The sequence below is a fragment of the Streptomyces sp. NPDC054883 genome, from assembly GCF_053610645.1.
The window spans coordinates 1-55,173 of record NZ_JBSGYT010000029.1 but is presented as its reverse complement, the minus strand read 5'-3'; the positions used below and the strand labels follow the sequence as shown (position 1 = coordinate 55,173).

The following is a 55,173-nucleotide window of genomic DNA, read 5'->3' as shown; positions in this document are numbered from 1 at the left end:
GGCAAGCCCGCGCAGGTCCCGGGCGCCGAGGTCGGCGGGAAGACGGGTACCGCGCAGCGCGGCGTGAACAACAGCCTGCCGCCGCTCGCCTGGTTCACCTCGTACGGCAAGCTCGACGGCAAGCGGATCGCGGTCGCCGTGGTGATCGAGAACTCGGACACCGACCGGTCCGAGATCGGCGGCGGCAAGCTGGCCGCGCCCATCGCGCAGAAGATGATGGAGGCGTGGCTCAAGAAGTAGCCTCCGCCCGCACGGGGCGCCGCGCCGGGAACCGCCACGGTTCGCGGCGCGTTTCCCTATCCATGATCAGAGCCGCGCGCCCCGACGACCTCGACGCCATAGCCGCCCTGCACACCCGGGCCCGGGCCACCTACTACCAGGGGCGTGTCCCCGAGGAGGTCTACGGGGGCGAGGCCGAACTCGCGCGCTGCCGCGAGGGCTGGGCCCGCGCCGTCGTGCGGACCGGCCCGGAGGGCGGGGTGTTCTGTGCCGAACAGGACGGTGTGCTCACCGGTGTCGCCGCGTACCGCACCGCCGACGCGCAGAGCGTCCTCACCCAGCTCCACGTGGACCCCGGCCACTGGCGCCGCGGCACCGGCACCGCTCTGCACTCCGCCTGCCTGGACACCTGGCGCCGGGCGGGAGTCCGCCGGGCCCGGCTGGAGGTCTACGAGCACAACGTGCGCGCACAGTCCTTCTACGCCGCCCACGGCTGGCGCCAGGACCCGCAGGTCCCCCGCTCCGGCAGCCACGTCACGCTGTGGCTGAGCGTGGCGGCCCCGTCCGGGGAATGAGACGTTCCGGCAGTTGGTTGAAGCGGAAACCGCCCGCTCCTCCCGAACGGGCGGTCCCCGCGACCGAGAGAAGAAGGATCATGCGCGTCGAGATCTGGAGCGACATCGCCTGCCCGTGGTGCTACATCGGCAAGGCCCGGTTCACGAAGGGGCTGGCCGAGTTCGCGCACCGCGACGAGGTGGAGGTCGTCTTCCGGTCCTTCGAGCTCGACCCGCACGGCCCCAAGGGCGTGACCGCGCCCGTCGTGGAGATGCTGGCCAAGAAGTACGGCCGCACCCTCGACGAAGCGCGCGGCATGGAGGAGCACGTCGCCGCCAGTGCCCGCGGCGAGGGGCTGGCCTACCGGACCGAGGGGCGCGACCACGGCAACACCTTCGACATCCACCGGCTGCTGCACCTGGCCGCCGCCCGGGGCCGTCAGGAAGAGCTGCTCGACCTGGCCTTCCGCGCCAACTTCGCGCAGGAGCGCTCCGTCTTCGACCCCGAGGTGCTCATCGCGCTCGCCGTCGAGGCCGGGCTCGACGAGGCCGAGGCCCGTACGGTCCTCGCCGACGGATCCGCCTACGCCGACGACGTGCGCGCCGACGAGCGCGAGGCGGCCGAGCTGGGCGCCAACGCCGTGCCCTTCTTCGTCCTCGACCGCCGCTACGGCATCTCCGGCGGGCAGCCCGCCGAGGTGTTCACCCGGGCTTTGGAGCAGGCGTGGGCCGGCCGCGAGGTCGCCCCGGCCGAGGCCGCCGACGGCGAGGCCTGCGAGCCCGACGGGGCGTGCGCCGTTCCCCGGGCGTAACGGGCATGGACGCCGAACCCGGTCCTGGCGCAGAGTTGAGGACATGGACCTCCCCGCCCTCAGGGCCGAGTTCGCGCACTCCACCACCTACCTCAACACGGCCAACTACGGGGTGCTCCCGCGTTCCGCCGTCGCCGAGGTCCGGGCCCTGGCCGAGGCCGCCGGGGCCGGGGACCCGGCCGGGTTCGGGGACTTCGACCGGGTCGACCGGGTCCGGGCCGCCTTCGCCCGGCTCGTCGGAGTGCCCGTCGGGCGGGTCGCGCTCGGCTCGGCCGTCGCCACCCACGTCGGCCTCGTCGCGGCCGCCCTCCCCGCCGGATCCGAAGTCCTCTGCCCCGAGGGAGACTTCGCCTCGGTGATGAACCCCTTCGTGGTGCGCGCCGACGTCAAGCTCCGGTTCGCCCCGCTGGAGTCGCTGGCCGAAGCCGTCGGTCCGGACACCGCACTCGTCTCGCTGTCGGCCGTACAGTCGGCCGACGGCCGGACCGCCGACCTGGCGGCGGTCCGGGCCGCGACGGCCGCCCACGGCGCGCGGATGCTCGTCGACGCGACCCAGGCGGCGGGCTGCGTGCCCTTCGACGCCGCGCCCTACGACTACACCGTCACCGCCGGCTACAAGTGGCTGCTCGGGGCGCGCGGAGCCTCGTACCTCACCGTGTCCGAGGAGGCCCAGGACACCCTCACCCCGCTGCACGCGGGCTGGGTGGCGGCGGAGTCGGTGTGGGACGCCACCTACGGGCCGATGCCGCGACTGGCCGGAGGGGCGCGGCGCTTCGACGAGTCCCCGGCCTTCCTCGGCTACCACGCCGCCGAGCCCTCGCTGGCGCTGCTGGAGCGGATCGGCATCGGCGCCGTCCACGCGCACAACACCGCCCTGGCCGCCCGCTACCGGGCCGGCCTCGCCCGCCTGGGCCACGAACCCGTGCCCGGCGGGACCCCGATCGTCACCGTGCCCGGCCTGGCCCACCGCCAGCCCGCGCTCCAGGCCGCGGGCATCGCCACATCGGCGCGCGCCGGCGGCCTGCGCGCCTCGTTCCACCTCTACAACACCGAAGCCGACGTCGACCGGCTGCTGGACGTCCTCGCGGGCTGACCCGGCCGAACCGGGCCGGACCCGGTCGCCCCGGCGGTCGCGGCGGCGCGCTACCAGGCCGCGGCCGCCGCGGCGAGGGCCGGGGCGGGGTCGGCCGACAAGGCGGAGGCCAGGGCGGTCAGGGACGCCCGTACCGTCTCCAGGGAGGCCGCCGGGCCGTAGTGGTTGACCCGGATCATCTCCTGGGCCAGCGCCCCGCCGCCCGCCGCGAGCGGCGCCGCCGGGTCCGCCGACAGCGCCTTGGCCACCACCACGGAGGCGTCCGCCACCCGCAGGGTCGTCGCCACCGGCGCCGCCTCCGCCGCCACCGGGACGTACGGGGCCACGCCCAGCGCCGTCGCGCCCGCACGGGTCGCGGCGGCCGCGGCCGCGTGCCGGCCCGCCACCGCGGGCAGCCCCTCGGCGGAGATCCGGTCCAGGCAGGCCTCCAGCGCCAGCATCTCCAGCTGCGCGGGAGCGTGCAGCAGCGTCGTACGGCCGGCGTCGATCCAGCGCTCCTTCCAGTCCAGCAGCGACAGGTACGAACGCCGGGGCGCGGCCGGGTTCTGCGCGAACCGGGCCCACGCGCGCTCGGAGACCGACACCGCCGAGACGCCCGCCGGGCCGCCCATCGCCTTCTGCGCGCCGATCACGCACAGGTCCACGCCCCAGGCGTCCGGGAGCAGCGGCTCGGCGGCCACCGAGGCCACCGCGTCCAGCATGAACAGGGCGCCGTGGGCCCGGACCGCCTCGCCGATCTCGGCGACCGGGTTGGTGTTGCCCGTCGCGGCCTCGGCGTGCACCAGCGACACGAAGTCGATCTCCGGGTGCTCGGCCAGCGCCCCGGCGACCTGCTCCCCCGTGACGGCGGTGTGGAACGGCACCGCCAGGTCCACCACCGTCGCCCCGCAGTCCCGCAGCCAGTTGCCGAACGTGGTTCCGTACGGGCCGGTCACGATGTTCAGGGCCGTCGAACCGGGACGGGCACCCGAGCGGATGCACGCCTCCAGCGGCAGCAGTGCCTCGCCCTGGGTGACCACCACGTCCTGGCGGGTACCGAGCAGTTCCGCCACCCCCCGCTCGATCGACGCGAAACGGGCGGCGGTCAGCGGCGGGAGGTCCAGCAGGGGGTGGGTCACGGCGGTGCTCTCTTCGTCCGGGGTCACCGGCCGAGCCTACCCAGCACGGACGTAAGGTGCCGCCATGAGCGATGCGCGCGAGGTGGGTGGAGCGGGCCGGGCCGACGGCGGCCCCGGGGGCGAAGTGCTGCACGTCAAGGGGCGGGTGCTCGTCGGACCCGACGACGTGCGCGACGAACTGTGGGTGATCGGCGGCCGGATCTCCTACGAGCGCCCGCGCACCGCCCGCGAGATCACCACGATCGCCGGCTGGACCCTGCCCGGTCTGGTCGACGCGCACTGCCACGTGGGCCTGGACGCCCACGGGCCCGTCGACGCCGGGACCGCCGAACGGCAGGCGCTCACCGACCGTGACGCCGGCACCCTGCTGATCCGCGACGCCGGATCGCCCTCCGACACCCGCTGGATCGACGACCGCGAGGACCTGCCGAAGATCATCCGGGCGGGCCGGCACATCGCCCGGACCCGCCGCTACATCCGCAACTACGCGCACGAGATCGAGCCGGGCGACCTCGTCGAGTACGTGGGGCGCGAGGCGCGGCGCGGTGACGGCTGGGTCAAGCTGGTCGGCGACTGGATCGACCGCGACGCTGGGGACCTGACCGCCTGCTGGCCCCGGGCGGAGGCCGAGGCGGCCATCGCCGAGGCGCACCGCCTCGGTGCCCGGGTCACCGCGCACTGCTTCGCCGAGGACTCGCTGCGCGACCTCGTCGAGGCGGGCATCGACTGCATCGAGCACGCCACCGGACTCACCGAGGACACCGTCCCGCTGTTCGCGGAGCGCGGGGTCGCCATCGTCCCGACCCTGGTGAACATCGCGACGTTCCCCAAGCTGGCGGCCGGCGGCGAGGCGAAGTTCCCGGCCTGGTCCGCGCACATGCGGCGGCTGCACGAGCGCCGGTACGACACGGTACGGGCCGCCTACGACGCGGGAGTTCCCGTCTACGTCGGCACCGACGCGGGCGGCTCCCTGCCGCACGGCCTGGTCGCCGCCGAGGTCGCGGAGCTGGTGAAGGCCGGGATCCCGGTGCCGGCCGCCCTCTCGGCCACCGCCTGGGCGGCCCGCGAGTGGCTCGGCAGGCCCGGCCTGACCGAGGGCGCGCCGGCCGACCTCGTGGTCTACGGCTCGGACCCGCGGGTTGACGTACGGACCCTGGCGCAGCCGCTGCGGGTGGTGGTCAACGGGGCCGTCCGGGCGTGAACAGTGGGAACTCCCGTTCCTTATGGGGCGGATGATTCGCACACTCGGTCGGAAACCACCCGTTGGGGTGAAGTCACCTCAGGTGTGCCCCCGTTCACCCACAGTGCTTAAAGAATCCGAGGGTCGAAGCCGTCGGCGTGCGCGATGTCCCCCATTGGCCGCCCGACGGCACCCATCTTCCCGGGGGTTCCACCACCTTGAACAGCAACACCTTCCGCATGCCCGCGGCCGTCCTGCTCGCCACGGGGGCGGTGGCCCTGCTCACCGCGCCGCCCGCCTCCGCCACCGGCGGCGGCAGCGCGGCGGCCGAGGGCAAGGCCGGCGCCGTCGTCCTGCGCGCCGGGCTCGACGTCGGCCTGCTGGGCCAGGCCGTGCGCGTTCCGCTCCGCACCACCCTCAACGAGGTCAACGCCCCCGCGACGGCCGAGAAGACCGCCCTCACGGTGACCCTCGACGGGGCCGAACAGGGCAAGCCGGTCAGCGTCCTGCGGGCGGACGTCGCCACCGCCAAGGCGACCGCCGACGCACAGCGCGCCCGGGCGGAGTCGCACCTGGCCAACGCCGAGGTGCACGTGCCGGGACTGCCGCTGCTCTCCCTGATCCAGGTCGGGCAGGTCACCTCCAAGGCGGTGTGCGAGACCGGCCGCAAGCCGGTGGCCACCGCGAACGTGCTCGGCGCCGTCACCGTCCTAGGCAAGAAGGTCACCTTGTCGGCGGGCGGCCCGACCAAGGTCGAGGTCCCCGGGGTCGGCCTGGTCTCCCTGGAACTGTCCGGTACGCAGACCACCTCCACCACGGCCGCCGCGGCCGCGCTCCGGCTCAAGGTCTCGGTGAACCCGCTGAAGCTGAACGTGGCCGAGGTCGAGGGCGAGATCGTCCTGGCCGAAGCACACTGCGAGGCGCCGTCCGGCCCCGCGCCGAGCGGGTCCGCCCCCGCCCCGGACGTCAAGACCCGGACGGTGGCCGGCGGTACGGCACCCGCGCGCGCCGACCTGGCCGAGACCGGGAGCGGTTCGGCGACCCCCTACGTGGCGGGCGGGGCGCTGCTGCTGCTCGGCGTCGGCGCCGGCGCGCTGGTCCTCACCCGGCGCGGCAGGTCCTCGTAGCGACCCGGCCGGCCGCGGGGCCCGTCAGCGCGTGGCGTGCTCCAGCCCCTGGGCGGTCGCGCCCCGGGCGGTCACCGCGGCGGTGACCTGCTCGTCGACGCGGGCGTACTCGCTGCGCTTGGCGGCGGTCAGCGAGCCGTCGGCAGCGGCGCAGGAGGCGCAGACCACCCGGAACGGCGGCCCCATGTCCGAGTACTGCGTGAGGTATTCGGCCTTCACCACCTCCCAGCGGCCCGGGTGCGCGGCGGCCGGGGCGAAGGTGAAGCGGGGCACCGAGGACATGTTGCCGCGCAGCTGGGCGGTTTCGTAGAAGCTGGCGATCTGGTCGCCCATGCCGTAGACCACCCACGTGCCGTTGATCTTCTCGTAGGGCTGCGGTACGTGGTTGTGCGTCCCGATGACCAGATCGATGTCGGGGAGTCCGTCGGGGGCGCGGGAGGCGGTCAGCGCCTGGGCGAGGTCGCTCTGCTGCCGGTCGGGCGCGGTCTGCCACTCCGTGCCCCAGTGGATGCTGAGGACGACGACGTTCGCGCCGGCCGCGCGGGCGGCGCGGGCGTCGGCGATGATCCGGTTCTGGTCGATGAGGTTGACGGACCAGGGCTTGCCGGCCGGGAGCGGGATGCCGTTCGTGCCGTAGGTGTAGTCCAGCTGGGCGACCTTCGCGCCGCCCGCCTGGAGCACGGCGGGGGCGGCGGCCTCCTCGGCGCCGCGGGCCGAGCCGACGTGCTTGAGGCCGACGCGGTCGAGGTGGTCGAGGGTGCGGGAGAGGCCCGCGTAGCCGTCGTCCAGGGTGTGGTTGGAGGCGGTGGAGCAGCTGTCGTACCCGGCGTCCTTGAGGGCGTCGGCCAGCTGGTGCGGGGCCTTGAAGGCGGGATAGCCGGTGTAGGGGCCGCCGGGCGGCCCGTACGGTATCTCGTGGTGGCATATCGCCAGGTCGGCGGCGGAGACGATGGGCTTGACGCCGGCGAGTATCTCGCGGAAGTCGTGGCTCTGGCCGGTGCCTCGGGCGTCGTCCGCCGCGCGCCGGATGATCGAGGGGTACGGAATCAGGTCCCCGGTCGCCACCAGGGTGAACGGCTTCCCGGCGGGTGCGGCCGGGGCGTCCCGCCCGGGCTTGGGCCCGAGCCGCTGTTCGGCGGCGCCGCCGCCGGCCCGGTCCAGGAGCACCGGTACGGCGTACACCGCTCCGCCCAGCAGCGCCAGCCCGCCCAGGGCCGCGCCCATCCGGCCGGCTGCCTTCATCCTCGTACCCCCGTGATCCCGAATGCCACTACCGGGATCCTCCCGCACGCCCCGCCCCACCGCCATGCGACCCCCACCCCCGGCCCACGTCCCGGCCCCGGCCCCGGCGCCTCGATCGCCGGGACGTCTGCGGCCGGGGCGGCCCTGCCGGTGGGCGGGCAATGGAAGCGCCCCCCGGGGCCGTTCGTGTGGGACCGACGTCCAGCCGTGCCCGGGGCCGTGGCCCGGTACCGGCGGAGCCGGCCCCCCGGGCGCTGCCCCGGACCCGGCGGCGGCGTGCCTCGCCGGCCGCAGGCGGGGTCCTGCCCCGGGAGGCCGGGCAGGGCTGGCGGTCCGGCTTGGGGCCGGACCGGGGGCTATCGGGTGGTCAGGGTCAGGGCGTGGTCCAGGGCCTGGAGGAGGCGGCCCGTCGTGGGGCGGTCGCGGACCGCGAGGCGGAGCCAGCCGGCGTCCAGGCCCGGGAAGGTGTCCCCCCGGCGGACCGCGAAGCCCAGCGCGCGCAGGCGGGCGCGGACCTGCTCCGCGCCCGCGACCCGGATCAGTACGAACGGCCCCTGCGCCTCCCCCGACACCGAGATCTCCTCGAACTCCGCCAGCCCCGCCAGCAGGTGCGCCCGGTCCACCGTGATCTGCCGCGCCACCGCCTCCGCCTCCGCCAGCGCCTCCGGGCTCATGCACGCCTGCGCCGCCACCAGGGCCGGGGTGGACACCGGCCACAGCGGCTGCGCCGCCGCCAGCTTCGCGATCACCTCCGGCTCGGCCAGCACGTACCCGATCCGCAGCCCCGCCAGCCCCCAGGTCTTCGTCAGGCTGCGCAGCACCACCAGCCCCGGTACGTCCGTCCGGCCCGCCAGCGCCTCCCGTTCGCCCGGGACCGCGTCCATGAAGGCCTCGTCCACCACCAGGATCCGGCCCGGCCGGGCCAGCGCCGCCAGGGTGGCCGCCGGGTGCAGCACGGACGTCGGGTTGGTCGGGTTCCCGACCACCACCAGGTCGGCTTCCTCCGGCACCGCCGCCGGGTCCAGCCGGAACCCGTCCGCCGCCCGCAGCACCACCCGCTCCACCCGGTGGCCGGCGTCCCGCAGGGCCGCCTCCGGCTCGGTGAACTGCGGATGCACCACCACCGGCCGTACGGCGCCCAGCGCCCGCGCGATCAGCACGAACGCCTCCGCCGCCCCCGCCGTCAACAGCACCCGCCCGGCCGGCAGCCCGTGCCGCTGCGCCACCGCCGCGCGGGCCGCGCGGTCGTCGGGGTACGCCGCGAGATCCCCGAGGGAGGCCGCGATCCGCTGCTTGAGCCACTCCGGGGGCGTGTGCGCCCGTACGTTGACCGCGAGGTCGACCAGCGCCCCGTCCGCGTCCCGTACCTCCGCGTCCCCGTGATGGCGCAGGTCGTGCCCCTGCGCGGTGGCGACGGCGCAGGTCGCCGCCACCGACCGGCGTTTGGGTACGAGGAGTTCCCCGCCGCCCGCGAGCGCCGCGGCCTCCGCCACCGAGGCGGTGCCGACGCCGTCGCGCGCCGCGTCCGAGGGGTGCGGTACCGGGATGGCTGCCAGCTTCTCCGCCGAGTAGCCGAGCAGCGGCACGCCGAAACGTTTCGCCGCGCCCGCGATGCCCGCCTCCTTCGTCTTCGGCTCCACCGTGGCCAGGGCCGTCACCGCGTCGGTGGCCAGCCCGGCCCCCCGCAGCGTCTCCTCGACCAGCGCACAGACCTCCGCCACGGAGACCCCCGCACGTCCGCCCACCCCGACCACCAGCCGGGTCGCGTACTCGCCCACCGGGGCCCTCCCTCCGTCGTCCTGTCGAGTCATTGTCGGGCCGCCGTCGGCCCTGCGTCTTCGCACCCGGCCCGCGCGGGGAAGTGCGCACGGCGCCGACAATCGGTATTCAGGGGCACATGGCCGTGATCGTGGCGTTGGGCGCGTTCCTGATGACCCTGGCGGGCGGATGGACGGCGCAGCGCGTCACCGACCGGCGCCACCTCGTGCTGGGCCTGGCCGGCGGGCTGATGCTCGGCGTCGTCGGCCTCGACCTGCTCCCCGAGGCGATGCGGGCGGCGGGGCGCGAAGTGCTCGGTGTTCCGCTCGCCCTGCTGCTCTTCGTCACCGGCTTCCTGCTCGCGCACGTCGCCGAGCGCCTGCTCGCCGTACGGCAGGCCGCGCACGGCGCCGAGAACGGAGCCCCGCACGGCCACCCGCACCCCCGTCCCCAGGCCCGCGACCACGCGCGCCGCGCCCCCGAGGTCGGGCTCGCCGCGGCCGCCGCCATGGTCGGCCACAGCCTCGCCGACGGGGTGGCCCTCGGCGCCGCCTTCCAAGTCGGCGGCGGGATGGGCGTGGCCGTCGCCCTCGCCGTCGTGACGCACGACTTCGCCGACGGGTTCAACACGTACACGCTCACCAGCCTGTACGGGAACGCCCGCCGCAAGGCGCGGATGATGCTCTTCGCGGACGCCGTCGCGCCGGTCGTGGGCGCCCTTTCCACCCTGCTGTTCACCCTCCCGGAGGAACCGCTCGGGGCGTACCTCGGCTTCTTCGCCGGCGTCCTGCTCTACCTGGCCGCCGCCGAGATCCTGCCCGAGGCGCACCACCGGCACCCCGCCCTGTCCACGCTGCTGTGCACGGTGGGCGGGGTGGCCGGGATCTGGCTCGTGGTCGGCCTGGCGGACTGAACTCACCGTCGCGCCGCCGCTGCCGCGAACCGCCGGGCGACGGAGGGCTGGGCGGCCCAGTGCGTGTGCAGGTAACTGGCGTGGACCCCGCCCTGGACGAAGCCCTCGACGCGGCGTTCGGGGTGGGTGAACCCCCAGGCGGGGGTCGCCCCGGCGGCGGGCTCGATCACCGTCCGGTGGAACTCGTGGCCCCGCAGCCGGGTCCCGGCGGCGGCGAGCGCGCTGTCCGACACCGCCACCGCCTCGCGGTAGCCCAGCGTCAGCCGCTCCGACATCCGCGCGTCGGCGTCGAGCACCCCGCACATCGGCTTCCCGTCCAGCGACCGCGCCAGGTACAGCAGCCCGGCGCACTCGGCCGCCACCGGGCCGCCCGCCGCGGCGAAGCCCGCGACGGCCCGGCGCAGCGGTGCGTTGGCGGACAGCTCGGGCGCGTACACCTCGGGGAACCCGCCGCCGATCACCAGGCCGGTGGTCCCCTCGGGCAGCGCCTCGTCCCGGAGCGGGTCGAAGGTGACGACCTCCGCCCCCGCCGCCGTGAGGAGCTCCGCGTGCTCCGCGTACGAGAACGTGAACGCGGCCCCGCCGGCGACAGCGATGACGGGGGGTTCGTTCGGCGCAGCCCCGTTGTCGGGGGCACTGCCCGCGAGCCCCCGCGCCTCGAACGCCGGCGGGGCCGGGTTTTGCCGGGCGGCGCCGGAATCGGGCGCCGTGGCACCGGACAGCGCCTGTGCCGGGGACCAGGCTTCGCAGTCCAGCGGCGGGGCCGTGCGGGCCAGGGCCAGGAGGCCTTCCAGATCGCATCCGGCCCGCACCTGGTCCGCCAGCGCCGCCACCGCGGCCACCGCGTCGGCCCGCCGCTCCGCCACCGGCACCAGCCCCAGGTGGCGCGACGGCGCGGCCACCTGGGGAGCCCGCCGCAAGACGCCCAGTACCGGCATCCCGGCCTCCTCCAGCGCCTCCCGCAGCATCACCTCGTGCCGGTCGGAACCGACCTTGTTGAGGATCACCCCGCCCAGGCGCACCTGGGGGTCGAACGACGCGAAACCGTGCACCAGCGCCGCCACCGAACGCGACTGCGAGGACGCGTCCACCACGAGCACCACCGGCGCCCGCAGCAGCTTGGCGACCTGCGCCGTCGACGCCAGCTCACCCCGCCCCGCGGCCCCGTCGTACAGCCCCATCACGCCTTCGACGAGGGCCAGGTCGCAGCCAGCCGCCCCGTGGGCGAACAGCGGCGCGACCAGCTCGGGCCCGCACATGAAGGCGTCCAGGTTCCGCCCCGGCCGGCCGGTGGCCAGCGCGTGGTAGCCGGGGTCGATGTAGTCGGGCCCGGCCTTGTGCGGGGACACGGCGAGGCCGCGCTCCGCGAACGCCGCCATCAGGCCCGTCGCCACGGTGGTCTTGCCGCTGCCGGAGGACGGCGCGGCGATCACCAGCCGCGGCATGTGGAGCGAGGTCACCACTCGATGCCCTTCTGGCCCTTCTGGCCGGCGTCCATGGGGTGCTTGACCTTGGTCATCTCGGTGACCAGATCGGCGAACTCCAGCAGTTTCCCCGGGGCGTTGCGGCCGGTGATCACCACGTGCTGGGTGCCGGGACGGCTCCGCAGCACCTCGATCACCTCGTCCACGTCGATCCAGCCCCAGTGCATCGGGTACGCGAACTCGTCCAGTACGTACAGCCGGTGGGTCTCGGCGGCCAGGTCCCGCTTGACCTGCTCCCAGCCCTCCTTCGCCGCCTGCTCGTTGTCGAGCTGCGCGTCGCGCTGCACCCAGGACCAGCCCTCGCCCATCTTGTGCCAGACGACCGGGCCGCCCTCGCCGGAGGCGCCGAGCACCTTGAGCGCGTTCTCCTCGCCGACCTTCCACTTCGCCGACTTGACGAACTGGAACACCCCGATCGGCCAGCCCTGGTTCCAGGCGCGCAGCGCCAGCCCGAAGGCCGCCGTGGACTTGCCCTTGCCCGGGCCGGTGTGGACGAAGACGAGCGGACGGTTGCGGCGCTGGCGCGTCGTGAGCCCGTCGTCCGGAACGACGGACGGCTGTCCCTGCGGCATTACGCGGCCCTCCTGTTGGGGGTGGTGGTCGAGGTTGCTGAGGTACGTACGTTCTTCACGAGGCCGGCCAGCGAGTCGGCCCGCAGCCCGTCGAGGGTGACGGCCGGCCCGCCGAGGTCGGCGGCCAGCGCCCCGGCCAGCCCCAGCCGGACCGGGCCCGTCTCGCAGTCCACGACCACCGAGGCCAGCCCCTGCGCGGCCAGCAGCCGCGCGCTGCGCGCCGACAGCTCGCGCGGGTCCCCGCCGAGCGCACCGGCCGACGTCGCCCGTCCGTCGGTGACCACGACGAGCAGCGGCCGGCGCGAGGGGTCCCGCAACCGCTCGATCCGCAGCACCTCGTGGGCCTTCAGCAGCCCGGCCGCCAGCGGGGTCCGCCCGCCGGTCGGCAGCTGTTCCAGCCGGGCCGCCGCCGCGTCCACGGACGAGGTAGGGGGCAGCGCCAGCTCGGCGCCCGCACCGCGGAAGGTGATCAGACCGACCTTGTCGCGGCGCTGGTAGGCGTCCAGCAGCAGCGACAGCACGGCTCCCTTGACCGCGCTCATGCGCTGCCGGGCCGCCATCGATCCCGAGGCGTCGACGAGGAACAGGACGAGGTTGCCCTCGCGCCCCTCACGGGTGGCCTGCCGCAGGTCGTCCCCGCGCACCAAGAGCCCGCGCCCGCTGCGCCCGCGCGCCTTCTGGTGCGGCGCGGCCGCCTGGACGGTCGCGGCCAGGTGCAGCTTCGTCAGCCGGCCCCGGGGGCGCTGGGCGCCGGTGGTGCGGCCGTGCGCGGTCCGGGCGCGGGAGCGGCGGCCGGCCGCGCCCTCACCGAGGCCGGGCACGCTCAGCATCTTGGTCCGGAACGGCTCGGCGGCCCGCACCGGCGCCTGTTCGGCCGCGCCGCCCCCCTCGCTGGAGGGCGGAGCCGAAGGGGACGCGGTCTGCGGCTCGGGGGCGTCGGGCGCCGGAGCGGCGTCCGGCCCCTCGCCCTGCGGGGGTACGCCGCCGCCCCCGTCGGGGCCGCCGCCGTCCGGCCCGTCGTCGCCCGGTCCGCCGTCGTCGGGCCCCTCGGGCTCCGGCTCCGGCTCCGGTTCGGGCTCCTCGTCGGGGAACCGGTCCAGGATCTCGTCCAGCTTGTCCTCGTCCAGGCCGGGCGCGTCGAAGGGGTTGCGGCGGCGCCGGTGCGGGAGCGCCAGCAGCGCGGCCTGCCGGACGTCCTCCTTGCGCACCTCGGTCCGCCCCGCCCAGGCGGCCAGGGCTGTCGCGGTGCGGGCCATCACGATGTCGGCCCGCATGCCGTCGACCTCGAAGCCGGCGCAGGTGGCCGCGATCTGCATCAGCGAGGTGTCGCCGAGCGCCACCTGCGGCAGCAGCGCCCGCGCGGCCACCACCCGGGCCCGGACCTCGTGTTCCTCCTCGGCCCAGCGGCTCGCGAAACCGGCGGGATCGTCCTCGTAGGCGAGCCGCCGGCGCACCACCTCGACGCGCTGGGCCGGCTCGCGCGAGGCCGCGACCTCGACGGTGAGCCCGAACCGGTCGAGCAGCTGCGGGCGGAGCTCGCCCTCCTCGGGGTTCATGGTGCCGACGAGGAGGAAGCGGGCGGCGTGGCGCACGGAGACGCCCTCGCGCTCGACGTAGGAGGCGCCCATCGCGGCGGCGTCGAGGAGAACGTCCACCAAGTGGTCGTGGAGGAGGTTCACTTCATCCACGTACAGGATCCCGCGGTGCGCGTCGGCCAGGAGGCCCGGCTCGAAGGCCTTCACGCCCTCGGCGAGGGCCCGTTCGATGTCGAGGGCTCCGACGAGACGGTCTTCGGACGCGCCCACGGGAAGTTCCACCACCCGCGCGGGCCGGGAGGCGCCGGCCCCGGGCTCGTGCGGGCCGTCGGGGCAGGCGGGGTCCGGCGCGCCGGGCGCGCACGAGAACCGGCAGCCCGGTACGACGTCCACCTCCGGCAGCAGCGCGGACAGCGCGCGCACGGCGGTGGACTTGGCGGTGCCCTTCTCGCCGCGCACGAGCACCCCCCCGACCGCCGGGCTCACGGCGTTGAGCAGCAGCGCCAGCCGCAGGTCGGTCTGGCCGACCACCGCGGTGAACGGATAGGGCAGGCTCATGCGTTACTCACTCCTTCGAAGCGGACGGCTGTCGGTCGCGGCGCCGCGGCCGGGGCGGAGTCCCGGGATCCGGGAAGCGGCGGGGGAGGGGCCGGGGCGGCGGAACAGCCCGGCGGGGCCACGGCCGTCACGGCGCGCCCGGCGGCAGGAACGGGAGCCCGGCGGGCGCGCCCGACTCGATCAGCCCCAGCAGTGCGGCGGTGTCGGCGTGCTCCTCGATCAGGTCGCCCAGCAGGTCGAGCTGCCGCTCCCGCAAGGCGGAGAACGACGTGTCCGGCGCCGGTACGAACCGGCGCCCCGCGGCCGCCGCGACCTCCCGCAGGAACGCGCGGCGAAAGCCGTCCGACTCCAGCGAGCCGTGCCAGTGCGTGCCCCACACCTCACCGACCCGGCAGCCGTCCAGGAACGGGGTCCCGCCCAGCACCTCGGCCACGCCGTGGTGGATCTCGTACCCCTCCACGGGCTCGCCCAGCGCCGAACCCACCGGCCGCGCCAGGGTCTTCTCCCGCTCGAAGCGCACGCGTACGGGCAGCAGCCCGAGGCCCTCGACGGTGCCCGCCCGGGACTCCACCTCGTCCTCGATCAGCCCGCCCAGCACCTGGAACCCGCCGCAGATGCCCAGCACCGGCCGGCCGGCCGCCGCCCGCGCGGCCAGGGCATCGGCCAGGCCGCGCTCGCGCAGCCACCCGAGGGCCCGCACGGTGCCCCGGGTGCCCGGCACGACCACGAGGTCGGCGTCGGTCAGTTCCTCGGGCCGGTCCACGAACCGCACCACGACCCCGGGTTCCGCCGCGAGCGCGTCCACGTCGGTGAAGTTCGACATCAGCGGCACCGCGCACACCGCGACCCGCAGCACGTCCTCGCCGACCGGCGGGGCGACCACCGACTCGCGCACCGCGCCCCGCAGCGAGACCCGCAGGCCGTCCTCCTCGTCGATGCCCAGCCCGTGCCGGTACGGCAGCACGCCGTACGTGGCCCGCCCGGTCAGCCCGCGCAGCATCTCCATGCCGGGTTCCAGGAGCGAGACGTCGCCCCGGAACTTGTTCACCAGGTAGCCGGCGATCAGCGACTGGTCCTCGGGCGACAGCAGCGCCGTCGTACCGAAGAACGAGGCGAAGACGCCGCCCCGGTCGATGTCCCCGACCACGACCACCGGGAACCGCGCGGCCCGCGCGATCCCCATGTTCACGATGTCGGTCCGGCGCAGGTTGATCTCGGCCGGACTGCCCGCCCCCTCGCAGATCACGGCGTCATACGTGCCCCGCAACTGCTCCAGGCAGTCCGTGACGACCCCGAGCAGCTGCTCCTGGCGGCCCCCGCGCAGCGCCTTCCCGGGGGCCGCGGCCCCCGGCCTACCGAAGAACCCGCGGGCGCTCATCTCGCCGACCGGCTTGCCCAGCAGCACCACCTGGCTGCTGCGGTCACTGCCCGGCTTGAGCAGCACCGGGTTCATCAGCGCCGTCGGCTCCACGCGGGCGGCCTGCGCCTGCATCGCCTGGGCCCGGCCGATCTCCGCGCCCTCCCGCGTGACGAACGAGTTCAGCGACATGTTCTGCGCCTTGAACGGCGCCACCTTCACGCCTTGGCGCGACAGCCAGCGGCAGATGCCCGCCGTGACCACGCTCTTGCCCGCGTCCGACGTGGTTCCCGCGACCAGCAGACCGCCGCCGCGCTTCGAGCCGCTCATGCCCGCCCCTTCCCCGACCACTGGGTCACCGCACACCGCAGTGCCACACACGCCCCCAGCGCCACCCACGTCACCCGACGCGACAGCCGTACCGCACGCTCGATGTCCGCCACTTCGACCGGCCGCCCGGCGTCGTTCAGCACGGCCCGGTGCTCGACCCGGCCGCCGTACGCCAGCGTCCCGCCCAGCCGTACGCCCAGTGCGCCGGCGAACGAGGCCTCCACCGGACCGGCGTTGGGGCTCGGGTGCGCGGCGGCGTCGGCGCGCCAGGCCCGTACGGCGCCCCGCCGGTCGGGTCCGGCCAGTACGGCGGCGAGCGCGGTCAGCCGGGCCCCGGGCCAGCCCGCCACGTCGTCGAGCCGGGCGGAGGCCCAGCCGTAGCGCAGGTGGCGCGGTGACTTGTGGCCCACCATCGCGTCCAGGGTGTTGACGGCACGGAACGCCAGCAGCCCGGGCACGCCCGCGAGGGCACCCCAGACCAGGGCCCCGACGACCGCGTCGGAGGTGTTCTCGGCGACCGACTCCACGACGGCGCGGGCCAGCTGCTGCTCGTCCAGGGCCTGCGGGTCGCGCCCGCACAGGTGCGGCAGCCGCTCCCGGGCCACCTCGGCGTCCCCGGCGGCGAGCGCCCCGCCGATGGCGCGGGCCTCCCGGCCCAGCGAGGTGCCGCCGACGACGGCCCAGGTGGCGGCGGCGGTCAGGGCGATACGGGCGGCCGCGGGCCGGGAGCGCACGGCGCGGGCGCCGAGCGCGCCGACGGCGGCCGCGCCCCCCGTGCACACCAGGGTGTGGACCACGCCCCGTGCCCGGTCGTCACGCCACAGGGCGCGTTCGAGAGCGGCGGCGGCTCTTCCGAAGGCGGCAACGGGGTGCCCCCGGCGCGGATCCCCGAGGATCCGGTCGCCGATCAGGCCCGCCGTGACGCCGTACGCGAATACGCGATCGGCACGCATGGTGGCAGGTATGTCCTCGCTCAGGGTCCGCGCCCTGGTTCGACGTGTCCGGCGGCGAGAGTTCCTGGCTCCCGGGACGCACGGACCGCGTGCGCTCCCCGGTGACAGTGGCGGGACCGCGCCGGATTCGCACCGGACTTCCTCTCCATGCCGCCGTATTGGCTCGGGCAGTCCACCACGCGCCGAGAACGCCCGTCAACTTGCCGTTGACCTGCGGCGAGGGGACGGGGCGGCCGGGGCGGGGGATGCGAAAGCTCCCCACGGGAATCCCGCGGGGAGCTTTCGGCGTCGTCGCGTCAGCTGACGATCAGGTAGATCGCGTAGGCCACGGCGATGCCGCAGACCGCGAAGCACGCGTAGGCGCCGCTGCGGGCCGCGGTGGCGGTGCCGCCCTGCTCGGTGGCGGTCTCGTGCTTGGAGAGACCCACCAGGCCCAGGGTGAACAGGGCCACGAGGGCGACGGTGGCGGAGAGGCTGACCCCGAAGACGGAGCCGAGTGCTGCCCAGTCGATCTTCATACCGCTGAATCCTCTGTCGTTCTCGGGGTCAGACCGCCGCGGCCGGAGCCGCGGGTACCGGGGCGGCCGCCGGGATGGTGGCCTTGAGGTCCTCGTCCGTCACCGCGGCCGTGGTACCGGCGGCGGCGATCGGGGGGACGGTGACGGCGGCCATGGCCGTGGTGACGACTCCGGGCGCCTCGGCGGCGGCCGGCTCCACGTCCGTGACGTTGTGGTGGTCGACGACCTGGCGGCGCGAGATGAACCAGATCGCGGCGCAGGAGGCGACCAGGAAGACCACGACGGCGGCGATGCCGACGTTGCCGGTGCGCATGACCATCTCGGCGCCCGCGCCGACCAGGGCGGCGGCCGGCAGGGTCAGGCCCCACGCGATGAACATCCGGGTGGCGGTGGACCAGCGGACCACGCCGCCCTTGCGGCCCAGACCGGCACCCATGACCGCGCCGGAGCAGGCGTGGGTGGTGGAGAGGGAGAAGCCGAGGGTGGAGGAGGCCAGGATGACGCTCGCCGCCGAGGTCTGGGCGGCGAAGCCCTGCTGCGGGTGGAGTTCGGTCAGGCCGCTGCCCATGGTGCGGATGATGCGCCAGCCGCCCAGGTAGGTGCCGGTCGCGATGGCCATGCCGGCGGAGACGATGACCCACACCGGCGGGTTCGCGCCGGACTCCAGGGCGCCGCCCGCGACGAGCGCGAGCGTGATGATGCCCATCGTCTTCTGGGCGTCGTTGGTGCCGTGGGCGAGCGAGACGAGACCGGCGGAGGCGATCTGACCGGCCCGGTAGCCCTTGGTGGCGGTCTTGCCGCCGACCTTGCCACCGAGCTTGTACGTGAGCTTCGCGGCCAGCATGGCGGCCACACCGGCCACGATGGGGGCGGCGACCGCGGGGATGAGGACCTTGGTGACGACAACGCTGCCGTTGACCGCGCCGAGGCCGGCCGAGGCGACCGCGGCGCCGATCAGGCCACCCATCAGGGCGTGGGAGGAGCTGGAGGGGAGCCCGACCAGCCAGGTGACGAGGTTCCAGAGGATCGCGCCGACCAGGGCCGCGAAGATCACTTCTGGCTGGATGCCCTGCTCGTTGACCAGGCCCTTGGAGATCGTCTTGGCGACCTCCACGGACATGAACGCGCCGACGAGGTTGAGCACGGCGGACATGGCCACCGCCGTCTTGGGCTTGAGGGCGCCGGTCGAGATGGTGGTCGCCATCGCGTTGGCTGTGTCGTGGAAACCGTTCGTGAAGTCGAACACGAGAGCGGTGATGATCACGATCCCGAGGAGAAGCGTTATGTGCTCCATTTACCCAGGCTTCTGTTTGGCGTCAGTGGCTCGGCGACCGTAGGCAACCTGAGTGAACGGAAGATGAACTGAGGAAGGTCGGGTGGTGTCTCGTGTCGCGGTGCGATGGGGACCTTCCTCCCGATTCGGCCGTAGATCCAGCGATAAGGGCACGTCAAAACGGGTGAACGGCGCTCTCCGAGAGGTGCCCGGGCCGTCCCGGCGAGCGCGCGCCCCCCTCGGGACGAGACCCAGATCACGTTCCGCGGCGGCCAAGCGGAACCGTTACGGGCCGTTACCCGGCGGTTGCGGAATGATCTCCTCCAGTGGCCTGCCGGGGCGCACGCCCCGACACTGGAGCGGTGCGTACCGCCACAGCGACGGCAGCGGCCGTCACCACGACCCTGATCGGCGCCGGAGCGGCCGTCATCGCGGCCGGCCGGTACGCCGCCGACGCGGCCCTGCGCCCCGAACCGGGCCGGCCGCTGCCCGGCGGACCCCGGCTGACCGTCCACTCCACCGCGGCGGGCCGCGTCGTACTGACCCTGCCCAGGCCCCCGGCCGGAGGTGCCCCGGTGCGCGCCTCCCTTCACCCCGGCAGGTACGGCCTGGACGCCCCCGGCGTGCACGCCGTGGTCGGCCCCGTCCTCACCGACGTCCCGCACGGCCCCGGCACCGTGGTCCGCGGCCTCCTCGCCGTCACCCACGGCAGCCTCGACCCCGGCACCCGGGTCGTCCTCACGCCCCAGGTCCACCTCGGCAACCCGCGCACCGCCCTCGGGCTCGACCACGCCGACGTGGACGTCCCCGGCGAGCTCGGCCCGCTGCCCGCCTGGTTCGTCCCGGCGGCCCGTGACACCTGGGTCATCACGGTGCACGGCCTGGGCGGCACCCGCGAGCACCCGATGGTGGTCATGCCGTTCCTGCACCGCCACGGGCTGCCCGTACTCGACCTCGCCTACCGGGGCGACCTGGGCGCGCCCCGCTCCCCGGACGGTGTCGGCCACCTCGGCGAGTCGGAGTGGCGCGACGTGGACGCCGCGATCCGCTACGCGCTGCGCTACGGTGCCCGCCGCGTCATCCTGTACGGCTGGTCCACGGGCGCCACCATGGCCCTGCACGCCGCCGAGCGCTCGGCGCTGGCCGACCGGATCTCCGGGCTGGTGCTGGACTCCCCGGTGCTCGACTGGCACGCCACCCTGCGCGCCCTGGCCGCGGCCCGGGGCACCCCGGCGCCGCTGATGCCGTTCGTGGTCCGGGCCGCCGAAAGCCGCGCCGGCCTGCGCGTCGACCGGAGCCCGCCGGGGGCGAACCCGGGCGCGCTGCGGATGCCCGTCCTGATCTTCCACGGGCCCGACGACACCCTCGCCCCCTGGGGCCCCGCCCGCCGGCTCGCCGCGGACCGCCCCGACCTCGTCACCTTGAAGCCGGTCCCGGGCGCCCCCCACGGGGCGATGTGGAACGCGGCCCCGGAGGAGTACGAGGAGACCTTGCGCCGCTTTTTGACCCCTCTTATGTGAAAGCCCTGTGGCGGACGGGGTGTCCTGGTCGGCTTGTCCCGGTATGCCTGCCGGGTGGTCCGTGGAAACGGCCCATTCCGTTTGGGCTTTCGGCCAGTGACGGGCGAGACTGCTTCCGTGACGTCCCGAAAGCCTGATGAGCAGTTGGCTCGCGACTCCAGACTCCGACTCGTCTCCCCGCGCTCCGTCGCCGCGGCCCGCAAGGCGGTGACCGACCGGCGGACGCGAACCGCCCCCCGGCCCCCGGCGGGCACCCCCGCGACGGCCGACCTGGCGAACCGGGCCCGGGCCTCACTCGCCGACGCGGTACGGCTGGCGCGCTGGGCCGAGCGGCACCTCGGGGCCGGTGACGGCGGCAGGCCCGCCCCGGCGGGCGCGCTGCCCGCAGCCGATGTCGAACGGGCCGCCGATGACCTGCGCCTGACCCACGGCCAGATCCGGGTGGGCTGGGACCGCGCCCGCCTCTCCGGCCTGGTCGAGGTGCACGGCGGCCACGCCCGGCCCGGCTGGCGCCTGCGCGCCTGGGACCGCGACGACACCGCCGTCCTGCGCGGCTGGGTCGCCCTCTTCGACGCCTGGTCGCTCGTCCACCCGGCCCCCGCCGACATCGCCCCGGCGGTCGTGGCCGAGGTCGTCGAGGCCATGCCCCAACTCCTGTCCCTGCTCCAGCTGTCCGCCGGCCCGGTGACCGTCCCGGACCTGCTGGACCTGCTCGGCCAGCGGGTGACGGAACTGCGCGACGAGCGGTGCGAGGTCCCGTACGAGGCCGCCGCCACGGACGCAGCCGACACGGGCGCCTCCGCCGCGGGCGCCTTCGTGCACGACGGTCCGGTGGCGACGGCGGCGCCCGGCCAGATGACGGCTGCAGCGCCCCCCGTGCCGCTCGCCCGCCTGCTGCGCTGGGCGCTCGGCGGGCTCGCCGCCGTCGACGCCGTCACCCTCGGGCCGGCCCAGGCCGCCCTCACCCCGCTCGGCAGTTGGGCCGTCTGGGTCAAGCTGGAGCAGATCTGCGTCGCCGCGCAGAGCCCGGCCGGGAACATCGAACAGTCCGCCGCCGCCATGCTGCACGGCTGCGCCCGGCTCACCCCGGGCCCCGCGCGCGCCGAGTACCAGGCGTGGCTCGCTGCCCGCCCCGTCGGACACGCCGTCGGCGAACTGCTCCAAGCCGCCCGCGGCGAGGACGCCCTGCTGCGCGGCCTCGCCTTCGAGGCGCTCCGCGTGGTCGGCGCCCCCGCCGAGCCCGACGTACGCGCCGCCGTGCGCGATCCGGCGCTGCGGCCCTACGCCCTGCTCTGGCTCGCCGAGCACGACGGGGTGGACCCCGACGAGGCGCAGCACGTCCTGACCGCGGAGGAGTCCACCTGGCTGTGGGTGGACACGGCCGCGGCGATCGCGGACCACGGCGAGGCCGAACTGCTGGCCCGTCACCTCGACTCGGCCGTGCGCACCACCGTCCCCCGGCTGCTGGACGAGGTCCGCGCGGTGGGCCACCCCCGGACCGTGCAGGTCCTGGTCGCCCTGGCCGCCGCCCACCCCGACCCGGCCCTGGCCAAGGCGGTCCGCCGGGCCGCCTTCCAGGTCCACACCGGCGGCGCGTAACACCGGGGAGGAGCCGGGGCGTACCCGCCGCGGGCGTCAGACCTGCGGGGCGTACGTCCCGAAGCTCCAGATGTTGCCCTCGGCGTCGCGCGCCATGTAGTCCCGCGAGCCGTAGTCCTGGTCGGTCGGCTCCATCACGATCTCCGTGCCGTGCTCCGCGGCCCGGCGGTGGTGCGCGTCCACGTCCTCCACCACCACGTAGACCCCGACGGGACCGCCGTCCGCCATGGCCTTGTCGAAGACCCCGCCGCGGCCCTTGCTGCCGAGCATCACCGCGCCGTTCCCGTACGACAGCTCCGCATGCATCACGGTGCCGTCCTCCCCCTCGTAGACGGCGACCTGGGTGAACCCGAAGGCCTCGGTCAGCTGCCGGATCGCGGCCTTCGCGTCGCGGTAGAGCAGCGTCGGAACGATGGACGGAACACCTGCCATGACGATCACTTCCTCTCGTGCGGTGCGCGCGTGCGGATCTGCGGTCGGGTGCCGGGGCCCAGCGCCCGTGTGACCCGCCTCACAGCATGGCAGGCGCCTGTGCCGGTCAGCGGAAGGTGTCGCACTGGGCCATGTCACCGGTCCGGTAGCCCTGGTAGAACCACTGCTGGCGCTGCTGCGCCGAGCCGTGCGTCCAGGATTCGGGGGTGACCCGCCCCTGGAACTTCTCCTGGATCCGGTCGTCGCCGACCGCGGCCGCCGCGTCCAGGCCGTCCTTGATGTCCTGGTCGGTCAGGCTGGTGATGAGCGGTCGGCCGGTGGACTCGTCCGGGGTCCGGGTCGCGTTGTGGGCCCACACCCCGGCGTAGCAGTCGGCCTGGAGCTCCACCCTGACCGAGTTGCTGTTCGCGCCCGGTCGCCCGTCCTGGGTCTTCTGGAGCGTGCCCGTCAGGTTCTGGATGTGGTGCCCGTACTCGTGGGCGACCACGTACGCCTGCGCGAAGGGGCCGCCGCTCGCGCCGAACTTCGTCCGCAGCTCCTGGAAAAAGCCCAGGTCGAGGTAGACCTTCCGGTCACCTGGGCAGTAGAACGGGCCGACCGCCGAGGTGGCCGCGCCGCAGGCGGTGTTCACCTGGCCGGTGAAGAAGACCGTCGAGGCCGGGACGTACCGTGCGCCCCGCCGCTGGAACTCCTGGCGCCAGTAGTCCTGCGTGCTGTTCGTCACGGCGACGAGCCGGCAGTCCTCGCGGCTGTTGGCGTCGCGGCCGGTCCGGCAGGTCTGCTGCACCTGCGCGGCGGAGGAGGGGCTCGAGACCGGCTGCGGGCTCCCGCCGGACAGCCCCAGCTCATCCGGGCCCACCCCCAGCAGCAGCCCCAGGACCAGGGCGATCACCCCGACGAGACCCCCGCCGATCGTGGCCCTGCCGCCCGGGATGCGGCTGCCGCGCTGGTCCGAGACCTCCGACGTGTCCAGATTGGCGTCGTCGTCGAACTGCATGCCGCACCGCCCTCGCTCCCACGTGTCCGCACTCGCGGCGGCCGTCACCGCCGCCATCCTGATACGTGCCCCGGCCGGCCCGGGAGATCCGTGCGCCGAACGGAGGACCCCGGGAGGACCCCGCGAGGACCCGGCGGGTGCGGGGCGGGCGGCCGGGCGGCCCGAAAAGTGGTTGCGCACCCCCGGTAGAATGTCTTCATGGCAAATCTCCTCGCGGATTAGCGGCGTCGAAGCCTCGCGCGTCCCTGCCCCCCTTCCGCCGTCCCCACCGCCCTGGAGTATTTCCGTGATCACCGCCACCGGCATCGAGCTGCGCGCCGGCGCCCGCGTCCTCATCGAGTCCGCTTCCTTCCGTGTCGCCAAGGGCGACCGCATCGGCCTGGTCGGCCGCAACGGAGCGGGCAAGACCACCCTCACCAAGTGCCTCGCGGGCGAGGGCCAGCCCGCCGCCGGCTCGATCACCCGCTCGGGCGAGGTCGGCTACCTGCCGCAGGACCCGCGCACCGGCGACCTCGACGTGCTCGCCCGCGACCGGATCCTCTCCGCGCGCGGGCTCGACGTACTGATCAAGAAGATGCGCATGAACGAGGAGCGGATCGCCACCGGCGCCGGCGGCACCCGCGACAAGGCGATGAAGCAGTACGAGCGCCAGGAGACCGAGTTCCTGACCAAGGGCGGGTACGCCGCCGAGGCGGAGGCCGCCACCATCTCGGCCGCCCTCGGCCTGCCCGACCGGGTGCTCGGCCAGCCGCTGCACACCCTCTCCGGCGGTCAGCGCCGCCGCGTCGAGCTCGCCCGGATCCTCTTCTCGGACGCCGACACCCTGCTGCTCGACGAGCCCACCAACCACCTCGACGCCGACTCGATCGTCTGGCTGCGCGACTACCTCAAGAACTACCGCGGCGGATTCATCGTGATCTCCCACGATGTCGACCTGGTCGAGACCGTCGTCAACAAGGTGTTCTACCTGGATGCCAACCGCGCCCAGATCGACGTCTACAACATGGGCTGGAAGCTCTACCAGCAGCAGCGCGAGGCCGACGAGAAGCGCCGCAAGCGCGAGCGCCAGAACGCCGAGAAGAAGGCCGCGGCCCTCAACTCCCAGGCCGACAAGATGCGCGCCAAGGCGACCAAGACGGTCGCCGCGCAGAACATGGCCAAGCGGGCCGAGCGGCTGCTGTCCGGCCTGGAGGCCGTCCGCGTCTCCGACAAGGTCGCCAAGCTGCGCTTCCCGGACCCGGCGCCCTGCGGCAAGACCCCGCTGACCGCGGAGGGCCTGTCGAAGTCCTACGGTTCGCTGGAGATCTTCACCGACGTCGACCTGGCCATCGACAAGGGCTCGCGCGTCGTGATCCTCGGTCTCAACGGCGCCGGCAAGACCACGCTCCTGCGCCTGCTGTCGGGCACCGAGAAGCCGGACACCGGCACCGTGTCCCCCGGACACGGCCTCAAGCTCGGTTACTACGCCCAGGAGCACGAGACGCTCGACCCGGAGCGCACGGTCCTGGAGAACATGCGCTCCTCCGCCCCCGACCTGGACCTGGTCGCCGTCCGCAAGACCCTCGGTTCGTTCCTGTTCTCGGGTGACGACGTGGACAAGCCGGCCGGCGTGCTCTCCGGCGGCGAGAAGACCCGGCTGGCCCTGGCCACGCTGGTCGTCTCCTCGGCGAACGTCCTGCTGCTCGACGAGCCCACCAACAACCTCGACCCGGCCAGCCGCGAGGAGATCCTGGGCGCGCTGCGCACGTACAAGGGCGCGGTCATCCTCGTCACGCACGACGAGGGCGCGGTGGAGGCCCTGGAACCGGAGCGGATCATCCTGCTGCCGGACGGCGTGGAGGACCTGTGGGGCCCGGACTACCGGGACCTCGTGGCGCTCGCCTGAGTCCTCGCGCGGGCCCTCCCGGGCCTCCGGGAGGTTGATCCAGTTCCTTATGGATCATTCGGCCCACGCGTGATCCATCATCTGAGTGAGGCGGTCTCATACCGTCGCACCGCGACGACGGCCCCGGCCGTACCCGCAGGGGTACGCGACCGGGGCCCGTCCACTTTCCGGCGCCCGCCCCCTGACCTGGTGATTCCTTGCGAGAGCGGGGGAGTGTGACGGAGGTCATGTGGCGGAAGGGGAGATTCCGTTCCGTCCTCGTGTCCACTCCTCGGGAAATGCCGTCGTACCGACCTTGCTGAATGGGTGGCCAGGATCGCGGGGAGGGGTGATCATGAGAAGTCCAGAGCGCACTTCCCATGAGGAGGCACGGGTGGCCGAGACTCTGAAGAAGGGCAGCCGGGTAACCGGCGCCGCGCGCGACAAGCTCGCGGCAGACCTGAAGAAGAAGTACGACTCCGGTGCGAGTATCCGGGCGCTGGCCGAGGAGACCGGCCGGTCCTACGGATTCGTCCACCGGATGCTCAGCGAATCCGGAGTCGTGTTGCGTGGTCGCGGCGGCGCGACGCGCGGCAAGAAGACGGCCTCGGCCTGACCCTGGCCGTCAAGGACGGTTCTTCGGTGGCCCCCGGTCGGCCGTGCGGCCGACCGGGTGGTTACTGTGCAGTCACTTAGGCCGGGATTGCCGGCCGACTGCACACCGGAGGCACCGAGATGGCTCTGCTCGACAAGGACGGCGTACGGCTCACCGTGGACGACACGGTCGCCACGGTGACACTGACCAATCCGGCCAAGCGAAACGCTCAGTCCCCCGCGCTCTGGCGGGCTTTGGCGGAGGCCGGACGGTCGTTGCCGGGCAGCGTCCGGGTCGTCGTGCTGCGCGGCGAAGGCAAGTCCTTCTCCGCCGGACTCGACCGACAGGCATTCACGCCCGAGGGTTTCGAGGGTGAGCCGTCCTTCCTCGATCTGGCGCGCGGTTCGGACGAACTGCTCGACAGCACCATCGCCGAGTACCAGGAGGCCTTCACCTGGTGGCGGCGCAACGACATCATCTCCGTCGCCGCCGTACAGGGGCACGCGATCGGCGCCGGCTTCCAGCTCGCGCTCGCGTGCGACCTGCGGGTGGTCGCGGACGACGTGCAGTTCGCCATGCGCGAGACCAGCCTGGGCCTGGTGCCCGACCTGACCGGCACCCAGCCGCTGACCTCGCTGGTGGGCTACGCCCGCGCGCTCGAAATCTGCGCGACGGGCCGCTTCGTGCATGCCGAGGAGGCCGAACGGGTGGGGCTCGCGAACCTCGTCGTCCCCGTGGACGAGCTCGACGCGGCCGTCCAGGATCTCGCGACGGCCCTGCTGGCCCCGCCGCGCGACGCGGTCATCGAGACGAAGGCGCTGCTGCGCGGGGCCATCTCGCGCCCGTACGACGACCAGCGCAGCGCCGAACGGGCGGCGCAGGCACGCCGGCTGCGCGACCTGGCCGGCCTTTCCGACTGACCCGGCCGGCCCGGCAGCCCCGGCGATCCGGTCCGGCAACCCCTCCGATCCGCCCGGCGCACCCGCGTCCTCAGAGCGGCGGAGGGGTTTCGCGCTTACGGTGGTCGTGAGTCCGCACGCTCGAAGGGACACGCGATGACCGAATTCGTGCCAGGGAGCTCTGCCAAGGACGCCGCCGACCGGGGCCGCACCTCCATCGCCGACGGGGTGGTCGAGAAGATCGCCGGACTGGCCGCCCGGGAGGTGGTCGGCGTCCACGCCATGGGCAGCGGCTCCGGCCTCTCGCGCACGTTCGGCGCCGTCCGGGAACGCGTACCCGGCGGCGCCAAGTCCTCCGCCTCGCGCGGGGTGAAAGCCGAGGTCGGCGAGCTCCAGACCGCCCTCGACCTGGAGATCGTCGTCGACTACGGCGTGTCGATCCGAGAGGTGGCCCGGGCGGTCCGTGAGAACGTCATCTCGGCGGTCGAGCGGATGACCGGCCTGGAAGTCGTGGAGGTCAACATCGCCGTCACCGACGTCAAACTGCCCGACGAGGAAGACGAAGAACCGGAATCCCGTCTCCAGTAGCCGAAGGAGCCCCGCATGAGCATGGCGGTCGTCGGCCTGGTGGCCGGCATGGCACTGGCGTTCGCCGGATACTTCGGCGGCTTCGGGGCCTTCCTGCTGGTGGCGGCCCTGGGCGCCATCGGCTTCGTGGTCGGCCGGTTCCTCGACGGCGACCTCGACATCGCCGACCTGTTCCGTCCGCGTGACGGCCGGCGCAGGTGAGGCGCCGATGAGCACGAGCAGCACCAACCCGCCGCGGGCGACCCCGCCGCGGGTACCGTCCGCGGAACGGGGAGCGATCCGGATCGCCGACCGGGTCGTGGCCAAGATCGCGGCCCAGGCGGCCCGCGAGGCGCTGGCCGCGACCGGTCCCGCTCCGGCGTCCCCGCACGCGAGCGTCACCGTGCACCACGACATCGCCCGGGTCCGGGTGAGCCTGGAGCTCGGCTACCCCTCCGACCTCACGGCCCAGTGCGCCGCCGTACGCCGTGAGGTGACCGAGCGGATCGAGCGGTGCGCCGGGATGGCCGTGCCGGAGGTGGACATCGACATCGAGCAGCTGCGCCCCCTCCCGGCCGGGCCGGCCGCCCCCGGGCGCAGCGGCCGGCGGCTGCGGTGACCGGCCCGCGCGCGCGGCGGTTCAGGTCGGTGCGGCGGATCCCGGCCGGGCTCACCGCACTGGCGGTGCTCGCGGTCGCGGGGCTGTTCCTCTACGACCTCGCGGCGGTACGGGCGCACCGGCCCGGCATGGGCTGGCGCCGGGAACTGACGCAGCAGCTGGAGCGGCAGACCCCCGCCGACGCGGAGGTGCTGATCGCCGGAGCGGTCCTGGCGGTGGCCGGGGCGGTGCTCCTGCTGCTCGCCTGCGCGCCGGGGATGCGCGGGATCCTGGTCATGCGGGGCTCGGAGGTACGGGCCGGGCTCGGTCGCAAGGCGGCCGGTCTGGTGCTGCGCGACCGGGCGATGGAGGTGTCCGGGGTGCGGTCGGTCCGGGTGAAGACGGGCCGCTCCCGCGTCAGGGTCCGGGCCACCTCGCACTTCCGCGAACTGGCCGACGTACGGGCCGACCTGGAGGCGGTACTCGCGGTCGGCATCGAGGAACTCGGGCTCGCGCACCCGCCGGTCGCGCGGGTACGGGTCCGCCGGAAAGGGTGACGGTGACGCGATGCTCGGGGTGGTGAACCGGGTGCTGCTGGCCCTGATCGGGCTGGCGCTGCTGGCGGCCGGGGTGTCGGTGCTGACCGCGTCGTGGCCGCTGGCCGGGCGGCACGCACCGCTGCTGACGGCGCGGGCCCGGCGGGCCCACTTGCACGTCGAGGGCTGGTGGTGGTGGGCGGTGCTCGGCGGGCTGGCGCTGTGCGTGCTGCTGGCGCTGTGGTGGCTGCTGGCCCAGTTGCGCCGGCCGAAACTGGCCACGGTGGCGGTGGACACCGGGGACGGGGCCTACGCGTTGTTGCGGGGGCGCGCACTGGAGTCGGCGGTGGCCGCCGAGGTGGGCGCGCTGGACGGGGTCGCCGCGTGCCGGGTCGCCCTGCGGGGCAGGCGGGGGGCGCCGGCCCTCAGGGTGAAACTGGAACTGGAGCCGCACGCGGTCCCCTCGGACACCCTGGCCGCGCTGGCCGGCCCGGTCCTGGAGCACGCCCGCGCCTCGACGGGCCTGACCCCCCTCCCCACGGAGGCCCGCCTCGCGGTGACCTCCCACCGCGCGAGCCGGGTCACCTGACGGTCCCCGACGGCCGTGGCCGGCCGGCCACGGCCGTCGGGCGCGGGGTCAGAAGCCGTGCCGGGCGCCGCCGTCGACGGGCAGCATGACGCCCGTCAGGTACGAGGCCGCCGGGGAGAGGAAGAACGCCGCCGCGCGGCCGAACTCCTCCGGCCTGCCGTAGCGCCGCAGCGGGATCCGCGATTCGTTCGCCGCCCGCGCGGCCGCCGCGTCCCCGGACAGGGCGTCCAGTTCCCGCACCCGGTCCGTGTCGATGCGTGCCGGGAGCAGCCCGATGACCCGGATCCCGCGCGGGCCCAGGTCCACCGAAAGGGACTTCGCGAAGCCGGCCAGCCCCGGGCGCAGGCCGTTGGAGATGGTCAGGCCGGGGATCGGCTCGTGGACCGAGCCCGACAGCACGAAGCCGATGACCCCGCCCTCACCCAGCTGGGCCGCCGCCGCCCGGGCCAGCCGGACCGCGCCGAGGAAGACCGACTCGAAGGCGGCCGCCCACTGCTCGTCCGTGTTGTCCGCCGCCGCCCCCGGAGCCGGGCCGCCGACGCTGATGAGGATGCCGTCCAGACGGCCGAAGTGTTCCACGGCGGTGGCGACGAGCCGCGCGGCCGCGCCGGGGTCGGAGTTGTCCGCCGCGATGCCCACCGCGTCCGGACCCAGCGAGGCGGCGGCGGCAGCCGCCCGCTCCTCGTCCCGTCCGGTGATGACCAGCTTCGCGCCCTCGGCGGCCAGTTCGCGCGCGGAGGCGTGACCGAGGCCACGGGTGGCTCCGGTGACGATGTAGACACGGTCCTTCAGTCCAAGATCCATGCCGGACACGCTACGCCGCGACGGTCGCCGGTTCCGAGGCGGCCTTCGCCGACTCCTCGTCGCGGTCCCGCTTCTCCCGGCGCACCAGGATCAGCCACCCCACCGGCACCGCCGCGGCGAACAGCCACCACTGCACGGCGTAGGCCATGTGCGGGCCGATCGAGTCGTGGTCCGGCTCGGCGACCGGCTCAGGGCTGCCTCCCGCCGGAACCGGCGCGGTGAGTTCCAGGTACCCGCCGAGCACGGGCCTGCCCACGTCCGCCGTCTGCTGGACGCTGTTGATCAGCATCACCTGGCGCTCCGGCAGGCCCCTGCGGTCCTTGATGCCGCTGTCACCGCTCGTCTCGTCGGCCTTGAGCCGCCCGGTGACCGTCACCTCGCCCGCGGGCGCGGCCGGCACCGGCGGGTACGCGCGCGAGTCCTCGCCGCCCGCCACCCAGCCGCGGTTGACCAGCACCACCCGGCCGTCGTCCAGCACCAGCGGGGTGACGACCTGGAAGCCGACCTTGCCGTCGTTGGAGGTGCGCATCCGCACGACCACCTCGTGCGCGGAGTCGTACGTACCGGTCGCGGAGACCGCGCGCCAGAAGTCGTTCCTCGGGACGGTATGGCCGGGGGAGGTGAGCTCGCTCACGGGGACCGGCTTCCCGGTCAGGTTCCGCGCGATCAGCGCGTTCTGCGCGACCCGGTGCTCATGGCGGTGGTACTGCCAGAACCCCAGCTTGATCATCACGGGGATGAGGGCGAGGGTGATGAGGGTGAGGCACACCCACTGCCGGGTCAGCACAAAGCGGTACACGCCCACGACGGTACCCCCACCCGTGCCGGTCCCGGCGGCCGGGTGGCGTCATCCCGCGGCGCCGGCCGCACTGCCCACCTTGTCGACGATGCCCGCCCTCCCCTCGGCGCGGGCGCAGTGCGCTCCGCAGTACCAGTGACCGTCCGCCTCGACGCCCTGTCCGATGATCTGCACGCGGCAGTGCTCGCAGATGGGCGCCATCCGGTGGATGGCGCAGGAGAAGGAGTCGAACACGTGCCGCGCACCGTCCTGGGTCTCCACGTAGAACGCCAGGTCGTAATCGTTTCCGCATACTTCGCAACGGGCCATGCGCCACAGGGTGGGACCGGGCGGGCGGCCCGGGGAAGAGGTCCCGTGGCGAGTCGCGCAAGGGTCACCCGTCTGCCGCAGCCACGTCCCGCAGGAGCTGGGTGAAGGCGGCCTCGTCCACCACGGGCGTCCCGAAGGACTTCGCCTTGACGGTCTTCGAGGTGGCCGAGTCCGGGTCGTTGGTGACCAGCAGGCTCGTGAGCCGCGACACACTCGTCGCGACATGCAGGCCGGCCTCGACCGCGCGGTCCTCCAGGAGCTCCCGGTCCACGGAGGTGTCCCCGGAGAAGGCGATCCGCATGCCCTGCTTGAGCGGCTTGCCGTCCTCGAACCGGCCCGGGTTGGGGTACGGGCACGGTGGCCGCTTCCGGGAGGGCCGCCAGCTCGTCGCGCCGAAGGGACCCTGGTAGCCGACGCGGGGGGCGGCAGGCGTGTCCGACCACTCCGTCAGCGGGCGGCATTCCAGCAGCGGCAGCCGTACGCCGTCCCGGGCGGCGGCGTGCAGCGACGGACGGAAGGCCTCGGCCAGCACGCGGGCGTCGTCGAGGGCGTGGTGGGCGCGCTGCTGGACGACGCCGAAGTGCGCGGCGAGCGACTCCAGCTTGTGGTTGGGCAGCGGAAGGTTCAGCTCCTTCGACAGCGCGATGGTGCACAGCCGCTGACGGACCGGCGCCGCCGCGGCGGCCCGGGCGTACTCCCGGGCGATCATCTGCCAGTCGAAGATGGCGTTGTGCGCGACCAGGACCCGGTCCGCGAGGCGGCCGGCGAACTCCTCGGCGATGTCCTCGAAGAGCGGCGCGTCCCGGAGCACGTCACTGGTCAGGCCGTGGATCCAGACGGGCCCGGGATCCCGGCGCGGATTGACCAGGCTGTACCAGTGGTCCTCCACGTTGCCCTGCGCGTCGAGCCGGTAGACGGCGGCGGAGACTATCCGGTCGTCGCGCGCGAGCCCGGTGGTCTCCACGTCGACGACCGCGTACCCCTGGGGGTACGCGGTCGGCCACATCGTCTCTGCGGTCGTTCGGTCGTCGAGCATGGTCACAGAGGATATCGGCCCCCGCTGACACCCGTGCCCCGACGGCTGGACCGGAGACCGTCGGCCGGGTGCGTCAGCGGCGCCCCGGCGGGTCCGGCGCCAGCAGCGACCGCGTCAAAGCCCGTACGGAAAGCAGGAACAGCCGCTCGGGATCCGGCGGCCGGGCCAGGGCGCGCGCGAGGGCCGGATCACCGGGCGCCGCGGCCGGGTCCCAGAGCTCGCCCTCGGCGGGGGACTGGGCGGGGGAGCGTTCGCGGTTGCGCTCCACGAGCAGGAAGCCGACGATCTGGAACTGGATCGCGCGCACCGCGTCGGCGGCCCGGGCGCCGCGCAGCCCGGCTGCCCGGACCTCGTGCACGAGGGCCTGCTGGGCGGGCAGGAACATCCGCTCGGTCAGCCCCCGTTCGTGGACCATCGCGATCAGGTGCGGGCGCTCGCGCAGTTCGCGGCGCAGCAGCCGGGCCACGGAGACGATCCGTTCGGCCGGGGTGCGGCCCGAGGGCCCGATCGCGCCCATCTCCCGCACCGTCCGCTCCACGAGGGCGTCGAGCAGTGACTCGCGGTTGCCGACGTGCCAGTAGATGGAGGTCACGGCGGTGCCCAGGGCCGTGGCGAGCCCCCGCATGGTGAGGGCCGCCGGGCCGTGCTGTCTGACCAGGGACGCGGCGGCGTCCAGCACCTCCTCGCGGGTCAGCGGGCTTCGGGCCATGGGTCAGCCGCCAATCTGTCGGTCCGTCAGTTCGTCCGGCCGGGGGTCTTTACCCTTCATCCTCGGCGGTGTAACCCTGTTACAGAGCGCAGTCCCGGGACGAGGACGACCCCAGTGAAGGGTGGTACACCCATGGCACGCGTACGGTACGGAGCGCGCACGGATGCCGAGATCGTGGCGTCGCGCGAGAAGAGTTCCCAGCTCCCCGACATCTGGTCGACGGGCGTGGTGGCGGTCTGGGAGAGCGACCCGGACGTGGTCGCGGCGGTCCTGCCGCCCCCGCTCAAGCCCGCCGAACGGCCCCTCGTGCGGGCCGGCATCAGCAAGGTCGACCTGCCCGGATACCCGCTCGGCGCCGGCTCGGTCGCCGTCGCCGCCCGCCACGGCGAGGTCGAGGGCTGGTACCCGCTGGTCATGCCGATGACCCACGAACGCGCGCTGATCGGCGGCCGGGAGGTGTTCGGCGAACCGAAGAAGCTGGGCGAGGTCACCGTCGAGCGCGACGGGCTGGTCGTACGGGCGCGCCTCGCCCGGCACGGCATCGCCTTCGTGGAGGTGCGCGGGGCGGTCGACGGCGTCCTGCCGCTGCCCGAGCCCGCCACCAAGACCGACTTCTACTTCAAGTTCCTGCCCGCCGTGGGCGGTTCGGGCTTCGAGGCCGACCCGGTGCTCGTGCACTGCACGCGCAACGAGAAGGTGCGCAGGCTGGAACACCTCACCGGCGACGTCATGCTCCGCGAGTCCATGTTCGACCCGGTGGCCGACCTCCCCGTACGCCGCATCGTGGAGCTGACCATCGGCGAGAAGACCACCGACCAGCGGGGCCGGGTCGCCGAGCGCGTCAGCGCCCGGGCGCTGCTCCCGTACATCCACCAGCGCTACGACGACCCGCTCCAGGTGCTCGACGGGCCGCCCGAGGGGAGCGTGTGAGATGCGCCTGGAACCGGGACAGGTCGCCGTCGTCACCGGCGCGGCCAGCGGCATCGGGCTCGCCATGGCCCGCCGCTTCGCCGCCGAGGGACTGAAAGTCGTCCTCGCCGACGTGGAGGAGAACGCCCTGCGCGAGGCGGCCGCCGAGCTCTCCAGCGCCGGCGCCGAGGTGCTCGCCAGGCAGGTCGACGTCAGCGAACGAGACTCGGTCTTCGCCCTGGCGGACGCCGCCTACGCCGCCTTCGGCGCCGTCCACGTCCTCTGCAACAACGCGGGCGTCGGCTCCGGCGCCGAGGGCCGGATGTGGGAACACGAGCCCAACGACTGGGAATGGGCCTTCTCCGTCAACGTCTGGGGCGTCTTCCACGGCATCCAGGCCTTCGTCCCCCGCATGATCGCGGGCGGCGCCCCCGGCCACGTCGTCAACACCAGCTCCGGTGACGGCGGCATCGCCCCGCTGCCCACCGCCTCCGTGTACGCCGTCACCAAGGCCGCCGTGGTCACCATGACCGAGTCGCTGTACGCCCACCTCAAGGCGGAGGGGGCCGACGTCGGCGCCTCCGTCCTCTTCCCCGGACCGCACATGCTGCGCACCGGCCTGTGGGAGTCGCACCGCAACCGGCCCGGCCGCTACGCGAAGCAGCGGCCGCGCAGGACCCCGTACCGCAGCCTCGACCAGTACGAAGCCGCGATGAAGCAGGCCGGCCACGAGGTGGAGTTCACCCCGGTCGAGGAGGTCGCCGAGCACGTGGTCGACGGCATCCGCGCCGGCCGGTTCTGGATGCTCCCGCCGAGCGAGCACAGCGACCGGCAGATCCGCGCCCGTTCGCAGTCGATGCTGGAGCGCGCCAACCCCGCCTACCTCGAAGCCTTCATCCTCGACTGAGGAGCAGAGGAGCCCTGCCGTGAACGCGTACGAAGACCCGTACCTGATCATCTCCTCCGACTGCCACGCGGGACTGCCGACCGAGCGCTACCGCCCGTACCTAGACTCCCGCTTCCACCCCCGGTTCGACGAGTTCCTCGGACAGCGGGACGCCCGCCGGGAGGAGGCCACCCGCCTGGGGGTCCGCAACGAGGCCTTCGCCGAGAAGTGGTTCCACGACCACGAGGAGGGACTCAAGGGCGGCTGGGACGTCGGGCAGCGGCTGAAGGAACTCGACGGCGACGGGGTGGCCGCCGAAGTCGTCTTCCCCGACGCGGACGCCGTCGACAGCCAGACCGCGGCCCCCTTCGGCGTGGGTCTCGGCCTCTCCGGCGACCAGGATCCCGAACTGGGCATGGCCGGCGCGCAGGCCCACAACCGCTGGCTGGCGGAGTTCGTCTCCGAACACCCCGAACGGCACTGCGGGGTCGCCCTGCTGCCCATCACCGGCGAACCGGCGAAGGTCGTCGCGGAGATCCACCGGGCGAAGGAGTCCGGGCTCGGCGCGCTGATGATCCCCGCCATGTGGGTGGACCAGGCGCCCTACCACGACCGCCGCTACGACCCGGTCTGGGCGGCGGCGGCCGAGACCGCGATGCCGGTGGTCACCCACTCGGGCGCCGCGCCGCGCCACGAGTACGGGGACCACCTCGGCATCTACGTCTCCGAGGTCACCTGGTGGCCGGCCCGGCCCCTGTGGTTCCTGTTGTGGTCCGGGGTGTTCGAGCGGCACCCGGGGCTCAAGTTCGGCGTGGCCGAGTCGGGCTGCTGGTGGCTGCCGAACCAGCTGTGGTTCATGGACCGGCTCTACCTCGGCGCGCACGGCGGCAAGAAGCTCTCCCCGTTCGCGGAACTGCGGCGTCCGCCGAGCGAGTACCTGGACCGCCAGGTCTTCGTCTGCGCGACGAACACCAAACGGCGCGAGCTGGCCCAGCGCTACGAGATCGGCGTGGACAACATCCTGTGGGGTTCGGACTTCCCGCACCCCGAGGGCACCTGGCCCGACACCCGCAACTGGCTGCGCAACACCTTCCACGACATCCCGGTCGGCGAGACCCGCCGGATGCTGGGTCTCGCGGCGGCGGAGGTCTTCGGCTTCGACACCGCGAAGCTGGCCCCGCTCGCCGCGCGGATCGGCCCGACCCCGGCGGAGCTCGGCCAGAGCGCCGACCAGGCCTCGGTGGAGGCGTCCTGGGCCCGCTCCCGGGAGGCCGGCCGGCACTGGCTGGCCGGCGAGGACTTCCCGGTGCTGGGGGTCTCGTCATGACACCGGACCGCTACACGGTCATCTCGGCGGACTGCCACGCGGGCGCGGACCTGCTCGACTACAGGCCGTACCTGGAGAAGCGCCACCACGACGCGTTCGACGCCTGGGCCGCCGACTACGTGAACCCGTACGAGGACCTTCTGGCGGACAGCGCGGACCGCAACTGGAACTCCGCCCGCCGACTGGCCGAGCTCGAAGCCGACGGCATCGTCGCGGAGGTGCTCTTCCCGAACACCATCCCGCCGTTCTTCCCGAGCGCCGCCCTGATGGCGCCCGCACCGACGGCGGCCGAATTCTCGCTGCGCTGGGCGGGGCTGCGGGCCCACAACCGCTGGCTGGCGGACTTCTGCGCGGACGCCCCGGGCCGCCGGGCGGGTGTGGTCCAGATCCTGCTGAACGACGTGGAGGAGGCGGTCAAGGAGATCCGCCGCACGAAGGAGGCCGGCCTGACGGGCGGCGTCCTGCTCCCCGGAGCTCCGCCCGGCTCCGGGATCCCGGAGCTCTACTCCCCGGTCTACGACCCGATCTGGGCGGTCTGCGACGAACTGGACGTCCCGGTCAACCACCACGGCGGTTCGGCGTCCCCGCCCCTGGGCGACGAGCCCGCCGCCCGGGCGGTGTTCATGGTGGAAACCACCTGGTTCTCGCACCGCGCCCTGTGGCACCTCATCTTCGGCGGGGCCTTCCGCCGCCACCCGGGCCTCCGGCTGGTCCTGACGGAACAGGGCTCCGGCTGGATCCCCGGCGTGCTGGACATGCTGGACTACTACCACGCCCGCCTGGTCGCCGCCTCGGCCACGGCGGAGGCCAAGTTCGGCGCGGGCCTCGCGGAGTCGATGGGCAAGGGCCCCGGCGATGTCTGGCGCGACAACTGCTTCGTGGGGGCGAGCTTCATGCGTCCCCACGAGGTCCCGCTGCGGGAGCGGATCGGACTCGACAAGATCATGTGGGGCAGCGACTACCCCCATGACGAGGGCACCACGCCCTTCTCCCGCGAGGGCCTGCGCATCGCCTACGCCGGCCTGCCCAGGGCGGAGGTCGCCGCCATGGTCGGCGGCAACGCGGCCCGCGTCTACGGCTTCGACCTGCCCCTGCTGGACGCGGTGGCCGCCACGTGCGGTCCGCTGGTCTCGGAGGTCGCCCGGCCGCTGACCGAGATCCCGCCCCAGGCCACGAGCCCGGCCTTCGCCCGCGGCGGCTCGGTCCGCGTCTGGTGAGAGCGCCCTCCGCCGGAGCGGCTCAGCCGATGTGGGCGAGCCGCTCCGGCGCGATCAGCTCGGCGCCGGTGAAGGCGGACCTCCGGTCCAGCTCGATCCGCAGCGAGTGCAGCCCGGCCAGCGGGGAGAGGTCCACGACGCCGGCGCATTCCACGAGCCGCAGCCGGCTGAGCCCCGGCAGGTCCGCCAGCGGCCCCAGGCCGCCGGGGAACCCGCAGCGCAGCAGCATCAGCTCGGTCAGCCTGCGGTACGGGGCGAGTACCCCGAGGTCCACCGACACGGTGTGCCGGATCTGGAGCGAGGTCAGGCCGGTCAGCGGCTGCCGTCTCGCCAGCTGCTCGTACTGCCGCTCGCCCGCGACGGTGAGGTCGTGCACCGCGGTCCAGCGCTCCAGCCCGTCGAGGGAGAGGCCCCGGGCGCCTTGCCAGAGGGTGAGCTTCACCAGCCCCTCCGCCGCGGGGACGTCCCCGATGTTCCGTTCCTTCGGCTCGAAGCCGATCACCAGCGACCGCAGGGCCGGGATCCCGGCGAGCGGAGCCAGCGACAGCCCGTCCGGAACGTACCCGAAGGCCAGGCTTTCCGGCGTCAGCTCGCCGATCGGCTCGATTCCGGTCAGCCGAGGGCAGTCGAAGACCCCGAAGTGTTCCAGCGCCCGGTGTCCGCCGAGGGCCGCCAGGTCCCGCAGCTCCGGATTGCGCTGCACGACCAGCCATTGCAGGTCCCGTCGGCCGGTGATCTCCGGCGGCAGCTGCCCGCTCCAGGTGAGGTGCACCCGGTGGAGGTGCGGCAGCCCGCGGAACGCCCGGAGCTGCTCCGGCGTGCGGATGTGCAAGTGGGCGGCCTGCATGGAGGCGCCCGCCAGGACCGCGTCCGCGTAGTCCCCGGTGGGGAAGCGGCCCCAGGACTCGGACAGCTCGTGACCCACCTCGTAGCGGTCGTCGCGCCGGAATCCGGCGATCACCCGGAGCGCCCGGTCCCCGCCGATCAGCGCGGCCGTCCGCACGGTCGCCGCGGCCTCCTCCACGCTGAGGTCCACCGGCTCCGGCAGCAGCTCCAGCACCAGCTCGCCCGCCTTGGCCAGTTCCTCCGCCTGGGCCGTGCTGTGCGGCGGCAACAACCGCGCCGTGCGCGCCTGCACGTCGGCCCGTACCTGCGGATCCAGCTCGGGGGCGTGCTCCAGGCAGGCCGCGGCCAGCAGGACCAGCCGGCTGCGGTCCCGCTTCACCTTGTCCGCGCGCCGGAGCAACTGGGTGAGCATTCGGGCGCGTTCGTCGGGACGGGCGTGACCGACGGCCATCCGGACCACGTCGTCCCAGGAGTCCTCATGGGCGTTGCGGATCAGCACGCCGAAGTCCCGGGACTCCACCGCGGCCTTGGCGCCCAGGTAGTCCTGGAAGGTGCGGTGCACGAAGTGCACGGAGCCGGGCACGGGCTCGCGCAACAGCCCGCTGCGGATGAGCAGGTGCTTGAACACGCGCTCGGTGCTGCCCTGCGCCCGTACCTGGGGCATCGCGTCGAGCCATTCGTCGAGCATCAGCACGACCTCGTCCCGGGCCGCCTCCACCTGCCCGTTGCGGATGAGCCAGTACGCCAGCCGCTGGAGGAGCGCCGTCTGCTCGTCCCGGCTGAGGTAGACCCCCTCGACCCCCGCTATGTCCCGTTCGGTGTCGCGGCGGACCAGCAGCATGTCCAGCGCCGCGTCGTACAGCTCCTTGCGGGCTCGGGGCAGCTGCATCCGCCGGTCCCGGTTCAGGGCGCACAGCAGCGCGCACATCAACGGGTTCGTCGCCAGCCGCCCGAGGTCGCGCCGGGAGCCCACCGACTGGATCAGCGTCCGCTCGAAGGTGTCGAGCTGCGACCGCTCCTCGGCGGAGCCGCACTCCTCGCGCGCCGAGTCGTGCCAGTGCGTGATGAACGCCCGTACGTTGTCCCGCTCCATCGACACCAGCGACAGCGGGGCGAAGCCCTGCCCCTTGAGCCAGTCCTCCGGTACCGCGGACGGACGGGTGGTCACGACGTAACGCGCCTTGGGAAAGGCCGCGATCAGCGAGCGCAGCCATGCCTCGGTCCGGTTGCGCAGCCGCTGGGGCACCTCGTCCACCCCGTCGACCAGTACCAGGGCCCGGCCGCTCACCAGGAGGCCCTCGGTCCAGCCGGGCGGCGCGGTCAGCGGTACGCCGGAGGCCCGCAGCCAGTCCCCGGGGACGGGCAGCGCCTCGGAGGCGTGGAAGGAACGCAGCCGCAGGACGAAGGGGACCAGCGTGTTCCAGTGGGCCGGCTGGCGCCGGAAGCTCTGGCGCGCCGCGTTCAGCGCCAGCCACTGGACCAGGGTCGACTTGCCGGAACCGGCCGGCCCGCGCAGCAGCACGCGGTCCGAGCCCGCGATCGCCCGCTCCGCCTCGACGGTGGTCCGGTGCGAGCCGGGCTCCTCCAGCAGCGGGTCGCCGGTCACCGCGAGGCTGATGTACGCCAGGTCCAGCGGCCACTCCTGGCGGCCCTGGCTGAGCGTCAGGCCGTAGAGCTGGAGCCGGCCGTGGGCTTCGGCGACGTACTGGGTGTACTGCTGCTCGAAGTGGACCTGCTGCGCGTCCGGGTACTCGGCCGGCTTCTCCAGCTGCCGCACGACGCGCTCCAGCCGGCCGGTGCGGCGGATCAGTTCCAGCTGGGCGTGGGGCCCGAAGCCCGGGAGGGTGGTGGCGTACTCGACCACGTGGAGGCAGCACAGGGCGGCCAGCCGCCGGTAGAGGGACTCCGCCCCGTCGCTCAGGCCCCGCGGGGGCGGGGGCAGGGCCGCGGCCAGGGCCGCCGGGTCCAGGTCCACGGCGAAGAGCGCTTCCAGGTCCAGCGGCCCCAGCGCGGCGAAGGAGTCGGCGACCGCGTCCAGGGCGGCCAGGCGTTCGTGGCCGGGCAGTCCCGCTGCCGCCCCGTCCAGGCGGGCGGCCAGCCCGGCCGCCAGCGTCCGCATCTCGGCCTCGCCCAGTTCGGCGGGGCGGCGCCAGCGCGCCGAAGGAGCGGCCGGGTCGGACGTCAGGCCCGCGCCCGGGGCGCGCGTCAGGAGCGACTTCACCAGCGCGCTCGCCGCCGTACCCGCCACCCGTAAGAGAACTGCCTCGAACCCGGTCACACGGCCTCCCCACCCCGGCCGACCAGTATGCGTGGTACCCCGGGTAACCCGGACGGATACCGATCGGTAACAACCTCTAGCGGCGGCCCCGGAGGCGCCTCTATGGTGCGGGCATGCCGAACCTGCCCGATGTCGTGCTGTGGTCCATACCCGCCTTCGTGCTGCTCACCGTCGTGGAGCTGGTGAGCTACCGGATCCATCCCGACGAGGACGCCGCCGGATACGAGACCAAGGACGCCGTCACCAGCATCGGGATGGGCCTGGGCAGTCTCGTCTTCGACTTCCTCTGGAAGATCCCGATCGTCGCGGTCTACACCGCGGTCTACGAGCTGACGCCGCTGCGGGTGCCCGTCCTGTGGTGGACCGTGCCGCTCATGCTGCTCGCGCAGGACTTCTGCTACTACTGGCAGCACCGCGGGCACCACGTCATCCGCATCCTGTGGGCCTGCCACGTCGTCCACCACAGCAGCCGCAAGTTCAACCTCACCACCGCCCTGCGCCAGCCGTGGACCAGCGCCACCTCCTGGCCGTTCTACCTGCCGATGATCGCCCTCGGCGTGCACCCGGCGGCCATCGCGTTCTGCTACTCCGTCAACCTCGCCTACCAGTTCTGGATCCACACCGAGCGCATCGGGAAGCTGCCCCGCCCGGTCGAGTACGTCTTCAACACCCCCTCCCACCACCGCGTCCACCACGCCTCCCAAGGCGGCTACCTGGACCGCAACTTCGGCGGCATCCTGATCGTCTGGGACCGGCTGTTCGGCTCCTGGGTGGGCGAGGGGCACAAGCCCGTCTTCGGGCTGACCAAGAACATCGACACCTACAACCCGCTGCGGGTCGCGACCCACGAATACGCCGCCATCGCCCGGGACCTGCGCGGTGCCCGCACCTGGCGCGAGCGCGCCGGACGGGTCTTCCGCGGCCCCGGCTGGCAGCCCGCACAGGCCGCCGAGCCCGCCAAGGCCCCGGCGGAGCAGGCCGCGTGAGCGCCACCGAGTCCCGTACCCCCTCCTGGGCCCGCCCCGTACCGGTCGACACCGCCGGCCGGACGCTGCTCGCCGCGTTCGCCGCCGCCGGGGCGGCCGACCTCGGCTCGCTGCTCGCCGGCTGGCACCTCGGGCACGTCATCACCAAGCCGCTGCTGATGCCGCTCCTCGTCGGGTACGTCTGCTCCCAGCACCACGGGGGCGCCCGCCGCGCGCCGCGCCTGCTGGTGGCGGCCCTGCTCTTCGGGTGGGGCGGGGACCTGGCGCTGCTCTTCGACGCCCCCGCCGCCTTCCTGATCGGCATGGGCTCCTTCGCCGCCGGGCACGTCTGCTACCTCCTGCTCTTCGGCAGGGGCAGGACGCACCCCGCGCTCGGGGGCGCGTACGCCACCGCGCTCGTCACCACCGTCGCGCTGCTCTGGAGCGACCTCCCGGCCGGGCTGCGGGTACCCGTCGCCGGGTACAGCCTGCTGCTCACCGCGATGGCCTACCGCTCCAGTGCCCCGGGGACGCGCGCGGCGATCGGCGGGGCGCTGTTCCTGCTCTCCGACACGCTCATCGCCACCGGCGTCGCCGAGTGGCCGCAGCCGCCCCGGCCGGACTTCTGGATCATGGCCACGTACCTGGCGGCCCAGTACCTGCTGGCCACGGGCACCCTCGCCTCCCGGCAGGCGTACGGTAGGTCAGTCATACAAGACTGAACCAACCTGATCCGGAGGGCTGCACCACCATGCGTGCCACCGTCATCCACGCCCCGCACGACATCCGCGTGGAGGAGGTGCCCGACGCTGCGATCCAGCGCCCCGAGGACGCCGTCGTCCGCGTCCTGCGTGCCTGCATCTGCGGCAGCGACCTGTGGGCCTACCGCGGCGAGGCCGCGCGCCAGCCCGGCCAGCGCATCGGCCACGAGTTCCTCGGCATCGTCGAGGAGACCGGCTCCGCCGTGTCCGGCCTGCGCGCCGGGGACCTCGTCGTGGCCCCCTTCATGTGGTCCGACGGCACTTGCGACTACTGCTCCGAGGGCCTGTACACCTCCTGCGTGCACGGCGGTTTCTGGGGCTCGGTCGGCCACGACGGCGGCCAGGGCGAGGCGGTCCGCGTGCCGCACGCCGACGGCACCCTGGTCAAGCTGCCCGCCGACGCCGCCTCCGACGAGCACCTGCTGACCGCGCTGCTCGCGCTGTCCGACGTCATGGGCACCGGCCACCACGCCGCCGTGGGCGCGGGCGTCCGCAAGGGCTCCACCGTCGCCGTCGTCGGTGACGGCGCGGTCGGCCTGTGCGGCGTCCTCGCCGCCAAGCGGCTCGGCGCCGAGCGGATCATCGCCATGGGCCGCCACGCCGTCCGTACGGACATCGCGAAGCTGTTCGGGGCCACCGACATCGTTGCCGAGCGCGGCGAGGCCGCCGAGGCGGCCGTCCGCGAGCTCACCGGCGGCCAGGGCGCCCACTCCGTCATCGAGGCCGTCGGCACCGAGCAGTCCATGCGCACCGCCGTGAACATCACCCGCGACGGCGGGGCCATCGGTTACGTCGGAGTCCCGCACGGCAGCGGCACCGGCCTCGACCTCGGCGTGATGTTCGACCGCAACCTCACCCTGCGCGGGGGCGTCGCCCCGGTCCGCGCGTACATCCCCGAGCTGCTGGCGGACGTGCTGAGCGGGGCGATCGACCCGGCGCCCGTCTTCGACCGGACGGTCACCCTGGACGAGGTGCCGGACGGCTACCGCGCGATGGACGACCGCAGCGCCCTCAAGGTGATGATCACGCCCTGATCCGCCGGGAACGGCCCGCGGGGGCCGGCCGGGGACACTTCCCCCGGCCGGCCCCCGCGCGCGTTGCGCGGGGTACCCCGGGGCTGCGTTACTTCACGGCCTTGAGCGCGTCGACCACGCCGTAGCCGTAGTAGCCGGTCTGGCCCCACTTGCTCTGGCAGGTGGTGGCGTCGATCAGCGCGCCCCCGTTGTCGTAGATCTTGTCCGGGCAGGCCGTCTTCGTGGCCTGGGCCTTCAGCATCGCCTGGAGCTGGGCGGGCGTCGCCGAGGGGTGGGCGCTCTTGAGGAGGGCCGCGACGCCGGCGACGTGCGGGGAGGCCATCGAGGTGCCCTGCTTGTAGCCGTAGCCGCCGCCCGGGAGGGTGGACAGCACGCGGCCGTTGGCGTCCGGGGTGTCCGGGAGCTGCCACTTGTCGCCGCCGGGCGCCGCCACGTCGATGACGCCGAGGCCGTAGCTGGAGTAGTAGGAGCGCAGGCCCTTGTCCCCGGTGGCGGAGACGGAGACCACGCCCGGCAGCTGCGTCGGCAGGTCCAGGCAGTCGTGCGGGTCGATCGTGCGCGGGGCGGGGGTCCCGTCGTCCGGGCTCGTGTCGTCCACGATCGAGTGGGACGCCAGGTCCCAGTTCTCGTTGCCCGCGGCGGCCACGTTGAGCACGCCCTTGCGCTCCGCGTACTTGCTCGCCCGGCCGAGGGCCTCCACCAGCGCCTTCTGGTCGTCGTCCGACTTGCAGTTGAAGTACCAGGGGTCGACGTAGTAGCTGTTGTTGGTCACCTCGATCCCCTTCTCGGCGGCGAACATGAAGCCGCAGACGACCGCTTCGGTGTAGAAGAGGCTGGTCCCGGGCTCGCTCACCTTGATCGCGGCGACCTTCGCGCCCGGTGCGATGCCGCTGACACCGATGCCGTTGCGGGCGGCCGCGATGGTGCCCGCAACGTGGGTGCCGTGGTCGCTGCCGTCCGGGTACGGGCGCCAGGCGCCGTCCGTGGTGTCGGCGACGCCGCCGACGCAGTTGGCCGACTGGCCCTTGGAGAAGTTCGCCGCGAGATCCGGGTGGGTGTCGTCGACACCCGTGTCGATGACGCCCACCGTGACGTCCGGGCTGCCGGCGTTGACCGCCTGCGCCTGGTCGGCCTTGATCGCCCGCAGGTCCCACTGGTTGGGCTCCAGCGGCTCCTGACCGGCCTGCGCCGACGCCGCCGCCTTGGCCGCGTCCGCCGTGCTCAGGCGCTGCGTGGTGCCCTCCTCGGTGGTCTGCACCGTCGCGAGGGGGGCGGTTCGGGTGGCGCCGACCGACACGAACAGACCGCGCTGGGCGCGGAGCTGCTTGGCGAAGTCGGGGTTCTGGGAGTGGGCGACGATCACCCCGATCTGCTCGTACGACGTCACCACCGTGCCGCCGGCCCGCTCGACGGCCTTCTGGGCCGCCGTCACGGTCGCGTACGTGTTGAGGTTCGCCACGTACGACAGCTTGGGGCCCGAGGCATCGGGCTTCGCGGCGGCCGCCGCGCCCGCGGTCGTACCCAGGGGCGCGGCGGAGGCCGCGACCGTGGGCAGGAAGGCGAGTGAGGCGGTGAGCGCCAGGCCGACCGGTACGGCGAGACGGACGTGCCTCTTGGGGGATCGTGACCCCAGCTGAGCCATGGGTTCTCCACATCATCCGGGAAAGAGCCGTCCCCGCGCGATCGCGTAGGGCGACGGGTTCATGACAGGCGAACCTAGTGCTGCCCTTCGCCTTTGCGCCATCAGTTCGAGGAATCAGCCGAAGAAGCACGACGGAGGAGCAGCACGAAGAAGCCCGGCCCGGGGAAACGGCGGCAGAAACGGAACCCGTTGAACCGTCCCGTCGCGCGAGCCGTGCCGTTGTCAGGGGGACCGGCGTTACCACCCCCCACACGGAGGTCGTCTTGTCCGTACCCACCCCCTCGCACCCGCGTCACAAGGAGAGCCCCCGGTGACAACCCAAGCAGCAGCGCAGCCGCCCGGCGGCGTGGAACCGCTTCCGGCGGGCCGCACGGCCGAAGAGTTCGAACGCGTCCAGCAGAGCCCCGAGTTCGCCGAACTGCGCCGATCCCACCGCTCCTTCGCCTTCCCGCTCACCGTCGCGTTCATCGCCTGGTACCTGTTGTACGTCCTGCTCTCGAACTACGCGGGCGGCTTCATGGGAACCAAGCTCTTCGGCAACATCAACGTCGCCCTCGTCCTCGGCCTCGCCCAGTTCGCGACGACCTTCCTCATCGCCTGGTTCTACTCGCGGCACGCCGCCACCCAGCTCGACCCGAGGGCCGCTGCCATCAAGGCCCGGATGGAGGCCGGCGAATGAGCGCTCCACTGCACCTGACCGTGGCCGCCGGCGCCACCGAGCACCGCCCGCTGATCATCACCCTGTTCGGGCTGTTCGTCGTCGCCACCCTGGTCATCACGATCTGGGCGGGCCGCCAGACCAAGGACGCCGCCGACTTCTACGCCGGCGGCCGCCAGTTCACCGGCTTCCAGAACGGCCTGGCCATCTCCGGCGACTACATGTCCGCCGCGTCCTTCCTCGGCATCGCCGGGGCCATCGCCCTCTTCGGCTACGACGGCTTCCTCTACTCCATCGGCTTCCTCGTCGCCTGGCTGGTGGCCCTGCTGCTCGTTGCCGAGCCGCTGCGCAACTCCGGCCGCTACACGATGGGCGACGTCCTCGCCTACCGGATGCGCCAGCGGCCCGTCCGCACCGCCGCGGGCACCTCCACCATCGTGGTCTCGATCTTCTACCTGCTCGCCCAGATGGCGGGCGCCGGCGTCCTGGTGTCGCTGCTCCTGGGCATCACCAGCGACGGCGGCAAGGTGGCCGTCGTCGCCCTGGTCGGCGTCCTGATGATCCTCTACGTGACCATCGGCGGCATGAAGGGCACCACCTGGGTCCAGATGGTCAAGGCCGTCCTGCTCATCGCGGGCGCCCTGCTGGTGACCTTCCTGGTGCTGCTGAAGTTCCACTTCAACATCTCCGATTTGCTGGGCAAGGCCGCCGAGAACAGCGGCCAGGGCGCCAAGTTCCTGGAGCCCGGCCTCAAGTACGGCAAGGACGGGATCACGAAGCTGGACTTCATCTCCCTCGGCATCGCCCTCGTCCTGGGCACCGCCGGCCTGCCCCACATCCTGATCCGCTTCTACACCGTGCCCACGGCGAAGGCCGCCCGTAAGTCCGTGAACTGGGCCATCGGCATCATCGGTGCCTTCTACCTGATGACGATCGCCCTCGGCTTCGGCGCCGCCGCCCTGCTCAAGCGGGCCGACATCCTCGCCTCCAACAAGGCCGGCAACACCGCGGCCCCGCTGCTCGCCCAGGAGGTCGGCGGCGGACCCGGCACCACCGGCGGCGCCGTCCTGCTCGCCGTGATCTCCGCAGTCGCCTTCGCCACCATCCTCGCGGTCGTCGCGGGCCTGACCCTCGCCTCGTCCTCGTCCTTCGCGCACGACATCTACGTGAACGTCATCCGCAAGGGCAAGGCCACCGAGAAGGAGGAGGTCCGGGCGGCCCGCTGGTCCACCGTCGTGATCGGCGCCGTCGCCATCGGACTCGGCGCCCTCGCCCGCGACCTCAACGTGGCCGGCCTGGTCGCGCTCGCCTTCGCCGTCGCCGCCTCCGCCAACCTGCCGACGATCCTCTACAGCCTGTTCTGGAAGCGCTTCACCACCCAGGGCGCGCTGTGGTCCATCTACGGCGGCCTGGTCTCCTCGGTCGTCCTGGTGCTGTTCTCGCCCGTGGTCTCCGGGAAGCCCACCTCGATGTTCAAGGACGCCGACTTCTACTGGTTCCCGCTGGAGAACCCCGGCATCATCTCCATTCCGCTGGGCTTCCTCCTCGGCTGGCTGGGAACCTTCCTGTCCAAGGAGCGGGCCGACCCCCGGAAGTTCGCGGAACTCGAGGTCCGGTCCCTGACGGGAACAGGCGCACACTGAGATACTCCAGACACCCGTCGTGGCCGTGTCGTAGTTCCCTACTACACGGCCGCGTCGCGTCTCGTTCATTCGGGCACCACAACAAGTCACAGGCGTCGCGTAGGCTCGAAAGCAGCGCACACATCTCTCATCCGAGCTGCGCGACCTCTATGAACCGGACAGGGGAGGGGGCCCACAGTGCTTCTCGACACGTACGGCCGCGTGGCCACTGACCTGCGCGTCTCACTCACCGACCGGTGCAATCTGCGCTGTACCTACTGCATGCCCGAAGAAGGCCTGCAGTGGCTGCAGAAGACGGACCTGCTCAGCGACGACGAGATCGTCCGGCTGATCCGCATCGCCGTCACCCGGCTCGGCATCACCGAGGTCCGCTTCACCGGCGGCGAACCGCTGCTGCGCCCCGGCCTCGTCGGCATCGTCGAGCGCTGCGCGGCCCTGGAACCGCGGCCCAAGATGTCGCTCACCACCAACGGCATCGGCCTCAAGCGCACCGCACAGGCGCTCAAGGCCGCCGGCCTGGACCGAGTGAACGTTTCGCTGGACACCCTGCGGCCCGAGGTGTTCAAGACCCTCACCCGCCGCGACCGCCACCACGACGTCATCGACGGCATGGCCGCCGCCCGCGAGGCCGGTCTCACCCCCGTGAAGGTCAACGCGGTGCTGATGCCCGGGCTGAACGACGACGAGGCCCCCGACCTGCTCGCCTGGGCCGTGGAGAACGCCTACGAGATGCGCTTCATCGAGCAGATGCCGCTCGACGCGCAGCACGGCTGGAAGCGCGACGGCATGATCACCGCCGGTGACATACTCGCTTCGCTGCGCACCCACTTCACCCTCACCGAGGAGGGGGCCGACGAGCGCGGCTCCGCCCCCGCCGAGCGCTGGCGCGTGGACGGCGGCCCGGCCACCGTCGGGGTCATCGCCTCCGTCACCCGCCCGTTCTGCGGCGCCTGCGACCGCACCCGCCTCACGGCCGACGGCCAGGTCCGTACGTGCCTCTTCGCCACCGAGGAGTCGGACCTGCGGGGCGCGCTGCGCTCGGGCGCCCCGGACGAGGAGATCGCCCGCCTGTGGAAGGTGGCGATGTGGGGCAAGAAGGCCGGCTCCGGCCTCGACGACCCGAGCTTCCTGCAGCCCGACCGCCCGATGTCGGCGATCGGCGGCTGACCGCCGAGCCGCGGTACGAGGCCCCGTCCGGCGACCGGACCGGGCCTCGTACCGTTCTCAAGCGGATCTCCAGCCGCTTTCCGGCCGCTCTCTAGCGCTCGCGCTCCGAGCCCTCCGGCTGGACCCACTCGTCCAGCTTCACGACGTCCTTGAGGAACCCGCGCACGCCGAGGAACTGCGAGAGGTGCTCGCGGTGCTCCGCGCACGCCAGCCACGTCTTGCGGCGCTCCGGCGCGTGCAGCTTCGGGTTGTTCCACGCCAGGACCCATACCGCCGCCGCGCGGCAGCCCTTGGCGGAGCAGGTGGGATCGGTGCCGGGAGCGCTGGTGTCCGTATCAGGGGAGTTCACAGCCTCAACCCTACAAACGGAAGGGCGACGCCGAGCAGCCACGGGGGGAGCTGCCCGGCGTCGGTCCGTCGCTCCGACGGGGGATGCGGAGCGCGTAGGCAGTATGTCACGCAGGACCCGGTGCGGTGCACCGGAACTTCATGATTGATCTGAGGTTTTCTTGAGGTTTCCCGCCTCCAGTGCCGGGTGCACAGGGGTGGGCACGAAGTGCGAGGGCAGCGAGGGCGCCGACTCGCGCCCCGCGTTGGCGATGACCACCGCGACGTACGGCAGCAGGGCGCCCGCCACCAGCGTCACGATCGCCACATGACGCTCCACGTTCCACAGGAGAACGGTCGCGATGACCGACAGGGTCCTGATCGTCATGGAGACCACGTACCGGCGCTGCCGGCCGCGCACGTCCTCGCTGAGGCCCATCCGCGCTCCGGTGATCCGGAAGACCTCGGCCCCGTTCCGCTTCGACCGTTCCACTTTCCACCACCTGATCCACCCGCCGGGCGCTCCCGGCCCGGACACTTCCACCGTACGCCGCCGCCACCGGGGCGAGGAGACGGGGTGCCGCCCGAATGGCGCTGCCGGGAATGCGGCCCGCGCGGGGCGGCCCGAGACTGGCCGCACCTGCGCACAACGCGCCACGAGGAGGCTCGACATGCATTGGTTGTGGGCGATCATCGTCGGTTTGGTGCTGGGGCTGATTGCCAGGGCCATCCTGCCGGGCAAGCAGCACCAGCCGATCTGGCTGACCGTGATCTTCGGCATCATCGGAGGCATCCTGGGCAACGCCGTGGCCTCGTGGATCGGTGTCCACGACACCAAGGGCATCGACTGGATCCGCCACCTGCTCCAGCTCGCCGGAGCCGTCCTCATCGTCGGCCTCGGCGACATGGTCTACATGGCGCTCAGGGGCGACCGGCGGCGGCAGACGACCTGACGCCTCCCGTTGGCCCGATTCCTTCCGGCCGCGACGAAGGGGCCGGCCGGACGGACGTCCGCACCGGCCCCTTCGCGTGCGCCGAGGTCAGCCCGTGACCTCGACCGCCGCCAGGTTCTTCTTTCCGCGGCGCAGCACGAGCCAGCGCCCGTGCAGCAGCTCCTCCCGGGCCGGGACCGCGTCCTCGGCGGTCACCTTCACGTTGTTCACGTAGGCGCCGCCCTCCTTCACCGTCCGCCGGGCCGCGGACTTGCTGGCGACCAGGCCCGTCTCCGCGAGCAGGTCCACGACCGGGGCGAGCTCCGCCACCCGGGCGTGCGGCAGCTCCGACAGGGCCGCGGCCAGCGTCGAGGGGTCCAGGTCCGCCAGCTCGCCCTGGCCGAACAGCGCCTTCGAAGCGGCGATCACGGCGGCGCACTGGCCGGCGCCGTGCACCAGCGTCGTCAGCTCCTCCGCCAGCGCCCGCTGGGCGGCACGCGCCTGCGGCCGCTCGGCGGTCTGCTTCTCCAGCTCTTCGAGCTGCTCGCGGGACTTGAAGGACAGGATCCGCATGTAGCCGGAGATGTCCCGGTCGTCCACGTTCAGCCAGAACTGGTAGAACGCGTACGGGGTGGTCATCTCCGGGTCCAGCCAGACGGCCCCGCCCTCGGTCTTGCCGAACTTGGTGCCGTCCGCCTTGACCATCAGCGGGGTCGCCATCGCGTGCACCTGCGCGTCCGGCTCGACCCGGTGGATCAGGTCGAGGCCGGCCGTCAGGTTGCCCCACTGGTCGGAGCCGCCCTGCTGGAGGACGCAGCCGTGGCGCCGGTACAGCTCCAGGAAGTCCATCCCCTGGAGCAGCTGGTAGCTGAACTCCGTGTAGCTGATGCCCTGATCGGACTCCAGCCGCTTGGCGACCGAGTCCTTGGTCAGCATCTTGTTGACGCGGAAGTGCTTGCCGATGTCCCGAAGGAACTCGATGGCGGACATGCCCGCCGTCCAGTCCAGGTTGTTGACCAGGACCGCCGCGTTCTCGCCCTCGAAGGAGAGGAAGGGCTCGATCTGCGAGCGCAGCCGGTTCACCCACTCCGCGATGACCGCCGGGTCGTTCAGGGTGCGCTCGGCGGTCGGGCGCGGGTCGCCGATCTGGCCGGTGGCCCCGCCGACGAGCGCCAGCGGCCGGTTGCCGGCCAGCTGGAGCCGGCGCATGGTCAGCACCTGCACCAGGTGACCCACGTGCAGCGAGGCCGCGGTGGGGTCGTAGCCGCAATAGAACGTGACAGGACCGTCCGCGAACGCCTTGCGCAGCGCTTCTTCGTCGGTGGACTGGGCGAACAGCCCGCGCCACTTCAGTTCGTCGACGATGTCCGTCACGGTCGTGACTCTCCTTGAACGAGGTGAAAAGAGGTGCTGAGGGGTTTCCCGGCCAGTCTAGGCGGGCGGAGCGGACCCCTCAGACGCCCTCGCTGATCAGACGCCCTTGCTGACCGAGCTCATGTTGAAGTCCGGGATCCGCAGGGCCGGCATCGCGGTGCGGGTGAACCAGTCGCTCCACTCGCGCGGCAGGGTCTTCTCGGTCCGGCCGGCCTCCGTGGCCCGCGACAGCAGGTTTACGGGGGACTCGTTGAACCGGAAGTTGTTGACCTCGCCGATGACCTCGCCGTTCTCCACCAGGTACACGCCGTCCCGGGTCAGCCCCGTGAGCAGCAGCGTCGCCGGGTCGACCTCGCGGATGTACCAGAGACAGGTCAGCAGCAGCCCGCGCCCCTGGTGGCCGGTGCCGGCCACCATCTCCTCCAGCGACTTCTCCCCGCCCCCCTCCAGGATCAGGTTCCCGAAGCCGGGGGAGAGCGGGAGCCCCGTCAGGTCCGCGCTGTGCCGGGTCGTGGTCAGGCGGGCGAGCTCCCCGCCGCTGATCCACTCCGTCGCCGGGACCGGCAGGCCGTTGTCGAACACCGAGGCGTCGTCACCGGAACTGTGCGCGATCACGAACGGCGCGGACTCCAGGCCCGCCGCGTGCGGGTCGCTGCGCAGCGTCAGCGGCAGCCCGGACAGCTTCTCCCCGATCCGGGTGCCGCCGCCGGGCTTGGAGAAGACCGTCCGGCCCTCCACCGCGTCCCGGGCCGCCGCCGACCACATCTGGTAGATCAGCAGGTCCGCCACGGCCGTCGGCGGCAGCAGCGTCTCGTACCGCCCGGCCGGCAGGTCGAAGCGGCGCTCCGCCCAGCCCAGGCGTACGGCCAGCTCCGCGTCCAGCGCGGTCGGGTCCACGTCCTTGAAGTCCCGCGTGGCGCGGCCCGCCCAGGCCGAGCGCTGGCGGTCCGGCGACTTCGCGTTCAGCTCCAGCGTGCCGTTCGGCTGGTCGTGGCGCAGCCGCAGCCCCGTCGAGGTGCCGACGTACGTGGAGACCAGCTCGTGGTTGGCGAAGCCGTACAGCTCCCGGCCGCCCGCCCGGGCCCGGGCGAAGGCCTCGCCGAGGGCCGGGGCGAAGTCCGTGAACACCGCCGAGGAGGTCTCGGCGGGGGCGTCGGTGAAGTCCGGCGCGGCCGGGGTGCCGGTGATCAGGGGCTGGGCGTCCTCGGCCGGTCCGGCGTTCCGCGCGGCCGCCTCGGCTGCCCGCACCAGCGGCTCCAGGTCGTCCGCGGTGACGGCGGAGCGCGATACGACCCCCGAGGCCGTGCCCTCCTTGCCGTCGACCGTGGCGATGACCGTCAGGGTCCGGCCGCGGGTGACTCCGTTGGTGGTGAGAGCGTTGCCCGCCCAGCGCAGGTTGGCGGTCGACTCCTCGTCGGCGATGACGACGCAGCCGTCGGCGGTGGACAGCTCCAGGGCCCGCTCGACGATCTCGTGGGGCTTCGTACGAACCGACATCAGCGTCCGGCCTCCTGGGTCGTGTTCAGGATGTTCACGTCACGGAACAGCGCGGACGGGCAGCCGTGGGACACGGACGCGACCTGTCCCGGCTGGGCCTTCCCGCAGTTGAAGGCGCCGCCCAGCACGTACGTCTGCGGGCCGCCGACCTTCTCCATCGAGCCCCAGAAATCGGTGGTCGTGGCCTGGTACGCCACGTCACGGAGCTGCCCGGCCAGCCGGCCGTTCTCGATGCGGAAGAACCGCTGACCGGTGAACTGGAAGTTGTAGCGCTGCATGTCGATCGACCAGGAGCGGTCGCCGACCACGTAGATCCCGCGCTCCACCCCGCCGATCAGGTCCTCCGTGGACAGACCGCCCGGATCCGGCCGGAGCGACACGTTCGCCATCCGCTGCACCGGCACGTGGCCCGGCGAATCGGCGAACGCGCAGCCGTTGGAGCGCCCGAGCCCGGTCAGCTTCGCGATCCGGCGGTCCAGCTGGTAGCCGACCAGGGTGCCGTCCTTGACCAGGTCCCAGCTCTGCGCCTCGACGCCCTCGTCGTCGTAGCCGATGGTGGCCAGGCCGTGCTCCGCCGTGCGGTCACCGGTCACGTTCATGATCGAGGAGCCGTACTTGAGTTCGCCCAGCTGGTCGAAGGTGGCGAAGGAGGTCCCCGCGTACGCCGCCTCGTACCCCAGCGCCCGGTCCAGCTCGGTGGCGTGCCCGATCGACTCGTGGATGGTCAGCCACAGGTTGGACGGGTCCACGACCAGGTCGTAGCGCCCGGCCTGCACGCCGGGCGCCCGCATCTTCTCGGCGAGCAGGCCGGGGATCTGCTCCAGCTCGGCGTCCCAGTCCCAGCCGGTGCCCGTCAGGTACTCCCAGCCGCGCCCGGCCGGCGGGGCGATGGTGCGCATCGAGTCGAACTCGCCGGTGGCGGCGTCGACGGCGACCGCGGTGAGCTGCGGGTGGATCCGTACCCGCTGCTGGGTGGTGGAGGTGCCGGAGGTGTCCGCGTAGAACTTGTTCTCGTGGACGGCGAGCAGCGACGCGTCGACGTGGGTCACGCCGTCGGCGGCCAGCAGCCGTGCGCTCCACTCGGCCAGCAGGGCCGCCTTCTCCGCGTCCGGCACGTCGAAGGGGTTCACGTCGTAGGCGGAGATCCAGGTCCGGTCGGCGTGCACCGGCTCCGCGGCGAGCTCGACCCTCTCGTCGGAACCCGCGGCCTTGAGCACCTGCGCCGACAGCTTGGCCATCGCCACGGCCTGCGAGGCCACCTTGGCGGCGCCGTCCATGGTCAGGTCCACCCCGGAGGCGAAGCCCCAACTGCCGCCGTGCACCACGCGCACCGCGTAGCCGAGGTCGGTGGTGTCGGAGCTGCCGGAGGGCTTGGCGTCGCGCAGCCGCCAGGAGGCGCTGCGGATCCGCTCCAGCCGGAAGTCGGCGTGGTCGGAGCCCAGCGCGCGCGCCCGCGCGAGCGCCGCGTCAGCGAGCGCCCGCAAGGGCAGCGCGGTGAAAGCCGCGTCGATGGAATGGGGCACGGAATTCCTCCCGGGGTCGGGGCCGGTCGCCCCGATCATGTCGCGCCCGGGGCCGTTGTGCACACTTCTTTCTGTAGAGACTCGACAGAGGCTGCGGCAAGGCCCTGTGGGGCCCCGATTCTCCTTATCCGAGCCGGGACCGATAGGTTTTTGTTCATCACACAGCTAAGGGAAAGGGTGATCCGTTGAGCCGCTCGGTTCTCGTCACCGGAGGAAACCGGGGCATCGGCCTCGCCATCGCCCGAGTCTTCGCGGAGGCGGGCGACAAGGTCGCGATCACGTACCGGTCCGGCGAGCCGCCGCAGGAGCTCACCTCCCTGGGAGTCCTGGCGGTCCGCTGCGACATCACCGACTCGGAGCAGGTGGAGCAGGCCTACAAGGAGATCGAGGACAAGCACGGCGCGGTCGAGGTGCTGGTGGCCAACGCCGGCATCACCAAGGACACGCTGCTCATGCGGATGTCCGAGGAGGACTTCGCGTCGGTCGTCGACACCAACCTCACCGGCACGTTCCGGGTCGTGAAGCGGGCCAACCGCGGGATGCTGCGCGCCAAGAAGGGCCGCGTCGTCCTGATCTCCTCGGTCGTCGGTCTGCTCGGCGCGGCGGGCCAGGCGAACTACGCCGCCTCGAAGGCCGCCCTGGTGGGCTTCGCCCGCTCGCTCGCCCGTGAGCTCGGTTCCCGCAACATCACCTTCAACGTCGTCGCCCCCGGTTTCGTGGACACCGACATGACGAAGGTGCTCACCGACGAGCAGCGCGCGGTCATCATGCAGCAGGTGCCCCTCGGCCGCTACGCGCAGCCCGAGGAGATCGCGCAGGTCGTGAGCTTCCTGGCGTCCGACAACGCCGCGTACATCACCGGAGCCGTCATTCCCGTAGACGGCGGATTGGGCATGGGTCACTGATCACCATGAGTGGAATTCTCGAGGGCAAGCGCATCCTCATCACGGGGGTGCTGATGGAGTCGTCCATCGCCTTCCACGCCGCGAAGCTGGCCCAGGAGCAGGGCGCCGAGGTCATCCTGACCGCCTTCCCGCGGCCGACGCTGACGGAGCGCATCGCGCGCAAGCTGCCGAAGCCCGCCAAGGTGATCGAGCTCGACGTCACCAACGACGAGCACCTGGCCCGCCTGGAGCAGCTCGTCCGCGACGAGCTCGGCGGTCTGGACGGGGTCGTCCACTCCATCGGCTTCGCGCCGCAGGACGCCCTGGGCGGCAACTTCCTGAACACCCCGTTCGAGTCGGTCGCCACCGCCATGCACGTCTCGGCGTTCTCGCTGAAGTCGCTCACCATGGCCTGCAAGCCGCTGTTCCCGCACGAGGGCGCGGCCGTCGTCGGCCTCACCTTCGACGCGCAGTTCGCCTGGCCGCAGTACGACTGGATGGGCCCGGCCAAGGCCGCGCTGGAGGCCACCAGCCGTTACCTGGCCCGTGACCTGGGCAAGGAGAACATCCGCTGCAACCTGGTCTCGGCCGGTCCGATCGGCTCGATGGCCGCGAAGTCCATCCCGGGCTTCTCCGACCTGGCGGACGTGTGGAACTCCCGCTCCATGCTGGAGTGGGACATGAACGACCCGGAGCCGACGGGCCGGGCCATCGTGGCCCTGCTGTCCGACTGGTTCCCGAAGACCACGGGCGAGATCGTCCACGTGGACGGCGGCCTGCACGCCATGGGTGCCTGACCTCCGGGTCGGCTCCTTACATCCGTACGGCGGTGGCCGCGCTTCCCTCCGGGGCGC

Annotated in this window: 54 protein-coding genes and 1 riboswitch (1 of these 55 only partly in view); of the genes, 30 read left to right on the top strand and 24 right to left on the bottom strand. The window is 73.2% G+C overall.

Translation table 11 applies throughout. The annotated features are described in order from the left end of the window. The 4 genes from ACWGH1_RS21735 to ACWGH1_RS21720 form a co-directional block, all read left to right on the top strand. Positions 1–240: the end of a peptidoglycan D,D-transpeptidase FtsI family protein gene (locus tag ACWGH1_RS21735; protein WP_453352617.1), read on the top strand. Its footprint begins 1,209 nt before the window's first position; only the last 240 of its 1,449 coding nucleotides appear in the window; the start codon falls outside the window, past its left edge; its stop codon occupies positions 238–240. Between the two features lie 62 nt (positions 241–302). Further along, positions 303–794, top strand: coding sequence for an N-acetyltransferase family protein (locus tag ACWGH1_RS21730; RefSeq protein WP_453352618.1), 492 nt, complete (start codon positions 303–305; stop codon positions 792–794). A gap of 80 nt (positions 795–874) precedes the next feature. After that, entirely contained in the window at positions 875–1,585 is a 711-nt protein-coding gene (locus ACWGH1_RS21725) for a DsbA family oxidoreductase (RefSeq protein WP_453352619.1), read from the top strand. 43 nt (positions 1,586–1,628) lie between these two features. Further along, positions 1,629–2,678, top strand: coding sequence for an aminotransferase class V-fold PLP-dependent enzyme (locus ACWGH1_RS21720; protein ID WP_453408919.1), 1,050 nt, complete (start codon positions 1,629–1,631; stop codon positions 2,676–2,678). A gap of 50 nt (positions 2,679–2,728) precedes the next feature. Here ACWGH1_RS21720 and ACWGH1_RS21715 read toward each other — a convergent pair whose 3' ends face one another. Then, positions 2,729–3,796 (bottom strand): pyridoxal-phosphate-dependent aminotransferase family protein, encoded by a 1,068-nt coding sequence (locus ACWGH1_RS21715; RefSeq protein WP_453408927.1) that lies wholly within the window; start codon positions 3,794–3,796, stop codon positions 2,729–2,731. A 64-nt stretch (positions 3,797–3,860) separates the two neighbouring features. Here ACWGH1_RS21715 and ACWGH1_RS21710 point away from each other — a divergent pair, with 64 nt between their 5' ends. Beyond that, positions 3,861–4,997: an amidohydrolase family protein gene (locus ACWGH1_RS21710; protein WP_453353714.1), complete on the top strand. Its 1,137-nt coding sequence runs from the start codon at positions 3,861–3,863 to the stop codon at positions 4,995–4,997. Between the two features lie 197 nt (positions 4,998–5,194). Then, the gene (locus ACWGH1_RS21705; RefSeq protein WP_453353715.1) at positions 5,195–6,103 is read left to right on the top strand and encodes an SCO1860 family LAETG-anchored protein; all 909 of its coding nucleotides are present in this window, start codon (positions 5,195–5,197) and stop codon (positions 6,101–6,103) included. 24 nt (positions 6,104–6,127) lie between these two features. Here the strand turns inward: ACWGH1_RS21705 and ACWGH1_RS21700 are convergent, their stop codons facing one another. Further along, the gene (locus ACWGH1_RS21700) at positions 6,128–7,345 is read right to left on the bottom strand and encodes a CapA family protein (protein ID WP_453353716.1); all 1,218 of its coding nucleotides are present in this window, start codon (positions 7,343–7,345) and stop codon (positions 6,128–6,130) included. Between the two features lie 356 nt (positions 7,346–7,701). Next, positions 7,702–9,156 carry an Rv2231c family pyridoxal phosphate-dependent protein CobC gene (cobC, locus tag ACWGH1_RS21695; RefSeq protein ID WP_453353717.1) on the bottom strand — a complete coding sequence of 485 codons (1,455 nt, stop codon included), beginning with the start codon at positions 9,154–9,156 and terminating at the stop codon, positions 7,702–7,704. An 86-nt stretch (positions 9,157–9,242) separates the two neighbouring features. Here cobC and ACWGH1_RS21690 point away from each other — a divergent pair, with 86 nt between their 5' ends. Beyond that, the gene (locus ACWGH1_RS21690) at positions 9,243–10,016 is read left to right on the top strand and encodes a ZIP family metal transporter (RefSeq protein WP_453353718.1); all 774 of its coding nucleotides are present in this window, start codon (positions 9,243–9,245) and stop codon (positions 10,014–10,016) included. Between the two features lie 2 nt (positions 10,017–10,018). Here ACWGH1_RS21690 and ACWGH1_RS21685 read toward each other — a convergent pair whose 3' ends face one another. From ACWGH1_RS21685 to ACWGH1_RS21655, 7 genes are all read right to left on the bottom strand, one after another. After that, complete coding sequence (locus tag ACWGH1_RS21685) at positions 10,019–11,461, bottom strand: cobyrinate a,c-diamide synthase (RefSeq protein WP_453408926.1); 1,443 nt, start codon at positions 11,459–11,461, stop codon at positions 10,019–10,021. Positions 11,462–11,472: 11 nt separating this feature from the next. Beyond that, a complete protein-coding gene (gene cobO / locus ACWGH1_RS21680) occupies positions 11,473–12,072 on the bottom strand; it encodes a cob(I)yrinic acid a,c-diamide adenosyltransferase (RefSeq protein ID WP_453353719.1) in 600 nt (199 codons plus the stop codon). After that, entirely contained in the window at positions 12,072–14,165 is a 2,094-nt protein-coding gene (locus ACWGH1_RS21675; RefSeq protein WP_453353720.1) for a putative cobaltochelatase, read from the bottom strand. The genes cobO and ACWGH1_RS21675 overlap by 1 nt, the downstream gene beginning before the upstream one ends. Positions 14,166–14,292: 127 nt before the next feature. Then, on the bottom strand, positions 14,293–15,852 hold the full coding sequence (locus tag ACWGH1_RS21670; protein ID WP_453408918.1) for a cobyric acid synthase: 1,560 nt from the start codon (positions 15,850–15,852) through the stop codon (positions 14,293–14,295). After that, entirely contained in the window at positions 15,849–16,805 is a 957-nt protein-coding gene (locus tag ACWGH1_RS21665) for a cobalamin biosynthesis protein (RefSeq protein WP_453353592.1), read from the bottom strand. The genes ACWGH1_RS21670 and ACWGH1_RS21665 overlap by 4 nt, the downstream gene beginning before the upstream one ends. 58 nt (positions 16,806–16,863) lie before the next feature. Next, positions 16,864–16,949, bottom strand: a riboswitch (cobalamin riboswitch). Positions 16,950–17,101: 152 nt separating this feature from the next. Beyond that, a complete protein-coding gene (locus tag ACWGH1_RS21660; protein ID WP_453353593.1) occupies positions 17,102–17,323 on the bottom strand; it encodes a hypothetical protein in 222 nt (73 codons plus the stop codon). A gap of 28 nt (positions 17,324–17,351) precedes the next feature. Continuing rightward, complete coding sequence (locus ACWGH1_RS21655; RefSeq protein ID WP_453408917.1) at positions 17,352–18,617, bottom strand: anion permease; 1,266 nt, start codon at positions 18,615–18,617, stop codon at positions 17,352–17,354. A 341-nt stretch (positions 18,618–18,958) separates the two neighbouring features. On the opposite strand from ACWGH1_RS21655, the gene ACWGH1_RS21650 reads away from it, so the two are divergent. Then, the gene (locus ACWGH1_RS21650) at positions 18,959–20,116 is read left to right on the top strand and encodes an alpha/beta hydrolase (protein ID WP_453353595.1); all 1,158 of its coding nucleotides are present in this window, start codon (positions 18,959–18,961) and stop codon (positions 20,114–20,116) included. Positions 20,117–20,233: 117 nt separating this feature from the next. Then, positions 20,234–21,715, top strand: coding sequence for a hypothetical protein (locus tag ACWGH1_RS21645; protein WP_453353596.1), 1,482 nt, complete (start codon positions 20,234–20,236; stop codon positions 21,713–21,715). Positions 21,716–21,751: 36 nt separating this feature from the next. Here ACWGH1_RS21645 and ACWGH1_RS21640 read toward each other — a convergent pair whose 3' ends face one another. After that, positions 21,752–22,147 carry a VOC family protein gene (locus ACWGH1_RS21640; RefSeq protein WP_453353597.1) on the bottom strand — a complete coding sequence of 132 codons (396 nt, stop codon included), beginning with the start codon at positions 22,145–22,147 and terminating at the stop codon, positions 21,752–21,754. Between the two features lie 106 nt (positions 22,148–22,253). Then, positions 22,254–23,144, bottom strand: coding sequence for a KPN_02809 family neutral zinc metallopeptidase (gene ypfJ / locus ACWGH1_RS21635; protein ID WP_453353598.1), 891 nt, complete (start codon positions 23,142–23,144; stop codon positions 22,254–22,256). Positions 23,145–23,430: 286 nt separating this feature from the next. Between ypfJ and ACWGH1_RS21630 the strand changes: the two genes are divergently transcribed. The 8 genes from ACWGH1_RS21630 (at position 23,431) to amaP (ending at position 28,792) form a co-directional block, all read left to right on the top strand. Then, entirely contained in the window at positions 23,431–25,029 is a 1,599-nt protein-coding gene (locus ACWGH1_RS21630) for an ABC-F family ATP-binding cassette domain-containing protein (protein ID WP_453353599.1), read from the top strand. 373 nt (positions 25,030–25,402) lie between these two features. Continuing rightward, entirely contained in the window at positions 25,403–25,624 is a 222-nt protein-coding gene (locus ACWGH1_RS21625; RefSeq protein WP_067157635.1) for a helix-turn-helix domain-containing protein, read from the top strand. Between the two features lie 119 nt (positions 25,625–25,743). Further along, entirely contained in the window at positions 25,744–26,523 is a 780-nt protein-coding gene (locus ACWGH1_RS21620) for an enoyl-CoA hydratase/isomerase family protein (protein ID WP_453357730.1), read from the top strand. Positions 26,524–26,658: 135 nt separating this feature from the next. Further along, the gene (locus ACWGH1_RS21615) at positions 26,659–27,090 is read left to right on the top strand and encodes an Asp23/Gls24 family envelope stress response protein (protein ID WP_453357731.1); all 432 of its coding nucleotides are present in this window, start codon (positions 26,659–26,661) and stop codon (positions 27,088–27,090) included. Positions 27,091–27,105: 15 nt separating this feature from the next. Continuing rightward, on the top strand, positions 27,106–27,291 hold the full coding sequence (locus tag ACWGH1_RS21610) for a hypothetical protein (RefSeq protein ID WP_190181939.1): 186 nt from the start codon (positions 27,106–27,108) through the stop codon (positions 27,289–27,291). Between the two features lie 7 nt (positions 27,292–27,298). Further along, complete coding sequence (locus ACWGH1_RS21605) at positions 27,299–27,688, top strand: hypothetical protein (protein ID WP_453356197.1); 390 nt, start codon at positions 27,299–27,301, stop codon at positions 27,686–27,688. Further along, complete coding sequence (locus ACWGH1_RS21600) at positions 27,685–28,224, top strand: DUF6286 domain-containing protein (RefSeq protein WP_453356198.1); 540 nt, start codon at positions 27,685–27,687, stop codon at positions 28,222–28,224. Before ACWGH1_RS21605 ends, ACWGH1_RS21600 begins: the two co-directional genes overlap by 4 nt. Before the next feature lie 10 nt (positions 28,225–28,234). Then, positions 28,235–28,792 carry an alkaline shock response membrane anchor protein AmaP gene (amaP, locus tag ACWGH1_RS21595; RefSeq protein ID WP_453356199.1) on the top strand — a complete coding sequence of 186 codons (558 nt, stop codon included), beginning with the start codon at positions 28,235–28,237 and terminating at the stop codon, positions 28,790–28,792. Positions 28,793–28,840: 48 nt separating this feature from the next. Here the strand turns inward: amaP and ACWGH1_RS21590 are convergent, their stop codons facing one another. The 5 genes from ACWGH1_RS21590 to ACWGH1_RS21570 form a co-directional block, all read right to left on the bottom strand. Next, positions 28,841–29,596, bottom strand: a complete 756-nt coding sequence (locus tag ACWGH1_RS21590; RefSeq protein WP_453356200.1) for an SDR family oxidoreductase — start codon at positions 29,594–29,596, stop codon at positions 28,841–28,843. A 10-nt stretch (positions 29,597–29,606) separates the two neighbouring features. Beyond that, positions 29,607–30,395, bottom strand: a complete 789-nt coding sequence (locus ACWGH1_RS21585; protein WP_453356201.1) for an SURF1 family cytochrome oxidase biogenesis protein — start codon at positions 30,393–30,395, stop codon at positions 29,607–29,609. Between the two features lie 48 nt (positions 30,396–30,443). After that, a complete protein-coding gene (locus ACWGH1_RS21580) occupies positions 30,444–30,704 on the bottom strand; it encodes a hypothetical protein (RefSeq protein ID WP_453356202.1) in 261 nt (86 codons plus the stop codon). Positions 30,705–30,768: 64 nt separating this feature from the next. Further along, complete coding sequence (locus ACWGH1_RS21575) at positions 30,769–31,740, bottom strand: DEDDh family exonuclease (RefSeq protein WP_453408916.1); 972 nt, start codon at positions 31,738–31,740, stop codon at positions 30,769–30,771. A 73-nt stretch (positions 31,741–31,813) separates the two neighbouring features. After that, positions 31,814–32,449, bottom strand: a complete 636-nt coding sequence (locus tag ACWGH1_RS21570) for a TetR/AcrR family transcriptional regulator (RefSeq protein ID WP_453355960.1) — start codon at positions 32,447–32,449, stop codon at positions 31,814–31,816. 132 nt (positions 32,450–32,581) lie between these two features. Here ACWGH1_RS21570 and ACWGH1_RS21565 point away from each other — a divergent pair, with 132 nt between their 5' ends. From ACWGH1_RS21565 to ACWGH1_RS21550, 4 genes are read left to right on the top strand one after another with little or no spacing between them, the layout of a single operon-like run. Next, positions 32,582–33,379 (top strand): acetoacetate decarboxylase family protein, encoded by a 798-nt coding sequence (locus tag ACWGH1_RS21565; RefSeq protein WP_453355961.1) that lies wholly within the window; start codon positions 32,582–32,584, stop codon positions 33,377–33,379. Between the two features lies 1 nt (position 33,380). Beyond that, positions 33,381–34,265 (top strand): SDR family NAD(P)-dependent oxidoreductase, encoded by an 885-nt coding sequence (locus tag ACWGH1_RS21560; RefSeq protein ID WP_453355962.1) that lies wholly within the window; start codon positions 33,381–33,383, stop codon positions 34,263–34,265. A 19-nt stretch (positions 34,266–34,284) separates the two neighbouring features. Beyond that, a complete protein-coding gene (locus tag ACWGH1_RS21555; RefSeq protein WP_453355963.1) occupies positions 34,285–35,571 on the top strand; it encodes an amidohydrolase family protein in 1,287 nt (428 codons plus the stop codon). After that, complete coding sequence (locus ACWGH1_RS21550) at positions 35,568–36,788, top strand: amidohydrolase family protein (protein ID WP_453355964.1); 1,221 nt, start codon at positions 35,568–35,570, stop codon at positions 36,786–36,788. Before ACWGH1_RS21555 ends, ACWGH1_RS21550 begins: the two co-directional genes overlap by 4 nt. Before the next feature lie 22 nt (positions 36,789–36,810). On the opposite strand, the gene ACWGH1_RS21545 is transcribed toward ACWGH1_RS21550, so the two are convergent. Then, positions 36,811–39,912, bottom strand: a complete 3,102-nt coding sequence (locus tag ACWGH1_RS21545) for an NACHT domain-containing protein (RefSeq protein WP_453355819.1) — start codon at positions 39,910–39,912, stop codon at positions 36,811–36,813. Positions 39,913–40,025: 113 nt separating this feature from the next. Here ACWGH1_RS21545 and ACWGH1_RS21540 point away from each other — a divergent pair, with 113 nt between their 5' ends. From ACWGH1_RS21540 to ACWGH1_RS21530, 3 genes are read left to right on the top strand one after another with little or no spacing between them, the layout of a single operon-like run. Then, the gene (locus ACWGH1_RS21540) at positions 40,026–40,898 is read left to right on the top strand and encodes a sterol desaturase family protein (protein WP_453355818.1); all 873 of its coding nucleotides are present in this window, start codon (positions 40,026–40,028) and stop codon (positions 40,896–40,898) included. Beyond that, the gene (locus ACWGH1_RS21535) at positions 40,895–41,599 is read left to right on the top strand and encodes a lysoplasmalogenase (protein WP_453355817.1); all 705 of its coding nucleotides are present in this window, start codon (positions 40,895–40,897) and stop codon (positions 41,597–41,599) included. The genes ACWGH1_RS21540 and ACWGH1_RS21535 overlap by 4 nt, the downstream gene beginning before the upstream one ends. A gap of 29 nt (positions 41,600–41,628) precedes the next feature. Then, positions 41,629–42,672 carry a zinc-dependent alcohol dehydrogenase family protein gene (locus tag ACWGH1_RS21530; protein WP_453408915.1) on the top strand — a complete coding sequence of 348 codons (1,044 nt, stop codon included), beginning with the start codon at positions 41,629–41,631 and terminating at the stop codon, positions 42,670–42,672. Between the two features lie 88 nt (positions 42,673–42,760). Here ACWGH1_RS21530 and ACWGH1_RS21525 read toward each other — a convergent pair whose 3' ends face one another. Further along, positions 42,761–44,314, bottom strand: a complete 1,554-nt coding sequence (locus tag ACWGH1_RS21525; protein WP_453408914.1) for a S8 family peptidase — start codon at positions 44,312–44,314, stop codon at positions 42,761–42,763. A gap of 310 nt (positions 44,315–44,624) precedes the next feature. On the opposite strand from ACWGH1_RS21525, the gene ACWGH1_RS21520 reads away from it, so the two are divergent. The 3 genes from ACWGH1_RS21520 to moaA all read left to right on the top strand — a co-directional run bounded on the left by ACWGH1_RS21520 (position 44,625) and on the right by moaA (position 47,782). Further along, entirely contained in the window at positions 44,625–44,993 is a 369-nt protein-coding gene (locus ACWGH1_RS21520) for a DUF485 domain-containing protein (RefSeq protein WP_453355793.1), read from the top strand. Next, entirely contained in the window at positions 44,990–46,615 is a 1,626-nt protein-coding gene (locus ACWGH1_RS21515; RefSeq protein WP_453355792.1) for a solute symporter family protein, read from the top strand. Before ACWGH1_RS21520 ends, ACWGH1_RS21515 begins: the two co-directional genes overlap by 4 nt. Positions 46,616–46,792: 177 nt before the next feature. Beyond that, positions 46,793–47,782, top strand: coding sequence for a GTP 3',8-cyclase MoaA (gene moaA / locus ACWGH1_RS21510; protein WP_453355791.1), 990 nt, complete (start codon positions 46,793–46,795; stop codon positions 47,780–47,782). A gap of 91 nt (positions 47,783–47,873) precedes the next feature. Here the strand turns inward: moaA and ACWGH1_RS21505 are convergent, their stop codons facing one another. Together ACWGH1_RS21505 and ACWGH1_RS21500 are read right to left on the bottom strand one after the other, a co-directional pair. After that, positions 47,874–48,131, bottom strand: coding sequence for a hypothetical protein (locus ACWGH1_RS21505; protein ID WP_453355790.1), 258 nt, complete (start codon positions 48,129–48,131; stop codon positions 47,874–47,876). Between the two features lie 138 nt (positions 48,132–48,269). Further along, positions 48,270–48,602, bottom strand: coding sequence for a DUF3099 domain-containing protein (locus tag ACWGH1_RS21500; protein ID WP_453355789.1), 333 nt, complete (start codon positions 48,600–48,602; stop codon positions 48,270–48,272). Positions 48,603–48,780: 178 nt separating this feature from the next. Here ACWGH1_RS21500 and ACWGH1_RS21495 point away from each other — a divergent pair, with 178 nt between their 5' ends. Further along, a complete protein-coding gene (locus ACWGH1_RS21495) occupies positions 48,781–49,062 on the top strand; it encodes a GlsB/YeaQ/YmgE family stress response membrane protein (RefSeq protein ID WP_453355788.1) in 282 nt (93 codons plus the stop codon). An 87-nt stretch (positions 49,063–49,149) separates the two neighbouring features. Here ACWGH1_RS21495 and tyrS read toward each other — a convergent pair whose 3' ends face one another. From tyrS to ACWGH1_RS21480, 3 genes are all read right to left on the bottom strand, one after another. Next, positions 49,150–50,415: a tyrosine--tRNA ligase gene (gene tyrS / locus ACWGH1_RS21490; protein WP_453356804.1), complete on the bottom strand. Its 1,266-nt coding sequence runs from the start codon at positions 50,413–50,415 to the stop codon at positions 49,150–49,152. A 96-nt stretch (positions 50,416–50,511) separates the two neighbouring features. Beyond that, entirely contained in the window at positions 50,512–51,912 is a 1,401-nt protein-coding gene (locus ACWGH1_RS21485) for a metallopeptidase TldD-related protein (protein WP_453408913.1), read from the bottom strand. Beyond that, positions 51,912–53,474 (bottom strand): TldD/PmbA family protein, encoded by a 1,563-nt coding sequence (locus tag ACWGH1_RS21480; protein ID WP_453408925.1) that lies wholly within the window; start codon positions 53,472–53,474, stop codon positions 51,912–51,914. The genes ACWGH1_RS21485 and ACWGH1_RS21480 overlap by 1 nt, the downstream gene beginning before the upstream one ends. Before the next feature lie 146 nt (positions 53,475–53,620). Here ACWGH1_RS21480 and fabG point away from each other — a divergent pair, with 146 nt between their 5' ends. Continuing rightward, positions 53,621–54,340 carry a 3-oxoacyl-[acyl-carrier-protein] reductase gene (gene fabG, locus ACWGH1_RS21475; RefSeq protein WP_453357642.1) on the top strand — a complete coding sequence of 240 codons (720 nt, stop codon included), beginning with the start codon at positions 53,621–53,623 and terminating at the stop codon, positions 54,338–54,340. A 5-nt stretch (positions 54,341–54,345) separates the two neighbouring features. Further along, on the top strand, positions 54,346–55,116 hold the full coding sequence (fabI, locus tag ACWGH1_RS21470) for an enoyl-ACP reductase FabI (protein ID WP_453357643.1): 771 nt from the start codon (positions 54,346–54,348) through the stop codon (positions 55,114–55,116). Positions 55,117–55,173 lie beyond the last annotated feature (57 nt).

Excerpts from the sequence above, each read along its gene's own strand:
- ACWGH1_RS21730 (WP_453352618.1), top strand. The coding sequence starts at position 303 with ATGATCAGAGCCGCGCGCCCCGACGACCTCGACGCCATAGCCGCCCTG.
- ACWGH1_RS21725 (WP_453352619.1), top strand. The coding sequence starts at position 875 with ATGCGCGTCGAGATCTGGAGCGACATCGCCTGCCCGTGGTGCTACATC.
- ACWGH1_RS21720 (WP_453408919.1), top strand. The coding sequence starts at position 1,629 with ATGGACCTCCCCGCCCTCAGGGCCGAGTTCGCGCACTCCACCACCTAC.
- ACWGH1_RS21710 (WP_453353714.1), top strand. The coding sequence starts at position 3,861 with ATGAGCGATGCGCGCGAGGTGGGTGGAGCGGGCCGGGCCGACGGCGGC.
- ACWGH1_RS21700 (WP_453353716.1), bottom strand. The coding sequence starts at position 7,345 with ATGAAGGCAGCCGGCCGGATGGGCGCGGCCCTGGGCGGGCTGGCGCTG.
- cobC (WP_453353717.1), bottom strand. The coding sequence starts at position 9,156 with ATGACTCGACAGGACGACGGAGGGAGGGCCCCGGTGGGCGAGTACGCG.
- ACWGH1_RS21690 (WP_453353718.1), top strand. The coding sequence starts at position 9,243 with ATGGCCGTGATCGTGGCGTTGGGCGCGTTCCTGATGACCCTGGCGGGC.
- ACWGH1_RS21685 (WP_453408926.1), bottom strand. The coding sequence starts at position 11,461 with ATGCCGCGGCTGGTGATCGCCGCGCCGTCCTCCGGCAGCGGCAAGACC.
- cobO (WP_453353719.1), bottom strand. The coding sequence starts at position 12,072 with ATGCCGCAGGGACAGCCGTCCGTCGTTCCGGACGACGGGCTCACGACG.
- ACWGH1_RS21675 (WP_453353720.1), bottom strand. The coding sequence starts at position 14,165 with ATGAGCCTGCCCTATCCGTTCACCGCGGTGGTCGGCCAGACCGACCTG.
- ACWGH1_RS21670 (WP_453408918.1), bottom strand. The coding sequence starts at position 15,852 with ATGAGCGGCTCGAAGCGCGGCGGCGGTCTGCTGGTCGCGGGAACCACG.
- ACWGH1_RS21665 (WP_453353592.1), bottom strand. The coding sequence starts at position 16,805 with ATGCGTGCCGATCGCGTATTCGCGTACGGCGTCACGGCGGGCCTGATC.
- ACWGH1_RS21660 (WP_453353593.1), bottom strand. The coding sequence starts at position 17,323 with ATGAAGATCGACTGGGCAGCACTCGGCTCCGTCTTCGGGGTCAGCCTC.
- ACWGH1_RS21655 (WP_453408917.1), bottom strand. The coding sequence starts at position 18,617 with ATGGAGCACATAACGCTTCTCCTCGGGATCGTGATCATCACCGCTCTC.
- ACWGH1_RS21640 (WP_453353597.1), bottom strand. The coding sequence starts at position 22,147 with ATGGCAGGTGTTCCGTCCATCGTTCCGACGCTGCTCTACCGCGACGCG.
- ypfJ (WP_453353598.1), bottom strand. The coding sequence starts at position 23,144 with ATGCAGTTCGACGACGACGCCAATCTGGACACGTCGGAGGTCTCGGAC.
- ACWGH1_RS21620 (WP_453357730.1), top strand. The coding sequence starts at position 25,744 with ATGGCTCTGCTCGACAAGGACGGCGTACGGCTCACCGTGGACGACACG.
- ACWGH1_RS21615 (WP_453357731.1), top strand. The coding sequence starts at position 26,659 with ATGACCGAATTCGTGCCAGGGAGCTCTGCCAAGGACGCCGCCGACCGG.
- ACWGH1_RS21610 (WP_190181939.1), top strand. The coding sequence starts at position 27,106 with ATGAGCATGGCGGTCGTCGGCCTGGTGGCCGGCATGGCACTGGCGTTC.
- ACWGH1_RS21605 (WP_453356197.1), top strand. The coding sequence starts at position 27,299 with ATGAGCACGAGCAGCACCAACCCGCCGCGGGCGACCCCGCCGCGGGTA.
- amaP (WP_453356199.1), top strand. The coding sequence starts at position 28,235 with ATGCTCGGGGTGGTGAACCGGGTGCTGCTGGCCCTGATCGGGCTGGCG.
- ACWGH1_RS21590 (WP_453356200.1), bottom strand. The coding sequence starts at position 29,596 with ATGGATCTTGGACTGAAGGACCGTGTCTACATCGTCACCGGAGCCACC.
- ACWGH1_RS21580 (WP_453356202.1), bottom strand. The coding sequence starts at position 30,704 with ATGGCCCGTTGCGAAGTATGCGGAAACGATTACGACCTGGCGTTCTAC.
- ACWGH1_RS21575 (WP_453408916.1), bottom strand. The coding sequence starts at position 31,740 with ATGCTCGACGACCGAACGACCGCAGAGACGATGTGGCCGACCGCGTAC.
- ACWGH1_RS21570 (WP_453355960.1), bottom strand. The coding sequence starts at position 32,449 with ATGGCCCGAAGCCCGCTGACCCGCGAGGAGGTGCTGGACGCCGCCGCG.
- ACWGH1_RS21565 (WP_453355961.1), top strand. The coding sequence starts at position 32,582 with ATGGCACGCGTACGGTACGGAGCGCGCACGGATGCCGAGATCGTGGCG.
- ACWGH1_RS21560 (WP_453355962.1), top strand. The coding sequence starts at position 33,381 with ATGCGCCTGGAACCGGGACAGGTCGCCGTCGTCACCGGCGCGGCCAGC.
- ACWGH1_RS21550 (WP_453355964.1), top strand. The coding sequence starts at position 35,568 with ATGACACCGGACCGCTACACGGTCATCTCGGCGGACTGCCACGCGGGC.
- ACWGH1_RS21540 (WP_453355818.1), top strand. The coding sequence starts at position 40,026 with ATGCCGAACCTGCCCGATGTCGTGCTGTGGTCCATACCCGCCTTCGTG.
- ACWGH1_RS21530 (WP_453408915.1), top strand. The coding sequence starts at position 41,629 with ATGCGTGCCACCGTCATCCACGCCCCGCACGACATCCGCGTGGAGGAG.
- ACWGH1_RS21525 (WP_453408914.1), bottom strand. The coding sequence starts at position 44,314 with ATGGCTCAGCTGGGGTCACGATCCCCCAAGAGGCACGTCCGTCTCGCC.
- ACWGH1_RS21515 (WP_453355792.1), top strand. The coding sequence starts at position 44,990 with ATGAGCGCTCCACTGCACCTGACCGTGGCCGCCGGCGCCACCGAGCAC.
- ACWGH1_RS21495 (WP_453355788.1), top strand. The coding sequence starts at position 48,781 with ATGCATTGGTTGTGGGCGATCATCGTCGGTTTGGTGCTGGGGCTGATT.
- ACWGH1_RS21485 (WP_453408913.1), bottom strand. The coding sequence starts at position 51,912 with ATGTCGGTTCGTACGAAGCCCCACGAGATCGTCGAGCGGGCCCTGGAG.
- ACWGH1_RS21480 (WP_453408925.1), bottom strand. The coding sequence starts at position 53,474 with ATGATCGGGGCGACCGGCCCCGACCCCGGGAGGAATTCCGTGCCCCAT.
- fabI (WP_453357643.1), top strand. The coding sequence starts at position 54,346 with ATGAGTGGAATTCTCGAGGGCAAGCGCATCCTCATCACGGGGGTGCTG.